Raw genomic sequence first — 57,671 nt, forward strand, 5'->3', positions numbered from 1 at the left:
GTTTTTCTTTTTGGGCTTTCTGCCGCTGGGGTGGTCCCTGGTTCTGAGGGGGGGGGCCCCCGGTGTTGCACGGGGGCCCCCCCCCTCCGTCGTACGCACGTCACGTGAGGAAGGTCAGGCCTTCACACGGACTTCCTTGCGGACCTTGAGCGCGGTGGCCGAGGCGTTGTCGAGCGAGAGCTTGCCCGCCATGGCGTTCGCGACCTCGACGGGGACCACGACGCCGAGGGTGCTGTGGTCGCTCCAGATGCAGACCGGCATGCGGATCTCCTTGGGCCCCGAGGACGAGCCGCTGCTCGCGTTGTCGTTCTCGATCACCGACTCCTGGCACTTGAGGGCCGCGGCGCCCGTGCTGAAGTCCTTGGGGCTGCCGACCAGTTCGCCGGTCTCCGAGTTCTTGCCCTGGGAGTCGTGCTTGAGCTTGGCGAACATGGCGTCGACGACCTTCTCGGGCTTGTCGATGTCGCCGTAGACGCCCATGAACTGGATCGCCTTCTGCGCCAGGGGGTTGCTGTCGTCCCCCGACTTGTAGGCGGCGTCCACGTCCTGGGGATCCTTCACGCCCGCCTTCTCCGCGGCCGTCAGGTCGCTGGAGTTGAAGCCGCCGCTGTCGCCCTCGTTCTTCTCGTACTCGCCGAGGAGCGTGCCGGGCGTGGTCAGCGTGTGCGGGCCGTCGTCCTTGATGCCGCCGTCCGCGACGGTCGAGGAGCCGCCCTTGTCGTCGTCCTTGCCCGCCAGGAGGAAGTAGCCGCCGACGGCGGCCGCGGCGACCACGGCGACGGTGGCGATGATGATGCCCGTCTTCTTCTTGCCGCTGCCCGGGGGCGGCGGAGGGACCTGCCCGTAGGGGGCCTGCTGGGGGAACTGCCCGTAGGGGCCGGGCTGCTGGGGCTGGCTGTAGCCGCCCTGCTGGGGCGCCTGCTGCGGGTAGCCGTAGCCGGGCTGGGGCTGCGCCGGGGGCGCCTGCTGGGGGTAGCCGTAGCCGGGCTGGGGCGCCTGCGGCGGCTGGCCGTAGGGGCCGGGCTGCTGCGGGGGCTGCCCGTAGGGCCCCGGCTGCTGGGGCTGCCCGCCGCCGTACGGGCCGGGCTGCTGGGGCTGCTGCCCGCCGTACGGACCCGGCTGGTGGTAGCTCATGGGGGTTCCCCTCCGAAATGCTTTATGTGTTTCCGACATCCTGACGCAACGGGGCCCGGTCGCATGACCGGGCCCCAGTACGTTCAGAATCACCCGGGCCCGCGCACACGGCCCGGCGGGCGTCAGCTCTTGACGCGGACTTCCCCGCGGAACCTGGCCGTGGTGGTCGAGGCCTCGTCGAGGTCGGCGGCGCTGCCGGACAGCGCGCTCGCGACGTCCGTGGTGACGACGTAGCCGATGGTGCTGTGGTCACCCCAGATGCAGGTCGCCGCGGACATCTCGCTCGGTCCCGAGGAGCCGGACGAGGAGCCGGCCGAGGAGCCGGACGTACCCGCCCCGCCGCCCATCGCGACCTTCATCTCCTGGCACTTGAGAACGGCGCCGTCGAGCTCGGCGGGCTTGTACTCCTTGGGCTCGCCGACCAGCGTGACCTTCTGGCCGGTGCCGCTGCCGGAGGTCTCGTTCTTCTTCTTGGCGTTGGTGAACATGTGGTCGACGACCCCTTCCGGGTCCTCGATGTCCCCGTAGACGCCGCCGAAGCTGAGGATCTTCTGCGCCATCGGGTTCTCCTTGGAGCCCGACTGGTACCCGGCGTGCACGTCCTTGGGGTTCTTCACCCCCGCGGCCTCGGCCTTGTCGAGGTCGATGCTGTTGAGGCCGCTGGACTGCTCCTCGTTCTTCTTGTAGTCGGTCAGGACGGTCATCGGCGTGGTCAGCTTGTGCGGCCCGTCGTCCTTGATGCCGCCGTCCTCGCCACCGCCCCCCGCGACGTTCGAGGATCCGCCGTTCTTGCCGCCCTTGTCGTCGTCGCCGCCCGCGAGGAGGACGTAACCGCCGACGGCGGCCGCGGCGACCACGGCCACGGTGGCGATGATGATGCCGGTCTTCTTCTTGCCACCGCCCGGGGGCGGCGGCGGAACCTGCCCGTACGGGGCCTGCGGAGGCATCTGGCCGTACGGGGCCTGGGGCTGCTGCCCGTAGGGGCCGGGCTGCTGGGGCTGGCTGTAGCCGCCCTGCTGGGGCGCCTGCTGCGGGGCCTGCTGGGGGTAGCCTTAGCCGGGCTGGGGCGCCTGCGGCGGCTGACCGTAGGGGCCAGGCTGCTGCGGCTGCTGGCCGTACGGCCCGGGCTGCTGGGGCTGCTGCCCGCCGTACGGGCCCGGCTGGTTGTAGCTCATTACTGGGGGTCCCTCCCGATGCTTATATGTTTCGAACATCCTCGCGGACGTGCGCTCGGGGTTGGGCTCCCGGGTCGGATCGATGCGGAGTTGTTGAAGGGCTGTTCCATAGGCCGGACGTACGAAGACCCGGGACGGCGCACCGCCCCGGGCCTTTCCTCCCCCTATGCTCCGCTACGCCTTGACGCGGGCGGCCTTGCGCAGGTCGGCGGCGAACTCGGCGACGTCGTCCGCGGCCATGCCGCCTCCCTTCCCCTTCGCCATCGCCGCCACGTCGACGCCGAACACGATGCCGTACGTACTGTGGTCGGCCCACATGCAGATCGGCAGCTTCGTCTCGCCGCCGTCGTCCTTGATGCTGGCGGTCTGGCACTTCATGACGGCGTTGTCGAGGCCGTCGGGCTCGACGGTCTCGGGGCTGCCGGTGAGTTCGACCTCGTCACCTTCGTCGGTGGACTTGCCCGACTCCTTCTCGGTGTTCTCGTCCGCCTTGGCGAAGCCGTCGTCGACGGCCTGCTCAGGGTCGTCGATGTCGCCGTACATCCCCTGGAAGCTCATCTGCTTCCCCTTGAGGGTCGCGCCGGTTTCGTACGTGGCCGACACGTTGTGCGGGTCCTTGATGCCGATCTCCTCGGCGTTCTTCTTGTCGCCGGAGCCGAGCGGGCCTCCGTCGGGGGCACCCGCTTCGTCGCTCTTCTTGTACTCGCCCACCGAGCCCGGCGGCACCAGCCTGTGCGCGCCGTCGTCCTCGACCGACGTCGAGTCGCTGCCGCCGAAGACGAAGTAGGCGCCGACACCGAGCGCCGCGACCACGGCGACCGCGCCGATGACGAGCCCGGTCTTCTTCTTGCCGCCGCTGCCGCCACCGGGCGGCGGGGGCGGGACCTGCCCGTACGGGGCCTGCGGCTGCTGCTGCCCGTAGGGGCCCTGCGGCGGCTGCCCGTAGGGGCCGGGCTGCTGGGGCTGGCCGTATCCGGGCTGCTGAGGCGGCTGCTGGGGGTAGCCGTAACCGGGCTGGGACGGCTGCTGCGGCTGTCCGTAACCCGGCTGTCCGTAACCCTGCTGGGGCTGCTGGCCGTAGGGCCCCGGCTGGAGTGGCTGCTGCCCGTACGGGCCCGGCTGGTTGTCGCTCATGACGTGGGTCCCCCCGTGGGAATTGATGTGTTCCGGCCATCCTGGACGAAGCCGTGACCCCGTGGGGGGCGTGGCGGCAACCGTTATCGAAGATTCCGGTTTCTGGACCGCTCGGTGACCCCTCTAAACTGACCGCGTGACCGAGAACGCTCAGCAGCAGCCCCCAGCGACCACTCCCGAACTGCCGACCCAGTACGCGCCGGCCGAGGTAGAGGGGCCGCTGTACGAGCGCTGGGTGGAACGGGGTTACTTCTCGGCCGACGAGAAGAGCGAGAAGCCCCCGTACACCGTCGTGATCCCGCCGCCGAACGTGACCGGCGCACTCCACCTCGGCCACGCCTTCGAGCACACGCTCATCGACGCCCTCACCCGCCGCAAGCGCATGCAGGGCCACGAGACGCTCTGGCAGCCCGGCATGGACCACGCGGGCATCGCCACGCAGAACGTGGTGGAGCGCGAGCTCGCCAAGGAGGGCAAGTCCCGCCACGACCTCGGGCGCGAGGAGTTCATCGAGCGCGTCTGGAAGTGGAAGGGGGAGTCCGGCGGTCAGATCTCCGGGCAGATGCGCCGTCTCGGTGACGGCGTCGACTGGGAGCGCGAGCGGTTCACGATGGATGAGGGCCTCTCGCAGGCCGTCCAGACCATCTTCAAGAAGCTCTACGACGACGAGCTGATCTACCGCGCCGAGCGCATCATCAACTGGTGCCCGCGCTGCCTGACGGCGATCTCGGACATCGAGGTCGAGTACCAGGACGACGACGGCGAGCTGGTGTCGATCAAGTACGGCGAGGGGGACGAGACGCTCGTCGTCGCCACCACTCGCGCCGAGACGATGCTCGGCGACACCGCCGTCGCGGTCCACCCCGAGGACGAGCGGTACAAGCACCTCGTCGGCAAGCAGATCAAGCTGCCGCTGACCAACCGCACGATCCCGGTCGTCGCCGACGAGCACGTCGACCCCGAGTTCGGCACCGGCGCCGTCAAGGTGACCCCGGCGCACGACCCGAACGACTTCGAGATCGGCCAGCGCCACTCGCTGCCGAACATCGCGGTCATGGACGAGCACGCCGTGATCACCGTCCCCGGCCCCTTCCAGGGCCTGGACCGCCTGGAGGCCCGCTCCGCCATCGTCGGCGCGCTGCGCGCCGAGGGCCGCATCGTCGCCGAGAAGCGCCCGTACACGCACTCGGTCGGCCACTGCTCGCGCTGCAAGACCACCATCGAGCCGCGCCTGTCGATGCAGTGGTGGGTCAAGGTCGGCCCGCTCGCGAAGGCCGCGGGCGACGCGGTCCGTGACGGCAAGGTCAAGATCCACCCGCAGGAGATGGAGAAGCGGTACTTCGACTGGGTCGACAACCTCCACGACTGGTGCATCTCGCGCCAGCTCTGGTGGGGCCACCGCATCCCGGTCTGGTACGGCCCGAACGGCGAGGTCGTCTGCGTCGGCCCCGACGACGAGGCCCCGACGGGCGAGGGCTGGACGCAGGACAACGACGTGCTCGACACGTGGTTCTCCTCGGGCCTGTGGCCGTTCTCCACCCTCGGCTGGCCCGAGCAGACGGAATCGCTCGCGAAGTTCTACCCGAACTCCGTCCTGGTCACCGGCTACGACATCCTCTTCTTCTGGGTCGCCCGGATGATGATGTTCGGCCTGTACGCGATGGACGGCACCCCGCCGTTCCACACGATCGTGCTGCACGGCATGGTCCGCGACCAGTTCGGCAAGAAGATGTCGAAGTCCTTCGGCAACGCGGTCAACCCGCTGGACTGGATGGACAAGTACGGCTCGGACGCCCTGCGCTTCACGCTCGCCCGCGGCGCCAACCCCGGCACGGACGTGCCGATCGGCGAGGACTGGGTCCAGGGCTCGCGCAACTTCGCCAACAAGATCTGGAACGCCACGCGCTTCGCGATGATGAACGGCGCCACGATCGAGGGCGAGCTGCCCCCGGCCGAGCAGCTGTCCGCCACCGACCGCTGGGTGCTCTCCCGCCTCAACGCGACGGTCGCCGAAGTCGACGCGCTCTACGACGACTTCCAGTTCGCCAAGCTCTCGGACGCCCTCTTCCACTTCGCGTGGGACGAGGTCTTCGACTGGTACGTCGAGCTCTCCAAGACGACCTTCATGGCGGGCGGCGAGGGCGCGAAGGTCTCGGCCCGCGTCCTCGGCGAGGTCCTCGACGTCACGCTGCGCCTGCTCCACCCGATCGTCCCGTTCGTGACGGAGACGCTCTGGACGGCGCTGACCGGCGGCGAGTCGCTCGTCATCGCCGACTGGCCCGCGGACAGTGGCTTCCGCGACGCCGCCGCCGAGCAGGAGATCGAGACGCTCCAGCAGGTCATCACCGAGGTCCGCCGCTTCCGCGCCGACCAGGGTCTGCAGCCGGGCCAGAAGGTCCCGGCCCGCCTGACCCTCGACGGCACGGCGCTCGCCCCGCACGAGGCGGCCATCCGCCAGCTCCTGCGCCTCCAGCCGGAGGGCGACGCCTTCACGGCGACGGCGACGCTGCCGGTCTCGGGCGCCACGGTCGCGCTCGACCTGTCGGGCACGATCGACGTGGCGGCCGAGCGCAAGCGCCTCGCCAAGGACCTCGCCGCCGCCGAGAAGGAGAAGGCGCAGGCCGAGGCGAAGCTGGGCAACGAGGCGTTCCTGGCGAAGGCGCCGGACAACGTGGTCGACAAGATCCGCGGCCGCCTCACCAAGGCGGAGGCCGACATCGCCCGCCTGCAGGCGCAGCTGGAGGCACTGCCGGCCGCGTAGCACCCACCGCACAGCCGAAGGCCCCGGAACCGTCAGAGCGGTTCCGGGGCCTTCGCACGTCCTGCTAGCGCCCCTGGCTAGGTGATGGACTCGGCGACGGGCCCGGTCGCCTGCCGTCCGATGGGGCCGAGCTCCTCCGGGATGCGCGGCAGCAGGTCGAGGCCGAGCCGTTCGAGCTCGGCCTCGGCCAGTGCGGCCAGGGTCTGGGGGTCACCGTTGCGCCAGCCCTCGGCGAGGCTGCCGGGGGTGGCGCCCGCGATGTTCGCAGCGGTCGCCGCCACCTCGTGGAGCGGTCTGAGCAGGGTGCGCAGGGCGAGGATCTCGCGGCCGTCGTCTGAGGCGGCGAGATCGCGGGCCGCGCCCGCCTGCCGGATCCAGCGCAGCCGGCGCGGCAGCCAGGCGGCCAGGACGAGGCCGACGGGCAGGACGAAGAGGGCGAGGGCGCCCACGGCCACGGCCGCCCGGACGGCCACCGGATCCATGGCGTCGACGACGTCCGCGACGCGCCGCAGCGCGGTGTCGACACGGCCGCCGACCAGTGGCAGCGGCGCGTCGTGTTGCTGCAGGGCGCGGGGGAGGGCGAGCAGGCAGGCCAGCCGGTACGTGAGGACGGCGGCGGTGGCCCACAGCGCGGTCCACAGGAGGATGCCGGCGTCACCGGCGAGCTGATGGGTCCGCCTGGCGGGGTTCTGGGCATACCACATGGTCCGATTTGACCCCCGCGGCTCCCCGGGGCCGGGCAGCCGCGCCGAAAGTACACCCGTTGTGTGCACACCCGATGGTTCGCCCGCAAAAGCCCAGGGTGCGGCAAATCACCAAATCAAGGACCTAAGTCCGGTGGTCCGGGCCGAAAGACCTTGGATGATGGAAGGCATGCGCAACCTGCCCGCCGCCCAGGCGATACGCCAGGCGGCGGCCACGGCCGGCCGCCTCTGCGGGCGCTGGTCCCGGGCGCCGCGGGCCCAGGACGCGCTCACGGCGGCCAGCGCCTTCGCGCTGATGAGCCTGGACGTGCCCGGCCTCGCCGAGGCGGACAACTCCCTCAACGGCCCGCTCGCCGTCCTGGCCCTCGCGGCCGGCGCGTCCACGCTGCTGCTGCGGCGCAGGCTGCCCTGGGTGACGTACGGGATCGCGCTGCTCTTCCTGGGCTGGCTGCACGAGCTGACGCTGGCCCAGTTCGTGCTCTACTCGCTGGGGCGCTACCGGGGCCGGCTGGCCGGGACGCTCGGCGTCATCGGATACGTCGCCTTCGCGTACGTGATGTTCAGCCTGCCGGGCTGGCCGGTGCACCGGGGGTCCACGCTCGGCTCGTTCCTGAGCCTGGTCGTCCCGATCGGGGTGCTCGCGGCGGGCGTCGGCGTCGCCGCGAACCGGCAGGACCTGGTCCGTGCGCTGGCGGCGCAGCGCGCGGAGACCGACACGCTGCACGCCGTCCAGCAGGAGCGGGTCCGCATCTCGCGGGACGTGCACGACTTCGTCGGCCGCGAGCTCACGCTGCTGAGCGTGCGCTCCCAGGTGCTTGCGCGCCGGGCCTCGGGCGGCCCCTTCGAGAACGACTTCGAGGAACTCTCGGAGACGGCGCGCAGCGCGCACCGGATGCTGAACGAGATCATCGTGCAACGCGGCACGGACGGCGCGCCGACCCCCGGCCTGGACGCGCTCCCCGAACTGGCGGAGCGCAGCGGCCGCGCGGGCAGCCCCGTCGACCTCCTGATCGCAGACGAGGCCCACCGCCTCTCCCCGCTCCGTCAGGCGGCGGTCCACCGGGTGGTCCAGGAGTGCCTGACGAACGCGGCGAAGCACGCGCCGGGCGAAAAGGTGACGGTCCGCGTGGCCCTGTGCGCCGACCGCCTGGACATCACGGTGACCAACCCGCTCCCCACCACGGCCCCGCCCGCCGCCCCGGTCTCGGCGGGCACGGGCACGACGGGCATGGCGGAACGGATCCGAGCGGTGGGCGGCACGTTCGCGGCGGGGCCGCGGGGGGACGCGTACGAGGTCCGGGCGACGCTGTCGGCGGGCGAACTGACGGGGGCCTGACGCGACGCCGCCTGCCGCGGGCCGGTGGGGGGTACTCGCGCAGTTCCCCGCGCCCCTGGGCGGTCCACCGCATCGCCCCGGGGGCAGCACCCTGAGGGTGAGGGGACGCCAGGGTTACCTAGGGGCGCGGGGAACTGCGCGACAAGCCCCCACGGCCCCGCAGACGAAGAACGCACCCCCGGCCGAAGGCCTACGCCGCAGACATCACCCGCTCAAGCCCGTCGAAGTCCTCGACACACTTCCCGCACCCCATCGCGACACTGTCCAGCGGATCATCGGCGACGAAGACGGGAATCCCCGTACCGGAGGCGATTCGCAGGTCGAGGCCGGGGAGCAGCGCGCCGCCGCCCGTCAGCACGATGCCGTGCTCCATGATGTCGCCGGACAGCTCCGGCGGGCACTCCTCCAGGGTCGCCTTGACCGCGGCGATGATGTGCTCGACCGGCTCGTCCAGAGCCGCCCGCACCTCGCGCGCCGTCAGGTCCACCGTCTTCGGCAGACCGCCCACCTTCTCCCGCCCCCGCACGGTGAACGTCCGCATCTCCAGCGCGTCCTCACCCGGCACGGGCCACGCGGAGCCGATGCCGACCTTGATGTCCTCGGCGGTGCGCTCGCCGATGAGCAGCGCGTGCTCCTTGCGTACGAAGTCGGTGATGGCCGCGTCGAGCCGGTCGCCGCCCACCCGCAGGGACTGGGCCGTGACGATGCCGCCCAGGGAGATCACCGCGACCTCGGTCGTGCCGCCGCCGATGTCGACGACCATCGACCCGCGGGGCTCGGCGACCGGCAGCCCCGCCCCGATGGCCGCGGCCATCGGCTCCTCCACGAGGTGCACGGCCCGCGCCCCGGCCCGCTGCGCGGCGTGCACGATGGCGCGCCGCTCGACGGGCGTGACCCCGCTCGGCACGCACACGACCATGCGCGTACGGGGGCGGCGCCCCGGCACGGCCTTGCGCACGAAGTGCCGGATCATCTCCTCGGCCGCTTCGTAGTCACTGATCACGCCGTCCCGCAGCGGACGGATGGCGGTGATGGACCCGGGCGTACGCCCGATCGTCTCCTTGGCCTCCGTCCCCACGGCGAGCACCCCGCTCTTGCCTCCCCTGCCCGACCGCACGGCGACCACCGACGGCTCGTTGAGCACGATCCCCTTGCCGCGCACGTAGAGGAGAGTGTTCGCAGTGCCGAGGTCGATACCTATGTCCATGATCGCCAAGTTTGCCCGGTGGCTCTCCCGAGCGGAGGGACCAAGGTCCCGAATCGGACGGGCCAAAGGTCCCGACAAAGGTCCCGGGGGACAACGTGGAGGTCCTGACGGCGAGTGTCGGCACCGCTCCGTAGACTGGCGTGCGTGAGTGACCTCTCCCCGCATGACGACGACCGACCCGCCGAGCCCGACGACGCCTTCGAGGAGATCGTCGGCGCCGAGACGGACCGTGACCCCGACCTCGCGGTGATCGAGGCCGGCAGCCGCACCCTGCGTGCCCAGGCGGGCCCGCCGCAGGGCGACATCCCCGCCCGTCCCACTGATCCGGAAGTGGACAGGGCGCTGCGCGAGGTGGAGACGGAGCTCGCCGGCCGCTGGGGCGAGACGAAGCTGGAGCCCTCCGTCAGCCGCATCGCCGCGCTGATGGACGTCCTGGGTGAGCCCCAGCGCGCGTACCCCTCGATCCACATCACGGGGACGAACGGCAAGACGTCCACGGCCCGCATGATCGAGGCGCTGTTCTCCGCCTTCGATCTGCGCACGGGGCGCTACACCTCGCCCCACGTCCAGTCGATCACCGAGCGGATCAGCCTGGACGGCAGCCCCGTCGAGGCGGAGCGCTTCGTCGAGACCTACAACGACATCAAGCCCTACGTCGACATGGTCGACGCCAGGCAGGAGTACCGCCTCTCCTTCTTCGAGGTGCTCACCGGCATGGCGTACGCGGCCTTCGCGGACGCCCCCGTGGACGTCGCCGTCGTCGAGGTCGGCATGGGCGGCAGCTGGGACGCGACGAACGTGATCGACGGCTCGGTGGCCGTCATCACCCCCATCGACCTGGACCACACGGACCGCCTCGGCTCCACGCCCGGCGAGATCGCCAAGGAGAAGGCCGGCATCATCAAGCCGGGCTCGACGGTGATCATGGCTCAGCAGCAGGTGGACGCCGCGCAGGTGCTCCTGAAGAAGGCCGTCGAGGCGGACGCGACGGTGGCCCGCGAGGGCCTGGAGTTCGGCGTCGTCGCCCGCCAGGTCGCGGTCGGCGGCCAGCTCATGACGCTCCGCGGGCTCGGCGGCGAGTACGAGGAGATCTTCCTGCCGCTGCACGGCGAACACCAGGCGCACAACGCCGCGGTGGCGCTCGCCGCGGTCGAGGCGTTCTTCGGCATCGGCTCGCAGCACGCGCGCCCGCTGGACATCGACACGATCCGCAAGGCGTTCGCGACGGTGGCCTCGCCCGGCCGCCTGGAGGTGGTGCGGCGCTCGCCCACCGTCGTCCTGGACGCCGCGCACAACCCGGCGGGGGCCCGCGCCGCGGCCGCCGCGGTCAGCGAGGCGTTCGACTTCAGCCGGCTGATCGGCGTGGTCGGCGCGAGCGACGACAAGGACATGAAGGGGGTGCTCGAAGCCTTCGAGCCGATCTTCGCCGAGGTTGTCGTCACGCAGAACTCCAGCCATCGTGCGATGGACGCGGACACGCTCGCGGGCCTGGCCGTCGAGGTCTTCGGCGACGAGCGCGTGCAGGTCGAGCCGCGTCTGGACGACGCCCTGGAGGCGGCGATCACCCTCGCCGAGGAAGAGGGGGAGTACGCGGGCGGCGGCGTGCTCATCACTGGTTCCGTCATCACGGTCGGCGAGGCCCGGCTGCTCCTGGGGAGAGGCTGATTCCTGTGCGTACGCTCTGCGCCTCGACGCTGATCGGCGAGTTCTTCGTCATCGGCTTCGCGGGTCTGGTCGCCATGAAGGACGAGGACCTGTCCATGGGCACGGTCTGGACGGTCTGCGGCATCGCGATGGCGGTGTCCGTGCTGCTCTGCGGAATGATCACCCGGCCCGGCGGGGTGCAGCTCGGCTGGGCGCTGCAGATCGCGCTGATCGCGAGCGGATTCGTGGTGCCGACGATGTTCTTCCTGGGCGCGGTGTTCGCCGCCCTGTGGTGGGCGTCGGTCCACTTCGGCCGCAAAATCGACGAGGCGAAGGCGCGTTTCGCGGCGCAATCGGCAGAACCGGCCTGACCCCGCGCACTCCGCGCCCCCACCCGGTTCCGGGGCCTCGGCACCCGGAACCGCCCCCACCCCCAGCCCTGCGGCACCCCCACCCCCACCGGCTCGGTATCGTGCCGGGCAACCCCCGTGATCGTAAAGATCGTAAGAACACCTCTTGGAGCCGCACATGAGCCAGCGCACCCTCGTCCTGCTGAAGCCCGACGCCGTCCGTCGTGGGCTGGTCGGAGAGATCATCGGGCGCATCGAGCGCAAGGCGGGCTGGACGATCTCCGCGCTGGAGCTGCGTTCGCTGGACCAGGAGACCCTGGAGCAGCACTACGGGGAGCACAAGGGCAAGCCCTTCTACGAGCCGTTGGTCGCCTTCATGTCGTCGGGGCCGGTCGTCGCGCTCGTCGTCGAGGGGGAGCGGGTCATCGAGGGCGTGCGCGCGCTCGCCGGGCCGACCGACCCGATCGCCGCGGCGCCGGGCTCGATCCGCGGCGACTTCGGCACGATCGTCCGGGAGAACCTGATTCACGCCTCGGACTCCGAGGAGTCCGCCGAGCGCGAGCTCAAGATCTTCTTCCCGGGCGCCGCCTGAACCGCAAAACCTTCGTCATGGTTTCTTGACGCGGCGTCAGGACGGAGCCGGACCAGTGCTGGGACGGCCGGAGAAATCCGGCCGTCCTTTGGCATATGCAACCCCAATTGGGGGAACCCGTGCCTCCGATGGCACGTCTGAAAAGGCGAGGCGACGCATCATCTGCTGACAATGGCGAAGACCCTAGCGCCGTGTTCGCGCAGCCGAGACTACGATGGAAGCCTCCACTGCCACACAGCACCCACCTCGCCTACCTAAAAAGCCATCAAACGCTCCAATAGGGAAGGCCAGACGCATCCTCATGGGGAACAACATGTCGTTCATCGGCCGTGACATGGCTGTCGACCTCGGGACCGCCAACACGCTGGTGTACGTCAGGGGTCGGGGGATCGTACTCAACGAGCCGTCCGTCGTCGCGATCAACACCAACACCGGTGGCATCCTCGCGGTCGGCGCCGAGGCGAAGAAGATGATCGGGCGCACGCCCGGCAACATCGTCGCGGTGCGTCCGCTGAAGGACGGCGTCATCGCCGACTTCGAGATCACGGAGCGGATGCTCCGCTACTTCATCCTGAAGATTCACAAGCGGCGCTACCTCGCCCGCCCGCGCGTCGTCGTCTGCGTGCCCTCGGGCATCACGGGCGTCGAGCGCCGCGCCGTCATCGAGGCCTCCTCGCAGGCCGGCGCCCGCCAGGTGCACATCATCGAGGAGCCCATGGCCGCGGCCATCGGCTCCGGCCTGCCGGTCCACGAGGCCACCGGCAACATGGTGGTCGACATCGGCGGCGGCACCACCGAGGTCGCCGTCATCTCGCTCGGCGGAATCGTCACGGCGCAGTCCATCCGTGTCGCCGGCGACGAGCTGGACAACGCGATCATCCAGCACATCAAGAAGGAGTACTCCCTCCTCCTCGGCGAGCGCACCGCCGAACAGATCAAGATCACCATCGGTTCGGCGTACGACATGGACGCCGACGAGCACACCGAGATCCGCGGCCGTGACCTGGTCTCCGGGCTGCCCAAGACCGTTGTCATCTCCGCCGCCGAGGTCCGCAAGGCCATCGAGGAGCCGGTCAACGCGATCGTCGACGCGGTGAAGACCACCCTCGACAAGTGCCCGCCGGAACTGTCGGGTGACGTGATGGACCGCGGCATCGTTCTCACCGGTGGCGGCGCCCTGCTGCGCGGCCTCGACGAGCGGCTGCGCCGGGAGACCGGCATGCCGATCCACATCGCCGAGGACCCGCTCGACAGCGTGGCGCTCGGCTCCGGAAAGTGCGTCGAGGAGTTCGAGGCGTTGCAGCAGGTGCTTGACGCCCAGCCGCGCAGATGATCTGACGCGCCGACATCCGCCGTACGAGTGCCTGCCATCTCGTGCGGCGGATCGTTGATATAGAGGCAAGGCAGAAGAATTCCCCAGAAACCCGTGGAACCCGCAGATTCCACGGAATCCGATTGAGGAAGGCACGCCGCCGCACGTGAGGGACACACGAGAGAGCCGGCTGCTCCTGGTGCTGCTGGTCGCCATCGCGTTCGCTTTGATCACGGTGGACATCCGCGGCGGCGAGGACTCACCGGTCGACGGTGCCCGCCGGGCCGCCGCGACGGTGTTCGGTCCGGTCGAGGAGGGGATGTCCTCCGCCGTCGACCCGATCGGCAACGCCATCGGCGCGGTACGCGACTCAGGAGAGCGCCACAACCGCATCGCCGAACTGGAACGCCAGAACGCCGCCCTGAAGGCGAAGCTCGGCAGCGACGACCGCAACCGCAGCCGGGTGCACCAGCTCGACAGCATGCTGAAGAAGGCGGGCGCGGGCCAGTACGGCATCAAGGGTGCCGAGGTCATCGGGATAGGAGCGGCCCAGGGCTTCTCCTGGACCGTCACCATCGACGCCGGTGCCCACGACGGAATCAAGCGCGACATGACCGTCCTGAACGGCGACGGACTGGTCGGCCGCGTCACCACGGTCGGCCCGAGCACCGCGACCGTCCTGCTCGCCAACGACCCCGACTTCACCGTCGGCACCCGCATGGAGAAGACCGACGAGCTCGGCTTCGCCACCGGCCAGGGCGACCGTCCGCTCTCCGTCCAGCTGCTCAACGGCAAGGCCAAGGTCAAGAAGGGCGACCGCCTGGTCACCTTCGGCTCGCGCAAGGACAAGCCGTTCGTGCCGGGCGTCCCGGTCGGCGAGGTCGTCCGCGTCGACCCCTCGGGCGGCGACCTCACCCGCAACATCTACGTGAAGCCGTACGCCGGGTTCACCAAGCTCGACATCGTCGGTGTCGTCGTCGAGGCACCCCGCGAGGACCCGCGCGACACGGTCCTGCCGAAGAAGCCCGAGAAGCCCAAGCCGACCCCGACGGTGACCGTCACGGCCACCCCGTCGGGCCGGCCGCCCGCCGAAGGCGCCGACACCGGCGACGACGAGCAGTAGGAGACCGGACCCATGCGCCTCAACCGAATCCTGCTCTCCACCGCCCTCGTCGTCGTCGCCCTCGTCATCCAGGTCAGCGTCCTGGCCCGGCTCCAACTCCCGGGCGCGGTGCCCGACCTGGTCCTGCTCACCGTCCTCGGCCTCGCCCTCGTCTACGGCCACGTCGGCGGCGCCCTCGTCGGCTTCTGCGCCGGGCTCCTCGCCGACCTGGCGCCGCCGGCCGACCACGCCGTCGGGCGGTACGCACTGGTGCTCTGCGTCGTCGGCTACCTCGCGGGCCTCGCCAAGCCCGACAACGGCCGGCTCCGCTCCGCCACCGGACCCCTCGTCGTGGTCGTCAGCGCCGCCATCGGATCGACGCTGCTCTACGCGGGCGTGGGCTCCCTCGTCGGGGACACCGCCGCCCGCCATGTGGGCCTGATCGGGCTCCTGTTCACCGCCGCGCTCTACGACCTGCTGCTCGCGCCCTTCACGGTGCCGCTGATCATCGCCCTCGCCCGGCGCGCCGAGAACGACCCGCTGGGGGAGAACTCGCCCGTGAACAAGGCGGCCGACGTCTCCTCCGGCTGGCTCTCCTCCGGCACCGGGCTGAGCATCGGCAACCAGCGCGGCGGCGGCCTGCGGGCGAAGGCGGCCAAGGCCAGAGTCGCCCGCGCGGGCCGCATCAAGGGGGTCAAGCGCCTGTGAACGCCACCCGGCCGGCCCCGCGAGCGCCCGCGGACACGCACAGGTCGAGCGTGTACACGTACTACCCGTACGCACACTGAGAGGGGGAGGCAGCAGCAGTGACCAACATCCCCGAGACCGGACGGACCCCACGCGTCCAGATCCGCCTCATCGTCATCCAGATCCTCGTCGTCTCCCTCCTGCTCACCCTCGGCGGCCGCCTCTGGTACCTCCAGGTCCGCAACGGCGACGAGTACGCCGAGGAGGCCTCGGGCAACCACGTCCAGCAGGTCGTCCAGCCCGCCGTGCGCGGCTCCATCCTGGACGCCCGCGGCGTGCCGATCGCCGACAACGAGACCCGCCTGGTCGTCTCCGCCTCCCGCACGGACCTGATGAAGATGAAGGACGACGGCAAGGCGGTCCTCGCCAAGCTCGCCGACGTCCTCGACATGAAGCCCGAGGACGTCGCGGGCAAGGTCCGCCTCTGCGACGCCAAGACGCCGCAGCCCTGCTGGAACGGCTCGCCGTACCAGCCCATCCCCATCACCGACGAGGCCACGCCCCGGCAGGCCCTGCAGATCCGCGAGCGCTCCGAGGACTTCCCCGGCATCACCGCCGAGCCCACCGCCGTGCGCCGCTACGCCGCGCCCGGCAAGTCCAACACCGCGCAGGTCCTCGGCTATCTCTCGCCCGTCACCGACGAAGAGATCAACAAGGCGGAGAACACCGACTCGCCGTTCCTCCGCTCGGACATGGTGGGCCGCTCCGGTCTGGAGCGCACGTACGACAAGCAGCTGCGCGGCAAGGCCGGCGTCACCCGCTACGAGGTCGACAACCTCGGCCGCGTCATCGGCAAGGCCAAGTCGGACGAGGCCAGGTCCGGCGCGAACGTCGTCACCAGCATCGACGCGCGCGTGCAGGCCGTCTCCGAGTACTGGCTGAACGACGCGATGAAGCAGGCCCGCAAGGAGTTCGACAAGAACACCGGGGAGAACTACAAGGCCGACGCGGGCGCCGTCGTCGTCATGGAGAACAAGACGGGCCGCGTCGTCTCCATGGCCTCCAACCCGACGTACGACCCGAACGCCTGGGTCGGCGGCATCTCCGGCAAGGACTACGCGCGCCTCACCGGCAAGACGTCCAACTACCCGCTGCTCAACCGCGCCATCCAGGGCCAGGCCGCCCCCGGCTCGATCTTCAAGGTCATCCCGACGACCGCGGCGGTCAACGCGGGCTACGACTTCAACGGCCGCTACCCCTGCCCCAGCTCGTACTCCATCGGCGGCCAGACCTTCAAGAACTACGAGTCCAAGGGCCACGGCTCCATCACCCTCGGCCAGGCCCTTGAAGTCTCCTGCGACACCGTCTTCTACAAGCTGTCGCACGACCAGTGGCGCAAGGACGGCGGCAACAAGCCGGCGAAGCACCCCAAGGACTGGTTCTACAAGACCGCCCACCAGTTCGGCCTCGGCAAGGAGACCGGCATCGACCTCCCCAACGAGGTCACGGGCCGCGTCCCCGACCGCCAGTGGAAGAAGGACTACTGGAAGGCCAACAAGGACGCCTGGTGCAAGCAGGGCAAGAAGAGCGGCGGCGACTACGCCGAGCGCATCGCCTACGAGAACTGCCTCGAAGGCATGAAGATGCGCGCCGGTGACTCCGTCAACTACTCCATCGGACAGGGCGACACCCTCGTCACGCCGATACAGATGGCCACGATCTACTCCGCCATCGCCAACGGAGGCACCCTCCACGACCCCACCGTCGGCAAGGCGATCATCAGCGCCGACGGCAAGCAGGTCGAGGAGATCGCGCCCAAGTCGCACGGCAGGCTGCCGTTCGACGCCAAGCTGCAGAAGGACATAGACGGTGCCCTCGCCGACGTCGCCACGCGCGGCACGGCGGCCTGGCGGTTCCAGGGATGGCCGCAGAAGAAGATCCCGATGCACGCCAAGACGGGTACCGCCGAGGTCTACGGCAAGCAGACCACCTCGTGGTTCGCGACGTACACCAAGGACTACACGATCGTCATGACGATCGCCCAGGGCGGTACGGGCTCGGGCGCCTCGGGGCCCGCAGTCCGCAAGATCTACAACGCGATCTACGGCCTCGACGACGACGGCAAGCAGGACCTGAAGAAGGCCCTCCTGCCCGAACCGCAGAAGAACCTGCCGAAGATCGAGACCGACGGCTCCATCGACTCCCCGAAGATCAAGCCGTACAAGCCCGAGGCGCCCAAGCCGCCGGCCGAGGAGCAGCAGCTGGCCGGGCCACCGGCGGCCGACTGGAGGCGTGACTGATGACCGGCAGTGGTTTCTCCGTCTCCGGGTACGGGCCCGAGCGGTCCGGCATGTCGCGGCTCCTGGCCCGCGACTCGATAGTGCGCCGGCTCGACTGGCCGATGCTGCTCGCGGCGATCGCGCTCTCCGGGATCGGCACCGCGCTCGTCTACTCCGCGACCCGCAACCGCACCGAGCTCGTCGGCGACGACCCGTGGTCCTTCGCGCTCAAGCACGTCCTGAACACCGGCATCGGCTTCGCCCTGATGATCGGCACCGTCTGGCTCGGCCACCGCACGCTGCGCACCGCCGTGCCGATCCTCTACGGCATCTCCGTCTTCCTGGTGCTGCTCGTCCTCACCCCGCTCGGCGCGACGATCAACGGCGCGCACGCGTGGATCGTGCTCGGCGGCGGCTTCTCGCTCCAGCCCTCCGAGTTCGTGAAGATCACGATCATCCTGGGCATGGCGATGCTGCTCGCGGCCCGCGTCGACGCGGGCGACCGGGAGCATCCGGACCACCGCACGGTCGTGCAGGCGCTCGGTCTCGCGGCCGTGCCCGTGGCGATCGTGATGCTCATGCCGGACCTCGGTTCGGTCATGGTCATGGCGATGATCGTGCTCGGCGTCCTGCTCGCCTCCGGCGCCTCCAACCGCTGGGTGTTCGGCCTGCTCGGCACCGGCGTCGCCGGTGGCGTCGCCATATGGCAGCTCGGCGTCCTCGACGACTACCAGATCGCCCGCTTCGCCGCCTTCGCCAACCCCGCGCTCGACCCGGCGGGCGTCGGCTACAACACCAACCAGGCGCGCATCGCCATCGGCTCCGGCGGCCTGACCGGCACCGGTCTGACCAAGGGCTCCCAGACCACCGGCCAGTTCGTCCCCGAACAGCAGACGGACTTCGTCTTCACGGTCGCGGGCGAGGAGCTCGGCTTCGTGGGCGCGGGAGCGATCCTGCTGCTGCTCGGCCTCGTCCTGTGGCGCGCCTGCCGCATCGCCCGCGAGACGACCGAGCTGTACGGCACGATCGTCGCCGCCGGGATCATCGCTTGGTTCGCCTTCCAGGCCTTCGAGAACATCGGCATGACACTCGGCATCATGCCGGTGGCCGGTCTCCCGCTGCCCTTCGTCTCGTACGGAGGTTCGTCGATGTTCGCGGTCTGGGTGGCCGTGGGGCTGCTCCAGTCGATCAAGGTGCAGCGCCCGATGTCGGCGTAGGCCGCGCCCAGGTCCTGTCGTAGGCATGTTTGCCTTCGTCTTTCGCGTCTAGATTCAATTCATGGCGGAGACGAAGCGCGAGATCGAGCGGAAGTACGACGTCGGGGCGGACGCGACGCTGCCCGACCTGTCCGGGGTCGCCGGGGTCGCGGACGTCGTCGACAGAGGCGTCGTCGAACTGGACGCCGTCTACTGGGACACCATCGACCAGCGCCTGGCCGCGGGATCGGTGACGCTGCGGCGCCGCACCGGCGGCGCCGACGAGGGCTGGCACCTGAAACTGCCGGTGTCGCTCGCCGACGGCGTGCGCGACGAGGTCCGGGCGCCGCTCTCCGACACGGTGCCGCGCGCGCTCGCCGGCCTCGTCCGCTCCCGGGTGCGCGGGGCCGAACTGGTCCCCGTCGTACGGCTGCTGACCGCACGGACCCGCTGCCACCTCCTCGACGCCTCCGGCGCCCTGCTCGCCGAGGTCAGCGTCGACCGCGTACTGGCCGAGCGGCTCGCGGGCGGCGCCGGCACCGTCGACTGGACCGAGGCCGAGGTGGAGCTGGCGGACGGCGGCGACCCCGCGCTCCTCGACAAGGTCGAGAAGAAGCTGAAGAAGGCGGGCGTGCGGCGCTCGGCGTCGACCTCGAAGCTGGCCAGGGCGCTGGACGGGACCGAACCGCGCGAGGACACCGGCCGCAGGGCCAGGACCGAGACGTCCGTGAACGGCGGCAAGAAGGCCGGGAAGAGCGAGGCGGTGGCCGCGGTGGTGCACGAGGCCGTCGGCGAGGGACCCGGCTGTGCCGGGGACCACGTCCTCGCCTACCTCCGCGCCCAGCGCGACGCGATCGTCTCGCTCGACCCTGCCGTCCGCCGCGAACTGCCCGACTCCGTGCACCAGATGAGGGTCGCGACGCGGCGGCTGCGCAGCGCCTTCAAGTCGTACCGGAAGATCCTCGACCGCACGGCCACCGACCCCGTGGGCGACGAGCTCAAGTGGCTCGCGGGCGAGCTGGGCGTCGCCCGCGACCAGGAAGTCCTCAACGAGCGGCTCGCCGCCCGCGTCGGCGCGCTGCCGCGGACCCTCGTGCTCGGCCCGGTGCGCGGCCGGCTGCGCGTCTGGGACGTCGCACGCCGCACCGGCGCGCTGCACAGGACGGTCGCCGTCCTGGAGAGCAGGCGCTACCTCGCGCTCCTGGACGCGATCGACGCCCTGCTCGCCGAACCCCCGCTGCGCCCCGCCGCCGTGACACCGCCGGAGAAGGCGCTGCCCAAGGCGGCGCTCAAGGACTACGCCCGCCTGGCCACCCGTATCGGACACGCCCTGGAACTGCCCCCGGGCCACGAGCGCGACCTCGCCCTGCACGCCGCCCGCAAGGCCGCCAAGCGTGCCAGGTACGCGGGCGAGTCGGCGGTCCCCGCGCTCGGCAAGCCCGCGAAACGGTTCGCCAAAAGGATGAAGGCCGTCCAGAGCGTCCTCGGCGACCACCAGGACAGCGTGGTCGCGCGCGAGGCGCTGCGGGCGCTGGCGATCCAGGCGCATCTGGCCGGGGAGTCCGCCTTCACCTGGGGGCTTCTGTACGGCCAGGAGGAGGCGGCGGGCGCGGACCGGCAGCGGGAACTGCCGGAGGCCTGGGCCGCGGCTGACCGCAGGAAAGTGCGGGCGGCGCTGGGTGGCTGAGCAGCGGGGTACGCTTGATGGTCACCCCTGCCAGCTCATGAAGGTCCGCGATGTCTGCCGAATCGGTCTTCCCACAGCTCGAAGCTCTGCTCCCGCATGTGCAGAAGCCCATCCAGTACGTCGGCGGTGAGCTGAACTCCACCGTCAAGCCGTGGGACAGCTGTGACGTCCGCTGGGCGCTCATGTACCCGGACGCGTACGAGGTCGGACTGCCCAACCAGGGCGTCCAGATCCTCTACGAGGTCCTGAACGAACGCACGGGCGTCCTCGCCGAGCGCACCTACAGCGTGTGGCCGGACCTGGAGGCCCTGATGCGCGAGCACCGGGTCCCGCAGTTCACCGTCGACTCGCACCGCCCGGTCGGCGCCTTCGACGTCTTCGGCCTCAGCTTCTCCACCGAGCTCGGGTACACCAACATGCTGGCCGCCCTGGATCTCGCGGGCATCCCCATGGAGGCCAAGGACCGCACCCTGGACGACCCGATCGTGCTCGCGGGCGGCCACGCGGCCTTCAACCCCGAGCCGATCGCCGAGTTCATCGACGCCGCGATCATCGGCGACGGCGAGCAGGCCGTGCTCGACATGACGGAGATCATCCGTGCCTGGAAGGCCGAGGGCCGCCCCGGCGGCCGCGAGGAGGTCCTCTTCCGGCTCGCCAGGACCGGTTCGGTCTACATCCCGGCGTTCTACGACGTCGAGTACCTCCCCGACGGCCGGATCGGCCGCGTGGTGCCCAACCGCAGCGGCGTGCCGTGGCGCGTGTCCAAGCACACCGTCATGGACCTCGACGAGTGGCCCTACCCCAAGCAGCCCCTCGTCCCGCTCGCCGAGACCGTCCACGAGCGCATGTCCGTGGAGATCTTCCGCGGCTGCACCCGCGGCTGCCGTTTCTGCCAAGCCGGCATGATCACGCGCCCCGTGCGGGAGCGAAGCATCACCGGCATCGGCGACATGGTCGACAAGGGTCTCAAGGCGACCGGCTTCGAAGAGGTGGGCCTGCTCTCCCTCTCCTCCGCCGACCACAGCGAGATCGCCGACGTCGCCAAGGGCCTTGCCGACCGGTACGAGGAGGACAAGATCGGCCTGTCCCTCCCCTCGACCCGCGTCGACGCCTTCAACGTGGACCTGGCCAACGAGCTGACCAGGAACGGCCGCAGGTCGGGCCTGACCTTCGCCCCCGAGGGCGGCTCCGAGCGCATGCGCAAGGTCATCAACAAGATGGTGTCCGAGGAAGACCTCATCCGCACCGTCGCGACCGCGTACGGCAACGGCTGGCGCCAGGTGAAGCTGTACTTCATGTGCGGCCTGCCCACCGAGACCGACGACGACGTCCTGCAGATCGCCGACATGGCGATGAACGTCATCCAGAAGGGCCGCGAGGTCTCCGGGTCGAACGACATCCGCTGCACGGTCTCGATCGGCGGCTTCGTGCCCAAGCCCCACACGCCCTTCCAGTGGGCCCCGCAGCTCTCCTCCGAGGAGACCGACGCCCGCCTGGAGAAGCTCCGCGACAAGATCCGCGGCGACAAGAAGTACGGCCGCTCGATCGGCTTCCGCTACCACGACGGCAAGCCCGGCATCGTCGAGGGCCTGCTCTCGCGCGGCGACCGCCGCATCGGCGCCGTCATCCGCGCGGTCTACGAAGAGGGCGGCCGCTTCGACGGCTGGCGCGAGCACTTCAGCTACGAGCGCTGGATGCGGTGCGCCGAGAAGACGCTGCCCGAGGTGGGCGTCGACGTCGACTGGTACACGACGCGTGAGCGCACGTACGAGGAGGTCCTGCCCTGGGACCACCTGGACTCCGGTCTCGACAAGGACTGGCTCTGGGAGGACTGGCAGGACTCCCTCGACGAGACCGAGGTCGAGGACTGCCGCTGGACGCCGTGCTTCGACTGCGGCGTGTGCCCGCAGATGGACACCCATATCCAGGTCGGCCCCACCGGCAAGAAGCTCCTGCCGCTGACGGTCGTGAAGTAGCGGGGACCGGTACCGAAGCCGTAGCTCCGAGCGGCCCGCAGATGCCCCGACTCGTCCTGCCCACCGCCCTGGTGCACCGCTCCTACATCGCCGCGATGGAGGAGCTCCGGGCCGAGGGGCAGGGCGGGCCCGGCGACGACACGACACTCGGCAGCACCCTGCGCCAGTACGGCACCCGCTGGCGCGACCCCGCGGTCTTCGAGTCGTACGTCGCCGAGGTCCGCGCCGCCGCCTACCCCGCCGAGCCGCTCGCCGTCCCCGTCACGACCCTCTGGTACGTCGAGGGCGCCCACTACCTCGGCCGCGTCACCGTCCGGCACAGCGTCGCCACACGGTTCCTGCGCGAGTACGGCGGCCACATCGGCTACGACGTCCGCCCCACCGCCCGCCGCCGCGGCCACGCCACCGACATGCTGCGCGCCTGCCTCCCGTACGCCGCCGAACTGGGCCTGGAATCCGTCCTGGTGACCTGCGACACCGACAACACCGGCTCGCGCAAGGTCATCGAGGCGGCGGGCGGCACGTTCGAGGACGAGCGGGGCGGGAAGCTCCGGTACTGGATCGGGACGGGACGGATCCGAACCGGCGCCTCAGGCGTCTAGGACAACATGGACCTGGAAAAGCGGCCCCAGCAGGATCACCGGCCGACCGAGCAGGTGGCCCCGCGGCCCCCGGCGCCCGCGCCACCGCGGGCGGAGGGCTGTCTCGCCGTCGCGATCCGCATTCCGGTGCGGATCGTGGTCCTTGTCCTCGTCGTGCCCGTGCGCCTGGTGTGGGACGCGCTCGCCGTCTGCGGCACGTTCGTGTACAGGAACGCGCTGCGCCCGCTCGGACGCGGCATCGCCGCCGTACTGACCTGGCTGTTCAAGGCGGTGTTCGTCTGGCCGTGGGTGGGCCTGTGGCGTTATGTGGTCGTGCCGGTGGGCACGGGTCTCGCCTGGCTGGGCCGCCTGCTGGTCGTGACGCCCCTGATGTGGCTGTACGCGCGCGTACTGACCCCCATCGGGCACGGCATCGCCTGGGTGCTGCGCGGCATCGGCGCCGGGATCAGCTGGCTCGGGCAGAGCGTCACCGCGATGGTGATCGGCATCGGCACGGGTCTCGCCTGGCTGGGCCGGATGCTGATCGTGATCCCGGCCATGTGGCTGTACGCGCGCGTGCTGACTCCCATCGGACACGGCATCGCCTGGCTGGCCCGGGCCCTCGGCACCGGCGCCGCCGCTGCCGGACGCGGCATCGCCGCCGTACTGACCTGGCTGTTCAAGGCGGTGTTCGTCTGGCCGTGGGTGGGGCTGTGGCGTTATGTGGTCGTGCCGGTGGGCACGGGTCTCGCCTGGCTGGGCCGCCTGCTGGTCGTGACGCCCCTGATGTGGCTCTACGCGCGCGTGCTGACCCCCATCGGACACGGCATCGCCTGGGTGCTGCGCGGCATCGGCGCCGCGATCGGGTGGCTCGCACAGGGCATCTGGACGGTCGGCGCGACGCTGCTGCGCTGGATCTTCGTCGTGCCCGCCGTCGCCGTGTGGCGGTGGGTGCTCGCCCCCGTTGGCCGGGCGATCGCCGTCGTGGCGCGGGAGATCGGCGACGCGCTCGGCCACGCCTGGCGCGTCGCCGGGCACATCTCCCTCGTGGTCGGCCGCTTCCTCGGCCGACTCCTTCGGTGGATCTTCGTCGAGCCGGTGCGGTGGGCCTACCGCTCGGTGCTCACGCCCGTCGGGCACGTGGTCCGCGAAGCGGTGTGGCGCCCCGCCGCCGAGGCCGCCAGGAGCGTCCGGCGCACGGCGCGGCAGGCGATCGCGTCGGCGCGGGAGAGCGTGCGCCAGGCCCGGGCCGACGTCCGGCGGATGCTGTTCGGGGCGCCGAAGGAGCCGGCGCCGGTACCGGTGGCCCGGCGGGAACCCGCAGCGCCCGAGGCACGTACTCTAGGTAGCAGTACGACCGCACTCACGAAGGACTGAGAGAACTGGGCAAGCGACAGCCCGTAGGCCCGCCGCCCGCACCCGCGGTGCAGCGCATCCGACTGCGTTACACCAAGCGCGGCCGCCTCCGGTTCACCAGCCACCGTGACTTCCAGCGCGCCTTCGAGCGTGCGCTGCGCCGCGCCGAGGTGCCCATGGCGTACTCGGCGGGGTTCACCCCGCACCCGAAGGTGTCGTACGCCAATGCCGCACCCACCGGCACGGGCAGTGAAGCCGAGTATCTGGAGATCGCGCTCACCGCGCAGCGCGACCCGGACAAGCTCCGTGAGCTCCTCGACGAGTCGATGCCCGCCGGGCTCGACATCGTCGACGCCGTCGAGTCCCGCACGTCCGGGCTCGCCGACCGGCTGACGGCGTCCGTCTGGGAACTGCGTCTGGACGGTGTGGAGCCCGCGGCGGCCGAGCGTGCCGCCGCGCTGTTCACGGCCGCCGAGCAGGTCGAGGTGCAGCGCCGTACGAAGAACGGCATGCGCACTTTCGACGCACGCGAGGCCGTCGTGAGCCTGGCGCCGGTCACCGACGGTGAAGCCATCGCCGCCGACGCTGATAGGCCGACCGACAAGCCCTGTGCGATACTGCGGCTGGTTGTTCGGCACGTGACACCTGCCGTACGACCTGACGACGTCCTGTCCGGTCTCCGAGCTGTGGCCGACCTGGCGCCGCCGGTCCCCGCAGCGGTGACCAGGCTGGCGCAGGGGCTTTTCGATGAAGAGACCGGCACGGTGACCGACCCGCTCGCGCCCGACCGCGAGGCAGTCACGGCCGCATCATCCACGGCCGCCGTAACTGCCGCCGCGAAGGCGCCGGCGACGGAAGGCCCCCGTTAAGGACGTACGTCACCGCGCAGCCCTCGTACTCGGGAGCCACCTGGGTCGGGCAGCGCACTGACCGAGACTTTCGCCAGGCCGTTCGCATTTGGGCGTACGGAACCGGCGAGACAAGACATAGAGCTCCCGTGCGGCGCCCACGCCCCGGATGGCGGCCCCGCGCATCTAGCGCGAGCCGCGGCCATCACCGGACCAGGCGCGGCGCCCGGGAGCGTGACGGGAGAACCGCCCGCATGCTTGAGCCGAACGAACCCACTGAGGGCTCGCAGAACGACACCCCCAGCGACACCCTGCCGCCGCGCCGCAGGCGCCGCGCGGCCTCGCGTCCCGCGGGCCCGCCGACGGGCGCCGCAGCCGCGGCTCCGGCCATACCGGCCACCCCCGCCGCCCAGGACATCGAAGACGCCGAAGAGACCGAAGAGGTGGCCGAGGCCGCCGAGGCTCCGGCGCAGCCCGAGCCCGAGGCCGCTCCGGCGCCGCGTGCGCGCCGTCGTGCGACCCGCCGGGCCTCCGCTCCGGCCGGTGCGCCGCAGGCCGCCGCCGACGTGCCGGAGCCCGCACAGGCCCAGGCCCCCGCGCCCGCCGAGGAAGAAGCCGAGCCCGAGGCCGAGGCCGCCCCGGCGCCGCGTGCGCGCCGTCGTGCGACCCGTCGCGCCTCCGCGCCCGCCGGTGAGCCGAAGGCCACGGCCAAGGAGCCGGCAGCCGTGGCGGAGGAGGCCCCCGCCGCGGCCGAGCCCGAGGCCGTGCCCGAGCCCGAGCCCGCAGCCGAGGAGGCCGCGCCGCGCCGTGCGCGCCGTCGCGCCACCCGTGGCGCCTCCGCGCCCGCCGGTGCGCCGAAGGCCGCCGCCGAGGACAAGCCCGCGGAGAAGGTGGCCGAGAAGGCGGCGGATAAGGCCCCGGAGCCGGTGGTCGCCGAGAAGCAGGCCCCCGCCGGGGAAGCCGCCGCCGAGACCGAGGCACCCGCCCCGCGTCGCCGCCGCGCCACCCGTAAGACCGCGGCCGCCGGATTCTCGGCCCCCGCGGGACACAAGGCCCGCAAGGCCCGCAACAACGACGACTCCGGCGAGGAGGGCGGCCGCAAGCCCGCCCGCCCGGCCGTCGCCGTCTTCCAGGCCCCGGTGTTCGCCGAGCCGATGTTCCAGACCCCGGAGCGCGCCGCCGCGGCGGCCGCCGCCGAGGCCGCGGAGCCGGAGCCCGCCGAGCCCGTGGCCCCCGCCGCCCCCGTGGCGCAGGAGGAGCCGGCCCCGCGCCGTCGCCGCCGCCGTCGGGCCGCCGACGAGCAGCCAGCGGCCGCCGAGGAGCGCGAGCCCGTCAAGGCCGCCGATGTGCAGCCGGACGACGCGCCCGACGCCGACGACGCCCCCGAGGACACCGACGCCGTCGAGCAGGCGGAGTCCGACGACGACACCGAGGACTCCGGCGAGCGCCAGGGCCGTCGCCGTCGTCGCGGTGGCCGTCGCCGCCGTCGCGGTGACTCCGCGGAGCAGGACGAGCAGAACGACACGTCGGGCGAGTCCGACGATGCCGCCGAGCAGGCGGAGCGCGCGGGCGACGAGGACGCGACGGACGCCGCCGAGCAGGACGACGAGGACACCGACGCCGACGACTCCTCGGAGTCCGGTGGTTCGGGCTCCAGCAGCAGCCGTCGTCGCCGCCGTCGCCGTCGTCGCGCCGGTGACTCCGCCGAGGGCGAGCCGGGCGACGGCGACCCGGAGCGTACGGTCGTCAAGGTCCGTGAGCCGCGCAAGAAGGAAGAGCGCGAGCCCGGCACCGGCGCCGACGAGGTCCAGTCCATCAAGGGCTCGACGCGTCTGGAGGCCAAGAAGCAGCGCCGCCGCGAGGGTCGCGAGCAGGGCCGCCGCCGCGTGCCGATCATCACCGAGGCCGAGTTCCTGGCGCGCCGCGAGGCCGTCGAGCGCGTGATGGTCGTCCGCCAGAACGGCGAGCGCACCCAGATCGGCGTCCTTGAGGACAACGTGCTCGTCGAGCACTACGTCAACAAGGAACAGGCCACCTCGTACGTCGGCAACGTCTACCTGGGCAAGGTCCAGAACGTGCTGCCGTCCATGGAGGCCGCCTTCATCGACATCGGCAAGGGCCGCAACGCGGTCCTGTACGCCGGTGAGGTCAACTTCGAGGCGCTCGGGATGGCCAACGGCCCCCGGCGCATCGAGTCCGCCCTGAAGTCCGGCCAGTCGGTCCTCGTGCAGGTCACGAAGGACCCGATCGGCCACAAGGGCGCCCGCCTGACCAGCCAGGTCTCCCTGCCGGGCCGCTACCTCGTGTACGTGCCCGAGGGCTCGATGACCGGCATCAGCCGCAAGCTCCCTGACACCGAGCGCGCGCGTCTGAAGACCATCCTCAAGAAGATCGTCCCCGAGGACGCCGGCGTCATCGTGCGCACCGCGGCCGAGGGCGCGAGCGAGGACGAGCTGCGCCGCGACGTCGAGCGTCTGCAGGGCCAGTGGGAGGACATCCAGAAGAAGGCGAAGGCGGCCTCCACGAGCGCGCCGGGCCTGCTGTACGGCGAGCCGGACATGACCGTCCGCGTCGTCCGCGACATCTTCAACGAGGACTTCTCCAAGGTCATCGTCAGCGGCGACGACGCATGGGAGACCATCCACGGCTACGTCTCGCACGTGGCGCCCGACCTGGCGGACCGCCTCTCCCGGTGGACGTCCGAGGTGGACGTCTTCGCGACGTACCGCATCGACGAGCAGCTCGCCAAGGCGCTCGACCGCAAGGTCTGGCTGCCGAGCGGTGGTTCGCTGGTGATCGACAAGACCGAGGCGATGATCGTCGTCGACGTCAACACCGGCAAGTTCACCGGCCAGGGCGGCAACCTCGAAGAGACCGTGACGAGGAACAACCTCGAAGCGGCCGAGGAGATCGTGCGCCAGCTGCGGCTGCGGGACCTCGGCGGCATCGTCGTCATCGACTTCATCGACATGGTCCTGGAGTCCAACAGGGACCTGGTCCTGCGGCGCCTGCTCGAATGCCTCGGGCGCGACCGTACGAAGCACCAGGTCGCCGAGGTCACCTCGCTCGGCCTGGTCCAGATGACCCGCAAGCGCGTCGGCCAGGGGCTCCTGGAGTCCTTCTCCGAGACCTGCGTGCACTGCAACGGCCGCGGCGTCATCGTGCACATGGAGCAGCCGACCTCCGCCGGTGGCGGCGGCAAGCGCAAGAAGCGCGGGCGCGGCTCGGACCAGCAGGACCACGGTCACGAGCACACGCACGAGCACGACACGCAGTACGCCGAGAGCAGCGAGAGCACCGAGACCGAGGCCGAGGTCGAGGTGGCGTCCCCGGTGGCGCTGCCCGAGCCCGAGTTCGTGGCGGACGAGGAGCTGTACAGCAGTGCGGCCGAGGCGGAGGCCGCCGCTTCCCGCGGTGGCCGCTCGCGGCGCCGGGCGACCCGGCGGGCATCGGCTCCGGCCGGCGCCCCCCGCACCGAGTCCGCTCCCGATGCCCCGCAGGCCGACGCCCCGCAGGCGGAGGCTCTGCAGGCGGATGCCCCGAAGTCGGCGTCGGCGAAGAAGTCGGCCAAGCGGGCCAAGGCCGCCGAGAAGGCGGAGCGGGCCGCGAAGGCGGAGGCCAAGGCCGCCGAGGTGCCGGTCGTCGAGTCCGAGGTCGCGCGCACCGAGGCCCCGGCCGTCGAGGACCCGATGGTGGGTTCCCCCGCGGCCGTCGAGGCGGCCCAGGAGGCGCACGCCGAGGTGGCCGAGGCTCCCGTGCAGGACGCCGCGCCGAAGGGACGTACGCGCCGTCGTGCGGTCCGCAAGGCGACGTCGCCCGCCGGTTCGCCGAAGGCCGCGCAGAGCGCCGAGCCCGAGGCCGCCGAGGTGGTCGTGGCCGAGGCGCCCAAGGCGGAGCCGGTCGCCGAGCCCGTGGCCGAGGCGCCCGTCGCCGACGCCGCGCCGCCGCGTCCGCGTCGCCGTGCGGTCCGCAAGGCCACCGCGCCGACCGCGTCCGCGGAGACGGCCGTGATGGTCGTCCCGTCGGCGGAGAAGCCCGCTGAGAAGTCCGCCGAGAAGGCCGCGGAGCCCGCCGAGAAGACCGGGTCGGAGTCCGAGGCGCCCGCCGAGGAAGCCGCTCCGGCCAAGAAGACGGCGCGCAAGACGGCGGCCAAGAAGGCGCCCGCGAAGAAGACGGCCGCCAAGAAGACCGCGGCCAAGAAGACGGCCGCCAAGAAGACGACGGCCAAGAAGGCGACGAAGTCGACGGCGAAGAAGGCCGCGGCGGCGGAGCAGACGCCGTCCGGTGTCTCGGCGAGCGCCGAGGCCGGCGAGAGCTGACCTCTTCGCGACCTGGTGCCCCCTGTTCCGCGTGCGCGCGGGGCAGGGGGCACCGGCGTGTCCGGCGAATCGGCTTCCACAGCCCGAAAGCGTGAAGTGGGGCCCCCTGCCTTGGAGCGCGGGCAGATACCTGTAAAACTCATGCGGTCTGATAAGTGAACAGGGACGTGAGCGCGTGGTTGGGGAGACTGCGCGCCCGTGTCAGGGGAGGGATGACAGATGGCGCAAGCGCGCCTGCGAGGTACGGGACGTCACCGTGCCGTGAAACCGGTCAAGGGCGGTCGTCAGGCGGTCGCGCTGGCCACGGTCCTCTCGGCGGCCGGAATCCAGGCCGTCGGCTCCGTGGGGACCGCCTCGGCGGACCAGGGGCCCACCTGGACGGAAGGGCCGATCTTCAACGATCCGAAGGGCACCGTCGACCAGCAGTACGCGGTGCGCACCCGGCTGGTCGAGCTGACGAACGCCGCGGTGCCGGGCTCGACGATCAAGGTCGCGGTCTACCACGTGTGGGAGGCCACGGTCGTCGACGCGCTCGTGGCCGCCAAGCGGCGCGGCGTGCACGTGCAGATGCTGCTCGACTCGACCAGCAAGACCGACTGGCCGACGAACACCTCGTACAACACGCTGAAGTCGGCGCTGGGCACGGACCGGACCAAGTCGTCGTTCGTCTCGCTCTGTCCGACCGAGAAGTCCTGCCTGGGCGACCCGGCGCACGGCAAGTCGATCATGCACAACAAGTTCTGGCTGTTCTCGGAGGTCGAGGGCGCCAGGGACGTGGTCGTGCAGACCACCTCGAACTCGACGCCGTCGGCGCACACGAAGTTCTACAACGACGCGCTGCTGCTGCCGAACAACCCCGCCATGTACGACGCGTACGCGGAGTACTTCACCGACATGCTCGGCAAGCGCTGGGCCGACTGGGACTACCGCACGGTCAGCAGCGGCCGCTACAAGGCGTACTTCTTCCCGCGCAACGGCACGGTCAACGAGACCGACACCATGTACTCGGTCCTGAACAACGTGAAGTGCACGTACAAGGACGCGGCGGGCACCACGCAGCACACGAAGGTCCGCGCCGCGATCTTCAAGATCACCCGGCAGCAGATCGCCGACAAGCTCGTCTCGCTGAAGAAGTCCGGCTGCTCGGTGAGCATCCTGTACGCGGAGACGGACAGCGCCAAGAGCCAGGGCGGCACCCCGGGCACCTGGGAGCAGCTGCACACGTCGGGCGGCCCTTCCGTGCGCTGCTTCAACGACGACAGGGACCCGCTGCACCCCGGCACGCCCCTCACGACGCCCTACATCATCCACTCGAAGTACCTGCTGGTCGACGGCGTGTACGACGGCAAGCGGAACAAGGTCTCCTTCACCGGCTCGCAGAACTACACGGCGCCCGCGCTGCGCGAGAACGACGAGGCGATCGTCAAGATCGACGACGACTCGGTGCACGACACCTACCGTTCGCACTTCGACCGGACGCGGGCCGTGGCCTGGCCGGGCAGCGCGGACAAGACGGACCTGTGCAAGGGCGTCAAGCCGCTGCCGCCGGACGGTGAGAATCCCGTCAGGTGAGTGGGGGGAGCGGGGCCGGTTTGACCCTTCAGGGCGGGCCCCGTAACCTTGACCGTCGGCGTGTTCCTATACACCGCCACCCCCTGTAAACCTTTTTCCTCTCGTGGTCCGGGCCCTGGCTCAGGCCCATGAGAGAGGCTGTTCCGCTTCTGCGGGCGGCTGGACTGCGGGGGCACCGTTCCGAGCGAGAGAGAGATCCGCGTGTACGCCATCGTGCGCAGCGGTGGTCGCCAGCACAAGGTTGCTGTCGACGACATCGTTGAGGTTGACAAGATTTCCACTGCCAAGGTTGGCGACACGGTCGAGCTCTCGACCCTGCTCGTTGTCGACGGCGAAGCCGTGACGAGCGACCCGTGGGTGCTGGCCGGCATCAAGGTCCAGGCCGAGGTCGTGGACCACCACAAGGGCGCGAAGATCGACATCCTTCGCTACAAGAACAAGACCGGCTACCGCCGTCGTCAGGGTCACCGTCAGCAGTACACGGCGATCAAGATCACCGGTATCCCCACGGCTGCGAAGTAAGGGACTGAGACAAGATGGCACACAAGAAGGGCGCATCGTCCACTCGGAACGGGCGCGATTCCAATGCTCAGCGGCTCGGCGTGAAGCGCTTCGGCGGTCAGACCGTCAACGCCGGTGAGATCCTGGTCCGCCAGCGCGGCACCCACTTCCACCCGGGCTCGGGCGTCGGCCGCGGCAAGGACGACACCCTGTTCGCGCTGGACGCCGGTGCGGTGGAGTTCGGTACCCACCGCGGCCGCAAGGTCGTGAACATCGTTCCGGTCGCCTGAGTCCGTCTTCACTGACTGACAAGGCGCTCGTCGAGCGAGTTCTGCGAGGGCGGACCTTCTTCCCGGTGATCGGGAAGCGGGTCCGCCTTTCGCGTGTTACAGCTAAGACATTTCCGTACGCCCCCTCTGCCCTGAAGGCGTGGGGGGACCCCCAGGAGGCACCAAACCATGACCACCTTCGTGGACCGCGTCGAGCTGCACGCCGCCGCGGGTAACGGGGGCCACGGCTGTGCCTCCGTCCACCGTGAGAAGTTCAAGCCGCTCGGCGGCCCGGACGGCGGCAACGGCGGCCGTGGCGGCGACGTGATCCTGGTCGTCGACCAGGACGTCACGACGCTCCTCGACTACCACCACAGCCCGCACCGCAAGGCCACCAACGGCCAGCCCGGTGCCGGCGACAACCGCTCGGGCAAGGACGGCCAGGACCTGGTCCTGCCCGTCCCCGACGGCACGGTCGTCCTCGACAAGGAGGGCAACGTCCTCGCCGACATGGTCGGCCAGGGCACCACCTTCGTCGCGGGCCAGGGCGGCCGCGGCGGCCTCGGCAACGCGGCGCTGGCCTCCGCCCGGCGCAAGGCCCCCGGCTTCGCGCTGCTCGGCGTGCCCGGCGAGGAGCGGGACGTCGTCCTGGAGCTGAAGACCGTCGCCGACGTGGCCCTGGTGGGCTACCCGAGCGCCGGCAAGTCCTCGCTGATCTCCGTGCTGAGCGCGGCGAAGCCGAAGATCGCGGACTACCCGTTCACGACGCTCGTCCCCAACCTCGGCGTGGTGACGGCGGGATCGACGGTCTACACCGTCGCGGACGTGCCCGGCCTCATCCCCGGCGCCAGTCAGGGCCGCGGCCTCGGCCTGGAGTTCCTGCGCCACGTCGAGCGGTGCAGCGTGCTCGTGCACGTCCTGGACACGGCGACCCTGGAGTCCGACCGCGACCCCGTCTCCGACCTCGACGTCATCGAGGCCGAGCTGCGGGAGTACGGCGCGGGCCTGGAGAAGCGCCCCCGCATCGTCGTGCTCAACAAGATCGACATCCCGGACGGGCAGGACCTCGCCGACCTGGTACGGCCCGACCTGGAAGAGCGCGGCTACCGCGTCTTCGAGGTCTCCGCCGTCGCGCACAAGGGCCTCAAGGAGCTCTCCTTCGGCCTCGCCGAGCTGGTCGCCGAGGCGCGTGCCGCGAAGCCGAAGGAGGAGGCGACCCGCATCGTCATCCGGCCCAAGGCCGTCGACGACAGCGGCTTCACGGTCACCCGCGAGGAGGTCGACGGCGAGCCGCTGTACCGCGTGCGCGGTGAGAAGCCGGAGCGCTGGATCCGCCAGACCGACTTCAACAACGACGAGGCCGTCGGCTACCTCGCGGACCGCCTCAACCGCCTCGGCGTCGAGGACGAGCTGATGAAGGCCGGTGCCCGCAACGGCGACGGCGTCGCCATCGGCCCCGAGGAGAACGCGGTCGTCTTCGACTGGGAGCCGACCATGATGGCGGGCGCGGAGATGCTGGGCCGTCGTGGCGAGGACCACCGTCTGGAAGCGCCGCGACCGGCCGCGCAGCGGCGCAAGGACCGCGAGGCGGAGCGGGACGACGCGCAGCGCGAGTACGACGACTTCGAGCCGTTCTAGGCCCAATGCCGTTGCGTTACGGGTTTGCGGGTTGGGGTCGTTGAATGGTGATTGCCCGGGTGCCGGTTCGGGTGGGTTGGGGCCAGGTGTGGTGCTCAGCCCGTTTGAGCCGGTAGTTGGACATCTTGCGTTTGACGACACGGGGCTGACTGCGCAGACGTCTGTCCGGTAGGAGTCGTTCCAGCAGGTCCTGCTGAAGCAGGACGAGGGTTCTGACCAGGAGCTCAGGGGGAAAAACTGCCCGGCGTGACGGTCACACTGCGTCGGGCGGAGCGCAGGGTTTCGGTGAAGGAGATCCGGTCGGGGTCCAGGCACCGGGCCGCGGCCGTTCTCACCATCAGCTCGCGCAGAGCGCGGTGGACCAGCAGGTGTGCCCAGATCTGCTGCAGGACGCCGTCGGGGGTCTTGCTGCTGAGGACGACGTGGGCTCCGCGTTGATGGGTCTTGATCTCCGCGAAGACGGTCTCTACTTCCCAGCGCTCCTGGTAGAGCGCGGCCAGCTGACGGGCGGGATGACGGCGGGCATCGAGCAGGCTGGTCACCAGCCGGTAGCCCTCGGCGGCATGACCGGTGCCGTCCAGCTGGTAGGCCATCACCCGCACGGTGACCGGGTTGGTATGGGCCGGATCGGTGTGGGCGTGGATGCGGGAGAGCCAGGATCCGTCCCGCAGCTGCCGGTCGACGGGCAGGATCCGGTTGGCGGGCACCCGCCCACAGCAGCTGGGCGCCGGTGGCGGTGAAGGACCGCCACAACGCAGCGCCGAGGAACTCGCGGTCGGCCAGGACCAGTTGGCCGGGGCCGCACGAACGGGGCAGACGACCCACCAAGGTCACTTCCCCGCTCCGGCAGCCGGCAAGTTCGGCGTCCAGTACGAGGTGCGTGCCGACCTCCACCAGGCAGACCATCCGCACCTGAGGAAACGAGCTCTTGTCGCTGCCGCGGCTGTTTCCGGGGCGTGCGAAGGCAGCCTCATTGGCCGCACTGTCGGCGACGTCCCAGCAGGTCCCGTCCACCGCCAGCAGCCGCAGTCCGCGCCAGAAGGAGCCCGGGGTGGCTTCGGTACCCATCGGTTTCGCGGTCGTGGTGAACAGCACCTGCAGCGGCTCCGGGCCCAGCCGCTGCCGGGCCCGGAACAGCGACGACTTCGCCGGGACATGCCAGGCGCCCAGCAGTCCCAGGCCTCGCAGCCCCTCGACCAGATGCCGCATCACGTCCAGATACGGAGCCGGCGAGAACAGGGCCAGCCCCAGCACGAAATACACCACCAGCCGGGCCGGGAGCAGGCGCTTGCGTTGCTCCGCACGACCGCACGCAGCCACCACCCGATCCACCAGACCTGGCGGATACACCCAGGTCAGCAGGCCTAAACCAGATAACTCAGAGACACTTGCAGCCACCCGAACCACCCCCGGGACACTGCACAGCAGCGTACGCCCGCAAGCTAACGCAACGGCATTGGTTCTAGGCCCTGTCGTCAAACTCCCGTCTGCCTCGCGACGCCTGGCACGCACGCTCGCCGCGTTGTCGGGCTCATCCCGGTACGCCCAGTACCGGGATGACCCTCCGCCTTGCGATCGCACGCACCAGACGCCGCGAGGCCGCCCTCCGGGCGAACGACGCGAGTTTGACGACAGGGCCTAGACGCGTTCTGGACGGGGACACCTTGGGCGCTTGGGCGGTGCCGTTGGGTGCCGCCCTTGTCAGGCACAGCCCAAGAGTCAAGGCACAGCCCAAGAGTCAGGGCACAGCCCAAGACGTATCGCCCCGGGCACGTCTTGCCCGCAGCGGGAGTCGCACGTGAGAAGGCCCCCGGAGCTCAGCTCCGGGGGCCTTCTCACGTCTGCGGGCGAGGTCACGCGGTGACCGAGTCCTCCGCGCCGTTCTGCTCGGACTGATCCGCCACGTCCTGGTCCATCTCCGCCGCCGCTTCCTCCGCGGCGCGCTGGCCGGGGATGTCCGCGTCGACGCGCTGCTCCATGCGGGCGCGGCGGGCGTCGGCCTGGGCGCACAGGGCGAGGGCCGCGGCGTTGAAGCGGGTCAGGGAAGGCGGGTCCGAGGGGCCGAGGAGGTGCTCCTTGAGCTCGGCGCGGGCCTCCGCGTGGGAGTCGAGCTCGGGGGCGCGTACGGCCTGCAGAAGGGCCGCCACGCCGCTCGCGTCGGGCGTGAGGATCGCCGCCGCGGACGCCGTCGGGAAGCTCGCGCGGAACTCCGCCTCGGTCATGCCTGCCGTGTTGGCGACGGCGTACGGCTTCTCGCTGCTCAGCCAGTCCGAGACGACCGAGGAGACGTCGCTGATCAGCAGGTCGGCCTGGTTGAAGCAGGTGAAGATCGCCGGGCGCGCGGCGGTGATGATCTGGTGCTCCCACTCGGGGTAGGACGCCCAGAACGCGGCCTCCCACGCGGCGGTCGCCGCGGCCACCGCGGCCTGCTGGTCGCCGTCCGGGGAGCCCTGGAGCATCATCCGCTCCTGTTCGTCCGCGCTCTTGCGGAAGGACCTGGCGGTCAGCCGGTCCAGCTCCACGGTGCGGCGGACCAGCTCGGCGGCGGCCTCGGGGCCGGGGCGCGCGCCGGAGCGCTTCGCGTTGGCGGCGAGGATCATCGCCTTGATGCGCTCGTTGGCGGCGCCCGCCTCGGGGTTCTGCGAGCCCGTCATCGGGTGCGGCTTGTAGAGGAGGCGCACGCCGGGGTCGGCGAGCAGCTCACGCACGATGTTCTCGCCGGCCAGGACCACCGAGGTGTTGCCGGGGTTGCCGTCCCAGCCCTCCCAGGTGGGGGCGTACAGGACGGTCGTGAACGCCCCGGTGGGCGCGCCGGAGTACGGGCGGATCGGCGACAGCTGCGGGCGGCCGACCTCGACCACGTCCTTGTCCTCGACGCCGATGTCCGCGAGCTGGTAGCGGTCGCGGGCCGCGGGGCCCGCCACCCACACCTCGTCGTACGCCTTCGCGTAGGGGTTGCAGGAGGAGAGCTTGTCGCTCTCGCCGTGGTTGATGAAGGCGTGCTTGATCGAGGGGATGCGCAGGACCTGCGAGGTCTTCGCGGCGTTCGCCGGGTGCAGCATCATCTTCAGCGTCGACGTCTCCAGGGAGAACATCGTGGCGACCTTCGGGAAGCAGATGATCGGCACGTCGGTCGCGTCGATCTTCTGCACCATGAACCGCTCGCGCAGCACGATCAGCGGCTTGCCGTCGAGCGCGGAGAGGGTGGAGAGCCACATGTTCGCCTGGTACGCGGACGTGGAGCCGCCGGAGAAGTACATGGCGACGGTCGGCTTGTACTCCGCCAGCCAGGCGTCGAGCCACTCCATGACCTTCTGGTCGTTCTTCGCCCGCTTCTTCGGGAACAGCCAGGTGGCGAGGTAGACCGCGCCGGAGCCGATCAGGACGAGGGAGATGCCGAGCCCGATACCGCCCCAGTACGCGTCGGCGGTCGCCGCGGTGATCATGAGGCCGACCGTGCCGGGCACCGAGAACGTCAGCAGACGGTGGGCCTGGCGGCGGGAGAGGATGCGCGGCGGCGCGGCCGTCAGGTGCAGCTCAGAGGTGTCGATGTTGCGCGTGACGATCGGCAGCGAGCGGGCGCGGCGCACGAGCACGGCGACGGCCTGGCAGCCGAAGTGCAGGGCGTAGAAGGCAAGCAGCGCGATGGTCAGCGGAGACTGCTCGGCCAGCGGCTCGATGCCGTCGATGCGCAGCAGACCCACCAGGATCAGCATGTCGCGCAGCAGCTGGCGGACCGTGACGTCGAAGCGGATCTTCCCCAGGAGGGAGAGGAGGCCCGGCTGCTTGTACTGCAGATAGATGTCGAGCGCGAGGTTCGCGGCGGCCGCGGCGATGAACACCGGGACGTAGGGGATCAGCGCGGTCGCGAGCTGCGTCGCGAAGAGCGCGAACATCGCGAACAGCGCTGACAGCTGCACGATGCGACGAGGGGCGAGTCCGGCAGAGGGCACGAGCTTGGGCTCCTGGCGGGGATGAAGGGGGAATGGGGGGAAGTCGACCACTGACCGTATGACGTGCGGTGGTCCCGTAGCAATCTTCCGTGACGTCAATCACCGGATAAAGGGGCAAACGGACTGAACCTTGAGGCCGCTTTCTGCCTCTGACCGGAATACGCCCTCCGCGCCCCGCCGCCCGCACGGCCCGGTCCGTCCCTCGGAACGGGCAGGCGCGGGGCCCCCGCGCTCACGTAGATTGCAGGTCCGGAAGAGGGCAGGTCCGGGGCATCGGGATCATTTGGGGAAGAGCGTGGCAGCGGCAAGGCAGTCAGTGGCAGATGCGCGGCGGGTCGTGGTCAAGGTCGGGTCGTCGTCCCTGACCACCGCATCGGGGGGCCTGGACGCGGACCGTGTCGACGCCCTCGTCGATGCCCTCGCCAAGAGCCGCAGCGGCGGCGAGCGCGAGATCGTGCTCGTGTCGTCCGGCGCCATCGCGGCGGGCCTGGCCCCGCTGGGCCTGGTGCGGCGCCCCAAGGACCTCGCCCGGCAGCAGGCGGCCGCAAGCGTGGGGCAGGGGCTGCTCGTGGCCCGCTACACCGCCTCCTTCGCGCGGTACGGCGTACGCGTGGGACAGGTGCTCCTCACCTCCGACGACATGGCCCGCAGGGCCCACCACCGCAACGCCTCGCGCACCCTCGACCAGCTGCTCGCCATGGGCGCGCTGCCGGTCGTGAACGAGAACGACACCGTGGCGACCGACGAGATCCGCTTCGGCGACAACGACCGGCTCGCCGCCCTCGTCGCCCACCTCGTCCACGCCGACCTCCTCGTCCTCCTCTCCGACGTCGACGGGCTCTACGACGGCGACCCCGCGAAGCCCGGCACCTCCCGGCTCGACGAGGTCACGGGCCCCGCCGACATGGCGCACGTCGAGATCGGCAGCGCGGGCAAGGCGGGCGTCGGCACCGGCGGGATGGTCACGAAGGTCGAGGCGGCCCGGATCGCCGCGGCCGCCGGCATCCCGGTCGTCCTGACCTCCGCGAGCCAGGCCGGCGACGCCCTCGCGGGCCGCGCCACGGGCACGTACTTCCACCGGACGGGCCGCCGCTCCGCCGACCGGCTGCTCTGGCTGCAGCACGCCTCCGAGCCGCGGGGCGCGCTCGTCCTCGACGCGGGCGCGGTGCACGCGGTCGTCGAGGGGCGCAAGTCGCTGCTGCCCGCCGGCATCGCCGGGGTCGAGGGCGACTTCACCGCGGGCGACCCGGTCGAGCTGCGGGACGCCGAGGGGCGGGCGGTGGCGCGCGGTCTGGTGAACTTCGACGCGAAGGAGGTCCCGATGCTCATCGGCCGCTCCACGCGCGATCTGGCACGGGAGCTCGGATCCGCGTACGAGCGGGAGGTCGTGCACCGCGACGACCTCGTCCTGCTGCACGGTTAGCCCCGGAGAAGTCCCGGGCCGCATCGGACCATCCGCCCCACACGCCCCACGCGCCCCGGCCGAAAACCGTCGCGAACGGCACGGGGCGACCGGCCCGTGCGAGGTGAAACTCCCCAAAACCGCCCCGCGAGACCGCTTGGCCTGCTCAACTTTGTTGAAGACAGTTCCGCACGACCATTGCGTATCTGCATCACCATTGCGTAAAGGAGGCCGTCGTGAGACGAGTGCGCTCGGGGGCGGCGTCCCGCGGCCCGGCTGAGCGGGCGCTGACGAGCGTCGCCGCGGGGGCGGTGTACGAGAGCGACCCGCACAGGGCGCGAGAGGGAGACCAGGGCGAGGGCCAGGAGAGCGAGACGGCGGACGTGCCGCGGCTGTGGCACGTCACGCTGAGCGTCTCCGGCGCCGAGGCCCCGCTGGACGAGGTCAGGCGCGGTCTCGAACAGCTCGCCCACGACCACCCCTTTCTGCTCACCAGCAGATATGCGCCGGACCACGCCGAGATCCGCTACTGGGAAGAGGCCCGGGACCTGCACGACGCGGCCGCGGTCGCGCTGCGGCTGTGGGGCGAGCACCGGCAGAGCGCGCAGCTGCCGCCCTGGGAGATCGTGGGGCTCGAAGTGATCGACCGCGACACCTATCACCAGCGGATAGCGGAAGGTTACGGACCGTTACCGGCCACGCCCGTGGGCGTGCACCCGTTTTGAGCCGTCGTCCCGCACCGGCGCCGAACCGCCGCTCCAGGGGCGGGTCCGGCCGCGGGCGCACGCCCCGGAGCGCGGCAGGGCCCGCCCCGGACAGCCGGTCTCGGGGACTGGAATAGCGGGTGGACGCCGCACCCGCGGGGATTACCCTGCGGGCATGACGTCGCTCTCTCCCGTCTCGCCCTACGACAACCTCTCGCCGGTCGCCCAGGCCGCCTACCGCGCCCGCGGCGCCGCCGCCACGCTCGCGCCACTGCCGCGCGCCGCCAAGGACGACGCGCTGCTCGCGATCGCCGACGCGCTCGAGGTGCGGACCGCCGAGATCGTCGAGGCCAACGGCAAGGACATCGCGCGGGCCCGCGAGGCCGGCACCGACGAGGGCATCGTGGACCGGCTCACCCTCACCCCCGAGCGGGTCCGCGCCATCGCCGCCGACGTGCGCGACGTGGCCGCCCTGCCCGACCCGGTCGGCGAGATCGTCCGCGGCTCGACCCTCCCCAACGGCATCGACCTGCGCCAGGTCCGCGTCCCGCTCGGCGTCGTCGGCATCATCTACGAGGCCCGCCCGAACGTCACCGTGGACGCCGCCGCCCTCTGCCTGAAGTCCGGCAACGCCGTCCTGCTGCGCGGCTCGTCGTCCGCGTATGCCTCGAACACCGCCCTGGTGCGGGTCCTGCGCGACGCGGTGCACGGCGCGGGACTGCCCGCGGACGCCGTCCAGCTCGTCCCGGGCGAGAACCGTGACTCCGTGCGGGAGCTGATGCGGGCCCGCGGCCTGGTCGACGTCCTCATTCCGCGCGGCGGCGCCTCGCTGATCAGGACCGTCGTCGAGGAGTCCACCGTCCCGGTCATCGAGACGGGCACCGGCAACTGCCACGTGTACGTCGACGCCGAGGCCGACATCGACATGGCCGTCGACATCCTGATCAACTCCAAGGCGCAGCGCCCCAGCGTCTGCAACGCCGCCGAGACGCTGCTCGTGCACCGGGACATCGCCGACGCGTTCCTGCCGCGCGCCCTGGACGCCCTCGCCGATGCCGGGGTGACCGTCCACGCCGACGAGCGCGTCCTCACGTACGCGGACGCCACCAAGGCCACCGTCGTGCCCGCGACCACCGAGGACTGGGAGACCGAGTACCTCTCGTACGACATCGCGGCCGCCGTGGTCGACACCCTGGAGCAGGCCGTCGAGCACATCCGGCTGTGGACCTCCGGGCACACGGAGGCCATCGTCACCACCTCGCAGCGGGCCGCCCGCCGCTTCACCCAGCTCGTCGACTCCACCACGGTCGCCGTGAACGCCTCGACGCGCTTCACCGACGGCGGCCAGTTCGGCTTCGGCGCCGAGATCGGCATCTCCACGCAGAAGCTGCACGCGCGCGGCCCCATGGGGCTGCCCGAGCTGACCTCGACCAAGTACATCGTGACGGGTGACGGCCACGTGCGCTGAGCGCCCGGTGAGTTGAACGTCGTCCCGGCTGAATTCCCTTGGCGTCTGCCCAAATTGCCCCGCCCAGGTCTACTCTGGAGGGGTGCCGGAGGACGTGGGGGGCACGCCGTCGTTCCCTGACGGCTGGGAGCCCGACGACGACCGCGACCACGGGGGTGCGGACGATGAGTTCGCCTCCGTGGTCTTCGACGAGGACTTCGTGCGAGCCGCGGAGGTCCATGAACTGTCCGCGGTGGAGCGGCTGTTGGCCGCCGCGCAGGCGCGCGCCGACGCCTCGGAGGCCGAGGCCCGCCGGGCGCGCACCCGGGGCCCGGCCGCCGACGCGACGGACGACGAGCTCTACGAGGACGGCTTCGGGCCCGACGGCGGCAGTGGCTTCGGGCGCGACGACGACTTCGACGACGCCTGCGAACACGACCCCCTCGTCGAGAGGTACGGCCGCCCGGGCCGCCACCCCGGCCGGCTCCGCTGGCACCGCCCCATAGCGTGGCTGCTCGCCCTCCTGATGGGCATCGGCATGGTCGCCCTCGCCTTCACGGCCGTCTACCGCGGCGCCTCGTCCGGCCGTCAGGAGCAGGTGCCGACGCCCGCCTCGACCGAGGTCGGACAGAGCGCCGGCAAAGAGGCGCCGCTCAGCCCCTCCGTCTCGGCCGAGTTCAGCCAGTCGGGGGCGCCCGCGGTGCCCCGCACGCCGTGAGCGCGACCCCGTCCGGCCTGGCACATCGCCGCCGCGGGCGGCCGCACCCGGCCGTGAAGAGTTGTCGGAACTTGTCGTGTACCAGGGCGTTTACCTGGCGGCCCGGAGACCTACCCTGAAGGTATGGGCGGGCCAGGGGAACCACCGACGGGGATGCCCGAGGGCGCTCCTGGGGGCGGCGAGGACGAGTACCGATCCGTCGTCTTCGACGAGTCGTTCGTCCGTGCTGCCCGGCTCCAGGAGTTCTCCGCGCAGGAGCGCCTCGACGATCACACGCGCGCCGTGCGCCGCCGCCCCGGCCTCCACAAGGCCCTGTCGCGGCAGCTCGTCATCCTCGTCGTGCTGATCGCGGTGGCCTTCGGCACGGCGATCTACATGGGCGTACGGCACCCGTATCAGTCCCCGGTGAACAAGCCCCCCGAGCCCCTGCGCATGACGGTGATACCGCTCGCCCCCGCGGGCCGGGTGCCCGGTTCCGGGAGCGTCGACGACCTCTACGCGCACAGCCCGGCCGCGCAGTTCCGGGTGGGCGCCGCAGGCATCAACCTCCCTGCCGTCCGCCGCACTTCACACTTCTCGGACGGCCAGGCGATGGCCGCGCTGATCATCGCCAAGGACTATCTGGTCGAGTCCTCGCTCGACCCGGACGCGCTCACCGGCGGCTCCCCGCGCTCCGTGCGGCTCCTGGTCGACCCGCAGCAATTCAGCCAGTTCGACCGGAGCTTCGCCCGCCCGGCGGCCGACGGGCGGCACGCGGCCACCGGCTGGCTGGTGCGGTTCGACCCGGCGAAGACCGCGCTCGCCGACAAGCGGGTCAGGGCCGAGGGCACGCTGCGGGTCGTCGAGACCGACAGGAACACGCTGGAGGTGACCTCGGAGCACACGTTCGTATACGCGCTGCGGCCTGCCGCCCGGCAGGCGGGGGAGAAGCGGGCCGCGGCCTCCCTGTTCACCGTCCGCCGTGAGCTGCACTTCCGCTTCGACCGTGACGACCTGCGGATGCACCGGGCCGAGGTGCTCACCTCCGCCACTCAGGCGGGCCCCCTCGCCTGCGCGGCCGGCACGGCGGAGCACCTGCTGCCGCTGCTCGCCGGGCAGAAGGCGGAGGCGGGCGGTCCGGCCGGCACCGATCCGTACGGGACGGGGAACGCGACGGCGCTGTGCGGGTCGCTCGCGACGACCGCACAGCCTTCGCTCTCGGCCTCTTGAGGGCTGCTTGTCGGTCGTGAGGGCTACTTGTCGTACGGGGTGCTGTCGTCGTCGTCCGGGCCGTTCTGGCCGCTCGGACCCTGGCCGCTCTGACCCTGACCACTCTGACCCTGACCGCTCCGGCCCTGGCCGCCGCCCTGGCCCGTGAACTTCCCGCGCAGCTTGCCGCCCAGGTCGCCCGCGCCGCCCGCGATGTCGTTGACCAGCTTCATCAGCGGGTCCTTGCTGCTCCGCACATCGTCGGCGTACGACGACGCGGACTGCCGGAAGGAGTCGGAGACCGAGGTGTCCTTGTCCTCGTCGCGGCGCGGGTAGTGGCCGTCCATGATCCGCTGGTAGTCGCGAGCCGCCGGGGAATCGGCCCACTTCTTCAGCTCGGCGGCGCGGACCGTGGCGAAGGGGTGCGTGCGCGGCAGGACGTTCAGGATCTTCAGCACGGAGTCGCGCAGATCGCCCCCGGCCTCGTACTCCTCGGCCTGCTCCAGGAACGCGTCCACGTTCATCTCGTGCAGGTGGTTGCCGCCCGCGAGCTTCATCAGGCCGCGCATCGACGCCTGCAGGTCCTGGCCGACGAGCAGCCCCGCCCGGTCCGCCGACAGCTCGGACTTGCGGAACCACTCGCGCAGGGCCGTGACGATCGCCATGATCGCGACATTGCCGAGCGGGATCCACGCGACCTTCAGCGCGAGGTTGGTGAGGAACAGCAGGATCGTGCGGTAGACGGAGTGGCCGGAGAGGGCGTGGCCCACCTCGTGGCCCACGACCGCCCGCATCTCCTCCTCGTCGAGCAGCTCGACGAGCCCCGTCGTCACGACGATGATCGGCTCGTCGAGGCCGATGCACATCGCGTTCGGGTTCGGGTCCTGGTTGACGTACATCGGCGGGACCTTCTCCAGGTCCAGGATGTAGCAGGCGTCCCGCAGCATGGTGTTGAGGTGCGCGAACTGGGCGTCGGACACCCGCACCGAGTCCGACAGGAACAGGAGCCTGAGGCTCCGCTCGGGCAGCAGGCCGCTGAGCGCCTTGAAGACCGTGTCGAAGCCGGTGAGCCTGCGCAGGGCCACCAGGGCCGAGCGGTCCGCCGGGTGCTCGTACGCCCGTGACGAGATGCCGGGGAAGCGCCTGCGCTGCCTGCTCGGCACGCGCTCGTGGCCCTCGCCGCCCCCGCGGTGGTTGTCGTCGGTCATGCCGTGTCCCCCATGTCTCGTCCTCCTGTGCCCCCGAGGTGGGGCCCAGCCTAGGCGGAGATACCGTGACAGGGCAGCACACAGAAGGAGTCTTCCGTCATGGAGTACAACCCCGGAGCCGACTGGCTCACCGAGGCGGCCAAGGCCGCGGAGCGGCAGGGTCCGGGCAATCTGCTGCGGATCGTGCTGATCGTCATGGTCGTCGGCTGCGTCCTGGTCGGCTGGTTCCTGTTGCGCGGGTACCGGCAGAGCAGCGACAGCGGTTCGGTACGAGGCGTGGACCGGATGCCCGAGCGCCCGGCCGGGAAGGACGCGGAGCGCACGCCCGGCAAGGGTACGGAGCGCACGCCCGACAAGAGCACGGGAATCGCGCCCGACAAGAGCACGGGTAGCGCGCCCGGCAAGGGCACGGGAAGCGCGCCCGGCAAGGGCACGGGAAGCGCGCCCGGCGAGAGCCCTGGCGAGAGCGCCGAAAGTGCGCCGGACAAGGGTGCCGACAGCCGCAACGGCTGAGTCGGCGTAACCCGGAGCGGACCCCCCGCTTACGATGGCCCGGAAGTCTTTATGTCCATCCCACCTCCGGATAGGTCCTGCCTGAGATGAGCCTCCACAGCAACGCCGCCCAGCTGGTCACTCTCGCCTCCGAGGGCGGCGAGCACGGCGGCAACCACGAAAGCCTCAGCCCCATCCTCACCGGCGGGGGCGCGTTCGTCGTCCTCCTGCTGCTCCTGTGGATCACCACCCGCTTCAACCGGGACCGCTGAGCGGGGCCGTCCCGAACGGGACCGCTGAAACAGAGCCCGTCCGCCGGGCCGGTAGGGTCTGCACGCATGGGAGAGCAGGACATGCCTACCGGTCCGGAGACCGGTCCGGTGAGCAACGGCAAGCGCCGCCTGGGCGTCATGGGCGGAACGTTCGACCCGATCCACCACGGACACCTCGTGGCGGCCAGTGAGGTCGCCGCGCAGTTCCACCTCGACGAGGTGGTGTTCGTGCCGACCGGCCAGCCGTGGCAGAAGAGCGACAAGCAGGTCTCGCCCGCCGAGGACCGTTATCTGATGACGGTCATCGCGACCGCCGAGAACCCGCAGTTCTCGGTGAGCCGCATCGACCTCGACCGCGGCGGAGCCACCTACACGACGGACACGCTGCGCGATCTGCGTGCCCTCAACCCCGACACGGATCTCTTCTTCATCACGGGCGCCGACGCCCTCGGCCAGATCCTCACCTGGCGGGACACGGAAGAGCTGTTCTCCCTCGCGCACTTCATCGGGGTCACCCGGCCCGGCCACACGCTGGCCGACCCCGGGCTGCCCAAGGGCGGCGTCTCCCTGGTGGAGGTGCCGGCCCTGGCCATCTCGTCCACGGACTGCCGCGCGCGGGTCGCCAAGGGGGATCCGGTCTGGTACCTGGTGCCCGACGGTGTGGTGCGTTATATCGACAAGCGCGAGCTGTACCGCGGCGAATGAGCCGAGAGGGGCACCGGTGAACGACCGACAGTACGACCCGTATGCGGGCAGCGACCCGTGTGCGGGCGAGTACGCGGGCGAATACGCGGCTGATCAGTACCAGGTCGTCGGGTACGACGAGTACGGGCGACCGGTGTATCAGCAGGTGCAGCCTCAAGTGCCCCAGCAGCAGCAACACCAGCAGCAACACCAGCCGTACGAGCAGCAGGCGCAGCAGGCGCAGCAGCATCAGGGGTACGGGTACGACCCCTATGCGAGCGGCCGGCAGCAGGGCTATGAAACCGGGGCCTATGGAGCGGGCGGGTCCGGGGCGTACGACGCATACGGCAACGCCGGGACCTCGTACGACACCGGCTGGATCCCGCAGCAGCAGCAACCCCAGCAGCATCAGCAACAACAGCAGCACCAGCAGACTCAGCAACAACAGCAGGCTCAGGTGCCACCCCAGCACGCCCCGGAACCCGAGCCCGTCCCGGAACCCGAGCCCGTCCCGGAACCCGAGCCCACGCCGGAGCGCGAACCCGAGGGCGGGTACAAGACCGAGCAGTTCTCGTTCATCGAGGAGCCGGACGAGGACTCCGAAGACGTCATCGACTGGCTGAAGTTCACCGAGAGCCGCACCGAGCGGCGCGAGGAGGCCAAGCGGCGCGGGCGCTCGCGGGTCGTCGCGCTGGTCGTCGTCCTCGCCCTCGTCGTCGCGGGCGGCGTCGGCTACCTCTGGTACGCGGGCGAGCTGCCTGGCCTGTCGGACGACAAGGACGCCGCGGCCGCCGCGTCCGGACCGCAGAAGCGCGACGTGGTCGTCGTCCACCTGCACAACACCAAGGGCGGCGGCACCTCCACCGCGCTCCTGGTCAACAACGCCACCACCGAGCAGGGCGCCACCGTCCTGCTGCCCAACTCCCTCGCCGTCCCGGACGACGACGGCACGTCGACGACGCTCGGCAAGTCCGTCGACGACGACGGCTCGACCGGCACCCGCGAGTCCATCGACACGGTGCTCGGCACCGAGGTCGAGGGCACCTGGCGCCTCGACACCCCGTACCTGAACAACCTCGTCGAGCTCGTCGGGAACATCGACATCGACACGGACACCGACGTGCCCGACCCCAAGGCGAAGAACGGGCAGGCGCCCCTCGTGAAGAAGGGTGAGCGGCAGACCCTGAGCGGGCCGATGGCGGTCGCCTACGCCACCTACCGGGCGTCCGGCGAGGCCGAGTCCGCGCAGCTCGACCGCTTCGGCCAGGTCATGCGGGGCGTGCTGCGCAAGCTCTCGTCGGACCCGCAGGCGGCCACGACCACCGTCCAGTCGCTCGCGCAGATCCTTGACCCCTCGCTGGAGGAGAAGGATCTCGGTGCCTTCCTCGCCAAGCTCGCCGACCGGGCGAAGGGCGGCGACTACAAGACCACGCTGCTGCCGGTGCGGCCGGACGGCACGCTCACCGAGCAGGCCGGCGACACCGTGGTCAAGGACGTCCTCGGCGGAGCCGTGAAGAGCCCGGAGAAGGGCGCGGCCGTGCGGGTCGGCGTCAAGAACGCCTCGGGCAAGAAGGCCGCGGCCCAGGACGCCCGGATCTCCCTGGTCAACGGCGGCTACACCTTCATCGACAGCGGCGCGGGCTCCACGGCCCAGGCCGCCTCGCAGGTCACCTACGCGGACGCGGCGAAGAAGACGCAGGCCAGTGAGGTCGCGAAGACCCTCGGGCTGCCGGCGAGCGCGGTCCGCAAGGGCAGGACACCGCCGAACGCCGACGTGTCCGTGGTCCTCGGCCAGGACTACCGGACCGGCTGAGGCGACCGGCGCGGACGGCCTCGCGCCGCCCGTGTCGGGGGCGGCCCCGGGGCGGTGACGTAATCGTCTGGGGTGCTGTCGGCGGTCCGTGAGACCCTGGGGGTGTATCCACCACCCGAAGGAAAGCTCACAAGTGACCGCCACGGACCGCTCCACCGAGCTCATCACTGTCGCCGCCCAGGCGGCTGCCGACAAGCTCGCGCACGACATCATCGCGTACGACGTCAGCGACGTGCTGTCGATCACGGACGCCTTCCTGCTCGCCTCCGCGCCGAACGACCGCCAGGTCAAGTCGATCGTCGACGAGATCGAGGAGAAGCTGAACAAGCAGCTCGGCGCCAAGCCGGTCCGCCGCGAGGGGGACCGCGACGCCCGCTGGATCCTCCTCGACTACGTGGACATCGTGGTGCACGTCCAGCACAGCGAGGAGCGTGTCTTCTACGCCCTTGAGCGCCTGTGGAAGGACTGCCCCGAGATCGACCTGCCCGCGGATGCCAAGGCGACCCGCGGCAAGGCTGCCGAGCACGCCGAGCAGCGGGCCGCGGAGGAGGCCGACCTGGACGGTGAGCTGCGGTGACCGACCGCGGCTGCCGGATCATCCTGTGGCGGCACGGCCAGACCGCGTGGAACCTGGAGCGCCGCTTCCAGGGCTCCACGGACATCGAGCTGACCGAGACGGGCGTCGCCCAGGCCAAGCGCGCCGCCCGGCTGCTCGCCTCCCTGAAGCCCGACGCCATCGTGGCCTCGGACCTCAAGCGCGCGGCGGCCACCGCCGGTGAGCTCGCCGCCATCACCGGCCTCCCCGTCGCGTACGAGGAAGGCCTCCAGGAGACGTACGCGGGCGAGTGGCAGGGCCTGACGCACGACGAGATCATCGCCCGCTTCGGCGAGCAGTACGCCGCGTGGAAGCGCGGCGAACCGGTGCGCCGCGGCGGCGGCGAGCTGGAGACCGAGGTCGCCGACCGCGCCGCGCCCGTCGTCCTGCGCCATGCCGAGAAGCTGCCCGAGAACGGCACGCTGGTGGTGGTCAGCCACGGCGGCACCATCCGCACCACGATCGGTCGCCTCCTCGGTCTTGAGCCCCACCACTGGGAGGGCCTCGGCGGCCTCACCAACTGCTGCTGGTCGGTCCTCGGCCGGGGCGCGCGGGGCTGGCGTCTGTTCGAGCACAACGCCGGCACGCTGCCGGAACCGGTGCTCGGCGACGACGACTGAGCACCCCGGAGCCGCTCCCGCGGGCGGCCGGACCCGGATTTCACATTCCGGCTGGTCGCAGGCTAAAGTTCTTCTTGTTCGCCCGCCGAGCGGGAAGAACACAAGGGGCTATAGCTCAGTTGGTAGAGCGCCTGCATGGCATGCAGGAGGTCAGGAGTTCAATTCTCCTTAGCTCCACAGTCCCGGAAATCCCGTCCCCATCAGGGGGCGGGATTTTCTCGTGCCGCCGCTGCCTCCGTCCTGAGCCGGTGCAGCTCTGCCGTGTGCCGCCCGCTCTCCTCGTCGTCCGGGGTGTACACGACGATCCGGCACTCCGGCATGCCGTCGATGCTCAGGGAGACCGACGTCATGCGCAGCTCGCCGATCGCGCGGTGCCGGAACGTCTTCACGCGCCGCCCGGGCGGTATCACGTCGCCGCTGTTCCAGAGCTCGGTGAAGTGCGGGCTCGCGGCGGAGAGCCTGCGCAGGAAGCCCTCCCAGGCCGGCTCGCCCACGTGCCTGCCGTACGCGCTGCGCAGGGTGGCCACCATCACCGGCAGCTCCGCGTCGCGGAACACCAGTGGGCACTGTGCCGCGGGCACGGTGAACAGCGACCACAGCACGTTCGGGACGCCGGTGTCGGGGGTCTGGGGGAGGAGGAACAGGTCGCGGTAGGCGGGGTTGGTGGCGAGGATGTCGTACCGGGTGTTGTAGACCACTGCGGGGCGCGGGTCCATGGCATCGATGATGCCCTGCACGTCCGCGCCCACCACGTGCTCCGCGGCCGCGCGGTCCGGGGCATACGGCACCTCGGCCAGGTGGTACAGGTGCTCGCGCTCCGGCCGGTCGAGGCGCAGGGTGCGGGCCACGGCATCGAGGACCTGGGGCGAGGCGTTGATCGGACGGCCCTGTTCGAGCCAGGTGTACCAGGTCACGCCGACTCCGGAGAGCTGGGCGACCTCCTCGCGGCGCAGGCCCGGTGTGCGGCGGCGCAGGCCGGGGGCCATGCCCACGTCGGCCGGTGTCACCCGGGCCCTGCGGCCGCGCAGGAAGGCGGCGAGCTCGGGGCGGCGGCGCTGGGCCGTCCCCGGGCGGCCCCGATCGTGGATTCCCGGCTCTCCGTGTGCGGTCGTCATCGTCGTCACGTCCCCCATCGTCCGCGTCCGCCGAGGCCGCTGACAGGTGCTGTCAGTACCAGCATCGGCGGGCTCTCGTCACCCGTACCGAATCGCCCGCACGCTCATGCCATGACAACGACCACCCCGTCCGCCCCCGCGAGTCCAACTCCCGTGTCCAGTAAAGCGCCCGGCACTGACAAGCGGCCCGGGCGGCTGCTCGCCGTCGTGCTGGCCGCCCAGTTCATGGCCCTGCTCGACGTCTTCATCGTCAATGTCGCGGCGCCCACCATCCGCGCCGAACTGCACGCGTCCGGCGCCGGATTGCAGCTGGTGATCGCCGGATACACCATCACGTACGCGGTGCTCCTGATCACCGGCGCGCGCCTCGGCGACCGCGTGGGGCACCGCCGGGTCTACCTCGCGGGGCTCACGGTCTTCACCGCGGCCTCGCTCGCCTGTGGACTCGCCCGGGGGACCGGCGAGTTGATCGGCTTCCGGCTGCTGCAGGGGGCGGGCTCCGCGGTCCTCATCCCGCAGGTGCTGAGCCTGATCCAGCGCAACTTCGCGGGGGAGGCGCGGACCAAGGCGCTCGGCGCGTACGCGGCGGTCCTCGCGACCGGCGCCGCGGCCGGGCAGGTGCTCGGCGGGGTCCTCGTCAGCGCCGACCTGTTCGGCGCCGGGTGGCGCCCGGTGTTCCTGGTCAACGTGCCGGTCGGGGTGGTGCTCCTGGCCATGGCGGTGCGCGTGCTGCCGCGCGACGACGACAGGGAGCGGGCGGCCGGGCGGGCCCGCGGGCTCGACCTGCCCGGCCTGGTGCTGCTCGGCGCCGCCGTCTCGCTCTGCACCGTGCCGCTGGTGCTCGGGCAGCAGGAGGGCTGGCCGCTGTGGTCCTGGCTCTCGCTGGCGGCGGCCGCGGTCTGCTTCGCGCTCTTCTGCGCGTACGAGTCCCGCCTTGCCCGGCGGGGCGGGGCGCCGCTGATCGCGCCCCGGGTCCTGCGGACGCCGGGCATGGGCCTCGCGGTCTTCCGGATCGCCGCCGGGATGGCCGTGAACGCGGGCTTCCTGTTCGCGCTCACCCTGCACGTCCAGGGCGGTCTCGGCTACAGCCCGCTGCGGGCCGGTCTCACCTTCGCGCCGACCGCCGTGGTCTTCGGCGCGGTGGGTCTGACCTGGCGACGCTGGCCGCAGGTGGCCCAACGGGCGCTGATCCCGGGCGGCTTCGTGCTGACCGCGGTGTCGACGATCGCCGCGGGGCTGCTGCTGCGGGACGGCGGCGACGGCGGTCCCTGGCTCTACGCGGCCTTCTCCGGCGTGGGCGCGGGGCTCTCCCTGGGCTTCAGCCCGACTCTCACGCGCACGCTCGCCACGGTGCGCGCCGAGGACGCGGCCGACGCCAGCGGGCTGCTCGCGACGGTGACGCAGCTCGGTCAGTTGACGGGTGTCGCCTGCTTCGGCGCCCTTTTCCTGAACCGGATCGAGTCGCAGCAGGCTCCCGGGGCGTATACATCCGCGGGTGCGCTCTTGGTGTGCACCTGTGCGCTGGCCGCGGTGGCCACACTCGGCGCCGTGTCCGGACTGGTACGAATGCGTCGCTGACCGGGTCGCTCAGAGCGTGGCAGAATCGGACGGCCGGAAGGAGACGCAGCCCGACGGGAGGGAGAGCGCGATGCCTGCGAGCATCCTCGGAGAGGCCGACCGCCTCTCCGAAGCGGCGGCCGTACGGGAACGGGCCGCTCTCCGCACGCTCCTCAACTGCCCTTCCTGCGGCTCGGTCCACGTCGCCCAAGTACTCGGTGACAATGGCGGAGTCTCGTACGTGTGTACCGCCTGCGGCCACAGCTGGAGCTGATCGATGGGTGCACACAGGCGAAAATGCGACTGGTGCGGCAGTGGCACGCCGATCGTCCGCGACATGGAACCGGTCAACCCGGACTACCAGTACTGGTGCGAGGAATGCGCACGGGCGCTGATCATAAAGGGTGACCCCATCGAGACGTACCGTGAGCTCGAAGGGGAGCCGATCTATGGCCGGCTGCTCGACGAGCACTGCACGCTCAAACGGTTCTACTCGTTCGCGACCGCGTGACCGCGACCAGAAGGAACACGAAAGCGGTCACTACGTAGAGGGCGGACAGCGTCATCTGGCCATAATTCTGGACGAGTTCCGGCCGTCCCTGCCCGTGCGGCACCCACCACAGGGCGTACGAGCAGAAGACCAGGGACGCCGCCCCGGCGACCGCCCACCGCGCCCGCCCGCCCCCGCGTGCCGCCTCCACCCCCAGGAGCAGCGCCATCGGCACGCACCACACCCAGTGGTGCGACCACGACACCGGGCTCACCAGGAGCGCCGTCGCCGCACAGGAGAGAGCGGCCCAGGCCCGTTGCCCGCGCAGTGCGGCGGCCACCGCGGCCCCGAGGCCGAGCGCCCCGGCCACGGCGGCGGCCAGGGCCCAGCAGGCCCCGGGCTCCCCGGTGTGCAGGCACCGGGCGAGGACGCCGCGCAGCGACTGGTTCGCGGTGTTCTCGGCGAACCCGACCCGGTCCGCCTCGAAGACCATCCTGGTCCAGAAGCGCCACGAGTCGTACGGCAGGACGGCGGCCGCGAGGAGCGTCGCGCCGGCGAACGAGACGGCCGCCCCGCACGCGTGCCGCACCGTCGGCCGCCACGGCCCGTGCCGCACCGCCTCGGCGGCCCCGGTCAGCAGCAGGAAGGCCGCGAAGAGCGCGGGCGTGAGCTTGATCGCCGCCGCGACGCCGATGCCCACGCCCGCCCAGCGGTGGCCTGGGCGCCGGGACAGGTCCCACAGGACGAGGACGCCGAGCAGCAGGTTGATCTGTCCGTAGCGCAGCGTCGTCCACACCGGTTCGCACCAGACGGCGAGGGAGGCCACCCACAGGGCGCCCGCCACGCGCGTGTGCCGCTCGCCGTGGACCAGCCGCAGGGAGAGGTGCGCGAAACCGACCAGGAGCAGCAGGTTCCCCAGCGTCGCGAGGGTGCGCATGTCCGCCGTGTCCAGGAGCGTCAGCGGCGTGAAAAGCAGCGCGGCGAACGGCGGGTAGGTGGTGGGCAGATGGGCCTCAGTGGTGCGCAGCGCGTAGAGGTCACCGCCCGCGCGCACGGTCGCGCCCTCGGCCCGGTAGACCATCAGGTCGATCATCGAGACGTCGGCGGCGCGCTGCGCGAGCCAGAAGGCCGTGAAGGAGAACAGGCAGACCCCGGCGGCCAGCGGTACGCGGCGGCGGGCGGCGGCGGACGCGATCACGGTCACGGGGGCTGACAGTACCGGCCGTATCGGGCTGTACCGGTGCAGACCGGAATCGATTTGGTGGAGCACGGGGATGACCGTGTAATGTTGGCGGAGCCGCCGGGGAAACCGGGCGGACAGGCAAGGGGCTATAGCTCAGTTGGTAGAGCGCCTGCATGGCATGCAGGAGGTCAGGAGTTCAATTCTCCTTAGCTCCACAGGATATGAGCGGGCCACCCGGATCGGGTGGCCCGCTCTTTCTTTGTCACGCTTTTTTCCTTTTCACGCGGTCGTCCCGTGTGCTTCACGCAGTCGTCCCGTGTGCCGGGCCCTCCGTCACTGCCTTCCGCTGCCGAGCGCCCTGCGCCGCCGTCCAGGCGGAAGCGCCGCCGGCAGTCCGGGGACGCCCTGCGGCTCCGCCCGCGACGGCCCCTCGATGCGCAGTGCGAGCGCGGGGCAGCGGCGCACCGCACGTGCGGCACGCGCTTCGGAGTAGCGCGGTACGGAGGCTTCCGCGACGGACGGGAAGCCGTCCGGGCCCAGCTGGATCAGTTCCGGGACGATGTCCGCGCACAGCCCGTGGCCCTGGCAGAGCGTCCAGTCGACGGCCAGCTTGCGGCCGCTGGGCGCCTCGGCCGCGGGCGCGTCCTCCTGGAGGGGCAGGACGCCCTCGACGGGGCGGCCGCAGCCACCGCCCAGAACGTGTGCCGCGAGGTCGTCCGTGAACGTCGAGATCGTCGACTCCAGGAAGGCCGCCGAGCCGTCCGGGTGCTTGCACGCCCCACGCCGCTGCACGGCCCGGGTCACCTCGCGCAGCGCTTCGAGAGCGGTCGGGCCGCCGCCCTGCAGCACGTCGCCAAGGCCACGGGCCGCCGCGGGGAGGCCGAGGTAGCAGGGGCCGCACTGCCCCGAGCTCTCGGCGGCCAGCCAGTTCGCGACGCGCAGCGATTCGCCGAGCGGACACGTGCCCTCGCCGATCGGCAGGACGGCGCCCGCGCCGAGCGCGCCCCCGCAGGCGTCCAGGGAGGCGCGGGAGACGACCGCGTCGTGTGCCGTGACGGTGTCGAGCCACTTGCCGTGATAGCCGCCCGTGAGCACGCCCTGGGGGAGCGCCGGTGCGCCGGCGAGCTGGAGGACGTACCGCAGCGGCACCCCGGTGGGCACCTCGACGACCATCGGTCGGGCGACCGCTCCGGAGAGGGTCAGCAGGACCGTGCCCGGCTCCTCGCGCAGGCCGGTGCGGCAGTAGCGGTCGGCACCGGTCCGGGCGGCGACGGCGAGCTGGGCGAAGGTCTCCGCGTTGGACAGCAGGGTGGGGGCGCCGCCCACTCCGGAGTCGGACGTGCGCGCCTTCCGCCCCGGTGGCAGCGGCGGGCCGCCGTCCGCCGAGCGGACGAGGGCGGAGGACTCCCCGGTGACCATGCGCACCGGATTGCGCTGCACGCGCGCGCGAAGGGCCGGTCCGCGCCGGTCGCCGAGGCCCCGCTCGGCCAGCGCGGTGCGCATCGAGGCCTCGGTGGAATCGCGCGTCACACCGATGACGAGGGTGCGCGCCCCGAGGGCCTCGGCGGCGAGCAGGGCGCCGTCCAGGATGAGGTGCGGGGCGCGGTTGATCAGGACGGTGTCCTTGCGGCAGGCGGGCTCGTCCTCGCTGCCGTTGACCACGACCACGGGGCGTACGCCGCGACGTATCGCCGCGTCGGCGACGGCCCGCAGCTTCTGCGCGAAGGGGAAGCCCGCGCCGCCCCGGCCGCGCAGCACGATGTGCTCGGCGAGGCGGGCGAGCGGTTCGCCCGCCATGGGTTCCAGGGGGCCGTGCACCTTCAGGTGCATGGCGAGATCGAGGCGTTCGACGAGGTCGAAGCCCGAGGTGAGCAGAGGCAGCCCGACGACGCGGACTTCGGGGACGTCGGGCAGCGGCGCGTTCACGGGTGGCCTCCAGTGGCGGCGTTCCAGGGCTCGCCCGAGCTGGGGGCCCGAAAGGGCCGGGGCAGCGGCTCGGTGGCGGGGCCACTGTCGTACGCGGGGTCGTGGACGGGGTCGTACGCCGGGTCGAGGGCGACGTCGTACGACGGGTCGTGGACGGGCTGGGGGGCCGTGTCGTACGTGGGCGGGGGCGCGACGTACGGGGCCTCGGCGGGCGGTGGTGGGCAGGGCGCGGGCCAGCGGACGTCGGGTCCGGCGCGGGGCGCAGGGACGGTGGGGGTCGTCGCGCGGTAGGCCGCCGAGATGCCGGCGACCGAGCCGGGGGCAGGGGCGCTCGCGCCGGGCAGCGGTGCGCAGGCGGTGTCCCGCGCGGGAGGGTGTTTTTGGGGCGGGGCGTCGGGTGCCGGTTCGAGCAGGGCCAGGATCCGTGCGGCGGCCCTCCGCTTCACGGGGAGCGGCGCCGCGCGCAGCGTGACGGCTCCGGCGACGGCGACCAGGCACAGGCAGTACAGCGCGACCACCCACGGCTTCGGCTCGCGGCCCGCGTACAGGCCGTGGATCAGCGCCGAGCACCAGGCCGGGTAGGCCAGCATGTGCAGCGCCCGCCAGCGTGACGCGATCCGCGCGGGAGAGGCGAAGGCACTGCGCAGAGCACCGGTGACGCCGGTGACGATCATGAGGAGGCCCGCGAGGGAGCCCAGGCCGATGAGCCCGGCGCTGCCGGTGACGCCGAGTCCGAACGGCATCAGGGCGCCGAACAGGGACACATGGTCCAGGGCGACCTTTACGGTGCCGTGCAGCAGCAGGAAGCCGATGGCGGAGACCGCGGTGGCCCGGTGCACTGCCTGGGCGAGCAGGCGCTGGCGGGAGTGCAGGAAGAGCCGGTCGGTGGCGACCAGACCCCAGACGACGGCGGCGGTGAGCGAGACCAGGGACAGGACGCCTGCGGTGAAGTCCAGCGCGGCCCGCAGCCCGTCGCTGCCCGCGAAGACGAGCAGGGGTATCAGGAGCACGGCTCCGGCGCTCAGGGCACGCGACAGCGGGACGGGAGGCCGGGAGGACGGACGCGGAGAGGGACGGGCCGACGAACGTGGAGACGATCGGGGAAGGGAACGGCTCTTGCGGTGCGGGTGCAGAGGGTTCATGGGGGCGACTCCGAAATGGTTCGGTCCCGCCGCATGCTAAGTCGCTCCATACCGGTGGGTACGCGGTTTGAGTTATTGCGTTGTTATCAAAGCGCGATGCGATCTTGGTGTTGCCCCGATAGTGGGCGGTACGCGGAGTAACCCTTGGCCAAAGGGTGGGGGCGGTGCGCCCCGGCCGGCGCCTGGGAAAGCTCGTCGCGGGCCGCACGGGCGCTGCGGTACCCTGACGCCATGCGTGCCGTACGCCTTCTGCTTAGCGGGCCGCGCTGATCAGTCCCGACCGCCGCTGAATCGCGGTCGGAATCGGCGCGGCGTCCCCTCCTGTGCGAGGGGCATTTTTGTTTGGCCAGCACGGTCAATTCCGCAGGCAGAGACGATCGATGGAGCTTTGAGGATCATGAGCGAGACGAATTCTGCTGCCGCCTCCGAGGTGGCCGCGCCGCACCGCTATACGGCCGCTCTGGCCGCTGAGATCGAGGCACGCTGGCAGGACTTCTGGGACGCCGATGGCACCTACGAGGCGCCGAACCCGAGCGGCGACATGGCCGCGCGGACCGAGGCGGAGGCCGCGCTGGTGGCCAGGCCCAAGAAGTTCATCATGGACATGTTCCCGTACCCCTCCGGAGCGGGCCTGCACGTCGGCCACCCCCTGGGGTACATCGCCACGGACGTCTTCGCGCGCTTCCAGCGCATGACGGGCCACAACGTCCTGCACACCCTGGGCTTCGATGCCTTCGGCCTGCCCGCCGAGCAGTACGCCGTGCAGACGGGCACCCACCCGCGGGTCTCCACCGAGGCCAACATCGAGAACATGAAGTCCCAGCTGCGCGCGCTGGGCCTGGGCCACGACAAGCGGCGCTCGTTCGCGACGATCGACCCCGAGTACCACAAGTGGACCCAGTGGATCTTCATCCAGATCTTCAACTCCTGGTACGACGCCGACGCGGCGCAGGCCCGTCCGATCGCCGACCTGGTCGCGCAGTTCGAGAGCGGTGACCGCGCCGTACCGGACTCCACGCGCGCGTGGAGCGAGCTGGACGCCGCGGAGCGCGCGGACGTGCTGAGCCGGTACCGCCTGGCCTACGCCTCCGACGCCCCCGTCAACTGGTGCCCCGGCCTCGGCACCGTCCTGGCCAACGAGGAAGTCACCGCCGACGGCCGCTCCGAGCGCGGCAACTTCCCCGTCTTCAAGGCCAAGCTGCGCCAGTGGAACATGCGCATCACCGCGTACGCCGACCGGCTGCTCGACGACCTGGACGCGCTGGACTGGCCCGAGGCCATCAAGCTGCAGCAGCGCAACTGGATCGGCCGCTCCGAAGGCGCCCGCGTGAAGTTCCCCGTGGGCATCGAGGGTGACGCGATCACCGTCTTCACCACTCGCCAGGACACCCTGTTCGGCGCGACCTACATGGTCCTGGCCCCCGAGCACGACCTGGTCGACAAGGTCGTACCGGAGGCCTGGCCCGAGGGCACCCACGAGACGTGGACCGGCGGCCACGCCACCCCGGCCGAGGCCATCGCCAAGTACCGCGCCTTCGCCGCCTCCAAGTCCGACGTGGAGCGCCAGGCGGACGCCAAGGAGAAGACCGGCGTCTTCACCGGCGTCTACGCCACCAACCCGGTCAGCGGCGAGCAGGTCCCCGTCTTCATCGCCGACTACGTACTGATGGGCTACGGCACCGGCGCGATCATGGCCGTCCCCGCGCACGACAGCCGCGACTTCGCCTTCGCGCGCGCCTTCAACCTGCCGATGCACTGCGTGGTCGAGCCCTCCGACGACCGCGGCACCGACACCAGGACGT

Annotated in this window: 48 protein-coding genes, 2 tRNA genes and 1 pseudogene (1 of these 51 cut by a window edge); 37 read left to right on the top strand and 14 right to left on the bottom strand. The window is 71.3% G+C overall.

Annotated elements, in window-relative coordinates; genetic code table 11:
• Positions 1-114 precede the first annotated feature (114 nt).
• The 4 genes from ACFVYL_RS10415 to ACFVYL_RS10430 form a co-directional block, all read right to left on the bottom strand.
• Entirely contained in the window at positions 115-1,134 is a 1,020-nt protein-coding gene (locus ACFVYL_RS10415; RefSeq protein WP_389714385.1) for a hypothetical protein, read from the bottom strand.
• A gap of 122 nt (positions 1,135-1,256) precedes the next feature.
• Positions 1,257-2,081 (bottom strand): hypothetical protein, encoded by an 825-nt coding sequence (locus ACFVYL_RS10420; protein ID WP_389714386.1) that lies wholly within the window; start codon positions 2,079-2,081, stop codon positions 1,257-1,259.
• Positions 2,082-2,186: 105 nt separating this feature from the next.
• Positions 2,187-2,309 (bottom strand): hypothetical protein, encoded by a 123-nt coding sequence (locus ACFVYL_RS10425; RefSeq protein WP_389714388.1) that lies wholly within the window; start codon positions 2,307-2,309, stop codon positions 2,187-2,189.
• 174 nt (positions 2,310-2,483) lie between these two features.
• Positions 2,484-3,443 carry a hypothetical protein gene (locus ACFVYL_RS10430; protein ID WP_389714390.1) on the bottom strand — a complete coding sequence of 320 codons (960 nt, stop codon included), beginning with the start codon at positions 3,441-3,443 and terminating at the stop codon, positions 2,484-2,486.
• Positions 3,444-3,579: 136 nt separating this feature from the next.
• On the opposite strand from ACFVYL_RS10430, the gene ACFVYL_RS10435 reads away from it, so the two are divergent.
• Entirely contained in the window at positions 3,580-6,204 is a 2,625-nt protein-coding gene (locus tag ACFVYL_RS10435; protein WP_389714391.1) for a valine--tRNA ligase, read from the top strand.
• A 77-nt stretch (positions 6,205-6,281) separates the two neighbouring features.
• On the opposite strand, the gene ACFVYL_RS10440 is transcribed toward ACFVYL_RS10435, so the two are convergent.
• Positions 6,282-6,908: a hypothetical protein gene (locus ACFVYL_RS10440; RefSeq protein WP_389714393.1), complete on the bottom strand. Its 627-nt coding sequence runs from the start codon at positions 6,906-6,908 to the stop codon at positions 6,282-6,284.
• A 169-nt stretch (positions 6,909-7,077) separates the two neighbouring features.
• Here ACFVYL_RS10440 and ACFVYL_RS10445 point away from each other — a divergent pair, with 169 nt between their 5' ends.
• Entirely contained in the window at positions 7,078-8,244 is a 1,167-nt protein-coding gene (locus tag ACFVYL_RS10445) for a sensor histidine kinase (RefSeq protein ID WP_389714395.1), read from the top strand.
• A 190-nt stretch (positions 8,245-8,434) separates the two neighbouring features.
• Here the strand turns inward: ACFVYL_RS10445 and ACFVYL_RS10450 are convergent, their stop codons facing one another.
• Positions 8,435-9,451 (bottom strand): rod shape-determining protein, encoded by a 1,017-nt coding sequence (locus tag ACFVYL_RS10450; RefSeq protein WP_389714397.1) that lies wholly within the window; start codon positions 9,449-9,451, stop codon positions 8,435-8,437.
• Positions 9,452-9,595: 144 nt separating this feature from the next.
• Between ACFVYL_RS10450 and ACFVYL_RS10455 the strand changes: the two genes are divergently transcribed.
• The 18 genes from ACFVYL_RS10455 to obgE all read left to right on the top strand — a co-directional run bounded on the left by ACFVYL_RS10455 (position 9,596) and on the right by obgE (position 33,360).
• Positions 9,596-11,116, top strand: coding sequence for a bifunctional folylpolyglutamate synthase/dihydrofolate synthase (locus tag ACFVYL_RS10455; RefSeq protein WP_389714399.1), 1,521 nt, complete (start codon positions 9,596-9,598; stop codon positions 11,114-11,116).
• 5 nt (positions 11,117-11,121) lie between these two features.
• Positions 11,122-11,466 (top strand): DUF4233 domain-containing protein, encoded by a 345-nt coding sequence (locus ACFVYL_RS10460; RefSeq protein ID WP_389714400.1) that lies wholly within the window; start codon positions 11,122-11,124, stop codon positions 11,464-11,466.
• A gap of 157 nt (positions 11,467-11,623) precedes the next feature.
• Positions 11,624-12,037 carry a nucleoside-diphosphate kinase gene (ndk, locus tag ACFVYL_RS10465; protein WP_389714402.1) on the top strand — a complete coding sequence of 138 codons (414 nt, stop codon included), beginning with the start codon at positions 11,624-11,626 and terminating at the stop codon, positions 12,035-12,037.
• A gap of 313 nt (positions 12,038-12,350) precedes the next feature.
• Positions 12,351-13,370 carry a rod shape-determining protein gene (locus ACFVYL_RS10470; RefSeq protein WP_030362602.1) on the top strand — a complete coding sequence of 340 codons (1,020 nt, stop codon included), beginning with the start codon at positions 12,351-12,353 and terminating at the stop codon, positions 13,368-13,370.
• A gap of 145 nt (positions 13,371-13,515) precedes the next feature.
• Complete coding sequence (gene mreC / locus ACFVYL_RS10475; RefSeq protein ID WP_389714403.1) at positions 13,516-14,472, top strand: rod shape-determining protein MreC; 957 nt, start codon at positions 13,516-13,518, stop codon at positions 14,470-14,472.
• A 12-nt stretch (positions 14,473-14,484) separates the two neighbouring features.
• Positions 14,485-15,159, top strand: a complete 675-nt coding sequence (gene mreD, locus ACFVYL_RS10480; RefSeq protein ID WP_389714404.1) for a rod shape-determining protein MreD — start codon at positions 14,485-14,487, stop codon at positions 15,157-15,159.
• Positions 15,160-15,257: 98 nt separating this feature from the next.
• Positions 15,258-17,438 (top strand): penicillin-binding protein 2, encoded by a 2,181-nt coding sequence (gene mrdA / locus ACFVYL_RS10485; RefSeq protein WP_389714406.1) that lies wholly within the window; start codon positions 15,258-15,260, stop codon positions 17,436-17,438.
• A complete protein-coding gene (gene rodA, locus ACFVYL_RS10490) occupies positions 17,438-18,634 on the top strand; it encodes a rod shape-determining protein RodA (RefSeq protein WP_389714408.1) in 1,197 nt (398 codons plus the stop codon). Before mrdA ends, rodA begins: the two co-directional genes overlap by 1 nt.
• 61 nt (positions 18,635-18,695) lie before the next feature.
• Positions 18,696-20,300 (top strand): CHAD domain-containing protein, encoded by a 1,605-nt coding sequence (locus tag ACFVYL_RS10495; RefSeq protein WP_389714409.1) that lies wholly within the window; start codon positions 18,696-18,698, stop codon positions 20,298-20,300.
• A gap of 50 nt (positions 20,301-20,350) precedes the next feature.
• Entirely contained in the window at positions 20,351-22,276 is a 1,926-nt protein-coding gene (locus tag ACFVYL_RS10500) for a TIGR03960 family B12-binding radical SAM protein (protein ID WP_389714411.1), read from the top strand.
• Between the two features lie 41 nt (positions 22,277-22,317).
• Positions 22,318-22,878, top strand: coding sequence for a GNAT family N-acetyltransferase (locus ACFVYL_RS10505; RefSeq protein WP_389714412.1), 561 nt, complete (start codon positions 22,318-22,320; stop codon positions 22,876-22,878).
• A gap of 6 nt (positions 22,879-22,884) precedes the next feature.
• Complete coding sequence (locus ACFVYL_RS10510) at positions 22,885-24,234, top strand: hypothetical protein (RefSeq protein ID WP_389714413.1); 1,350 nt, start codon at positions 22,885-22,887, stop codon at positions 24,232-24,234.
• Between the two features lie 47 nt (positions 24,235-24,281).
• Positions 24,282-25,082, top strand: a complete 801-nt coding sequence (locus ACFVYL_RS10515; protein ID WP_389714415.1) for a TIGR03936 family radical SAM-associated protein — start codon at positions 24,282-24,284, stop codon at positions 25,080-25,082.
• Positions 25,083-25,315: 233 nt separating this feature from the next.
• Complete coding sequence (locus ACFVYL_RS10520) at positions 25,316-29,380, top strand: Rne/Rng family ribonuclease (RefSeq protein ID WP_389714416.1); 4,065 nt, start codon at positions 25,316-25,318, stop codon at positions 29,378-29,380.
• 261 nt (positions 29,381-29,641) lie between these two features.
• Entirely contained in the window at positions 29,642-30,952 is a 1,311-nt protein-coding gene (locus tag ACFVYL_RS10525) for a phospholipase D-like domain-containing protein (protein ID WP_389714417.1), read from the top strand.
• 201 nt (positions 30,953-31,153) lie between these two features.
• A complete protein-coding gene (rplU, locus tag ACFVYL_RS10530; RefSeq protein ID WP_365355698.1) occupies positions 31,154-31,474 on the top strand; it encodes a 50S ribosomal protein L21 in 321 nt (106 codons plus the stop codon).
• A 14-nt stretch (positions 31,475-31,488) separates the two neighbouring features.
• The gene (gene rpmA / locus ACFVYL_RS10535; RefSeq protein ID WP_030564037.1) at positions 31,489-31,743 is read left to right on the top strand and encodes a 50S ribosomal protein L27; all 255 of its coding nucleotides are present in this window, start codon (positions 31,489-31,491) and stop codon (positions 31,741-31,743) included.
• A gap of 168 nt (positions 31,744-31,911) precedes the next feature.
• Positions 31,912-33,360 (top strand): GTPase ObgE, encoded by a 1,449-nt coding sequence (gene obgE, locus ACFVYL_RS10540; protein WP_389714419.1) that lies wholly within the window; start codon positions 31,912-31,914, stop codon positions 33,358-33,360.
• Between the two features lie 224 nt (positions 33,361-33,584).
• Here obgE and ACFVYL_RS10545 read toward each other — a convergent pair whose 3' ends face one another.
• From ACFVYL_RS10545 to ACFVYL_RS10555, 3 genes and pseudogenes are all read right to left on the bottom strand, one after another.
• Entirely contained in the window at positions 33,585-34,067 is a 483-nt protein-coding gene (locus ACFVYL_RS10545) for a transposase (protein ID WP_389714420.1), read from the bottom strand.
• A 64-nt stretch (positions 34,068-34,131) separates the two neighbouring features.
• Positions 34,132-34,941: pseudogene (locus ACFVYL_RS10550) on the bottom strand (IS4 family transposase); the annotation flags it as partial.
• 272 nt (positions 34,942-35,213) lie between these two features.
• On the bottom strand, positions 35,214-37,313 hold the full coding sequence (locus ACFVYL_RS10555) for a hypothetical protein (RefSeq protein WP_389714422.1): 2,100 nt from the start codon (positions 37,311-37,313) through the stop codon (positions 35,214-35,216).
• A 316-nt stretch (positions 37,314-37,629) separates the two neighbouring features.
• On the opposite strand from ACFVYL_RS10555, the gene proB reads away from it, so the two are divergent.
• The 5 genes from proB (at position 37,630) to ACFVYL_RS10580 (ending at position 42,793) form a co-directional block, all read left to right on the top strand.
• The gene (gene proB / locus ACFVYL_RS10560) at positions 37,630-38,736 is read left to right on the top strand and encodes a glutamate 5-kinase (protein ID WP_389714424.1); all 1,107 of its coding nucleotides are present in this window, start codon (positions 37,630-37,632) and stop codon (positions 38,734-38,736) included.
• Between the two features lie 215 nt (positions 38,737-38,951).
• Positions 38,952-39,440, top strand: coding sequence for a hypothetical protein (locus ACFVYL_RS10565; RefSeq protein ID WP_389714426.1), 489 nt, complete (start codon positions 38,952-38,954; stop codon positions 39,438-39,440).
• A gap of 154 nt (positions 39,441-39,594) precedes the next feature.
• Positions 39,595-40,887, top strand: a complete 1,293-nt coding sequence (locus ACFVYL_RS10570) for a glutamate-5-semialdehyde dehydrogenase (protein ID WP_389714428.1) — start codon at positions 39,595-39,597, stop codon at positions 40,885-40,887.
• Between the two features lie 82 nt (positions 40,888-40,969).
• Complete coding sequence (locus ACFVYL_RS10575; protein ID WP_389714430.1) at positions 40,970-41,584, top strand: hypothetical protein; 615 nt, start codon at positions 40,970-40,972, stop codon at positions 41,582-41,584.
• A gap of 123 nt (positions 41,585-41,707) precedes the next feature.
• A complete protein-coding gene (locus tag ACFVYL_RS10580) occupies positions 41,708-42,793 on the top strand; it encodes a hypothetical protein (protein ID WP_389714431.1) in 1,086 nt (361 codons plus the stop codon).
• Positions 42,794-42,816: 23 nt separating this feature from the next.
• Here ACFVYL_RS10580 and ACFVYL_RS10585 read toward each other — a convergent pair whose 3' ends face one another.
• Positions 42,817-43,980, bottom strand: a complete 1,164-nt coding sequence (locus ACFVYL_RS10585) for a M48 family metallopeptidase (RefSeq protein WP_389714432.1) — start codon at positions 43,978-43,980, stop codon at positions 42,817-42,819.
• Positions 43,981-44,079: 99 nt separating this feature from the next.
• On the opposite strand from ACFVYL_RS10585, the gene ACFVYL_RS10590 reads away from it, so the two are divergent.
• From ACFVYL_RS10590 to ACFVYL_RS10620, 7 genes are all read left to right on the top strand, one after another.
• Positions 44,080-44,493 (top strand): hypothetical protein, encoded by a 414-nt coding sequence (locus ACFVYL_RS10590; RefSeq protein WP_389714433.1) that lies wholly within the window; start codon positions 44,080-44,082, stop codon positions 44,491-44,493.
• Between the two features lie 86 nt (positions 44,494-44,579).
• Positions 44,580-44,744 carry a hypothetical protein gene (locus ACFVYL_RS10595; protein ID WP_361715348.1) on the top strand — a complete coding sequence of 55 codons (165 nt, stop codon included), beginning with the start codon at positions 44,580-44,582 and terminating at the stop codon, positions 44,742-44,744.
• A gap of 66 nt (positions 44,745-44,810) precedes the next feature.
• Entirely contained in the window at positions 44,811-45,449 is a 639-nt protein-coding gene (nadD, locus tag ACFVYL_RS10600; protein WP_268771192.1) for a nicotinate-nucleotide adenylyltransferase, read from the top strand.
• 16 nt (positions 45,450-45,465) lie between these two features.
• Positions 45,466-47,241 carry an LCP family protein gene (locus tag ACFVYL_RS10605; RefSeq protein WP_389714435.1) on the top strand — a complete coding sequence of 592 codons (1,776 nt, stop codon included), beginning with the start codon at positions 45,466-45,468 and terminating at the stop codon, positions 47,239-47,241.
• A 133-nt stretch (positions 47,242-47,374) separates the two neighbouring features.
• Positions 47,375-47,818: a ribosome silencing factor gene (rsfS, locus tag ACFVYL_RS10610; RefSeq protein WP_389714436.1), complete on the top strand. Its 444-nt coding sequence runs from the start codon at positions 47,375-47,377 to the stop codon at positions 47,816-47,818.
• Entirely contained in the window at positions 47,815-48,456 is a 642-nt protein-coding gene (locus ACFVYL_RS10615; RefSeq protein ID WP_389714438.1) for a histidine phosphatase family protein, read from the top strand. The genes rsfS and ACFVYL_RS10615 overlap by 4 nt, the downstream gene beginning before the upstream one ends.
• Before the next feature lie 104 nt (positions 48,457-48,560).
• A tRNA-Ala gene (locus tag ACFVYL_RS10620) sits at positions 48,561-48,633 on the top strand.
• A 23-nt stretch (positions 48,634-48,656) separates the two neighbouring features.
• Here the strand turns inward: ACFVYL_RS10620 and ACFVYL_RS10625 are convergent.
• Positions 48,657-49,571, bottom strand: a complete 915-nt coding sequence (locus ACFVYL_RS10625; RefSeq protein WP_389714694.1) for a helix-turn-helix transcriptional regulator — start codon at positions 49,569-49,571, stop codon at positions 48,657-48,659.
• 111 nt (positions 49,572-49,682) lie between these two features.
• Here ACFVYL_RS10625 and ACFVYL_RS10630 point away from each other — a divergent pair, with 111 nt between their 5' ends.
• The 3 genes from ACFVYL_RS10630 to ACFVYL_RS10640 all read left to right on the top strand — a co-directional run bounded on the left by ACFVYL_RS10630 (position 49,683) and on the right by ACFVYL_RS10640 (position 51,639).
• Positions 49,683-51,149 (top strand): MFS transporter, encoded by a 1,467-nt coding sequence (locus tag ACFVYL_RS10630; RefSeq protein WP_389714439.1) that lies wholly within the window; start codon positions 49,683-49,685, stop codon positions 51,147-51,149.
• Positions 51,150-51,219: 70 nt separating this feature from the next.
• Complete coding sequence (locus tag ACFVYL_RS10635; RefSeq protein WP_389714440.1) at positions 51,220-51,402, top strand: hypothetical protein; 183 nt, start codon at positions 51,220-51,222, stop codon at positions 51,400-51,402.
• 3 nt (positions 51,403-51,405) lie between these two features.
• Positions 51,406-51,639 (top strand): hypothetical protein, encoded by a 234-nt coding sequence (locus ACFVYL_RS10640; RefSeq protein WP_016643127.1) that lies wholly within the window; start codon positions 51,406-51,408, stop codon positions 51,637-51,639.
• Here ACFVYL_RS10640 and ACFVYL_RS10645 read toward each other — a convergent pair.
• Complete coding sequence (locus ACFVYL_RS10645; RefSeq protein ID WP_389714441.1) at positions 51,608-52,822, bottom strand: glycosyltransferase 87 family protein; 1,215 nt, start codon at positions 52,820-52,822, stop codon at positions 51,608-51,610. The genes ACFVYL_RS10640 and ACFVYL_RS10645 overlap by 32 nt on opposite strands.
• A 121-nt stretch (positions 52,823-52,943) precedes the next feature.
• Between ACFVYL_RS10645 and ACFVYL_RS10650 the strand changes: the two genes are divergently transcribed.
• A tRNA-Ala gene (locus ACFVYL_RS10650) sits at positions 52,944-53,016 on the top strand.
• 118 nt (positions 53,017-53,134) lie between these two features.
• Here ACFVYL_RS10650 and ACFVYL_RS10655 read toward each other — a convergent pair.
• Complete coding sequence (locus ACFVYL_RS10655; RefSeq protein ID WP_389714442.1) at positions 53,135-54,727, bottom strand: ferredoxin; 1,593 nt, start codon at positions 54,725-54,727, stop codon at positions 53,135-53,137.
• Entirely contained in the window at positions 54,724-55,737 is a 1,014-nt protein-coding gene (locus tag ACFVYL_RS10660; RefSeq protein ID WP_389714444.1) for a hypothetical protein, read from the bottom strand. The genes ACFVYL_RS10655 and ACFVYL_RS10660 overlap by 4 nt, the downstream gene beginning before the upstream one ends.
• Positions 55,738-56,266: 529 nt before the next feature.
• Between ACFVYL_RS10660 and leuS the strand changes: the two genes are divergently transcribed.
• Positions 56,267-57,671, top strand: partial view of a leucine--tRNA ligase gene (gene leuS / locus ACFVYL_RS10665; protein ID WP_389714445.1) — the 5' portion only. Its footprint extends 1,496 nt past the window's final position; only the first 1,405 of its 2,901 coding nucleotides appear in the window; it begins with the start codon at positions 56,267-56,269; its stop codon lies beyond the right edge, outside the window.

This window comes from Streptomyces sp. NPDC058308 (assembly GCF_042880275.1).
In the GTDB taxonomy this organism is placed as follows: Bacteria; Actinomycetota; Actinomycetes; order Streptomycetales; family Streptomycetaceae; genus Streptomyces.

What these genes read in the sequence shown, in the direction of transcription:
- ACFVYL_RS10415 (WP_389714385.1), bottom strand. Translation starts at nt 1,134, where the DNA reads ATGAGCTACCACCAGCCGGGTCCGTACGGCGGGCAGCAGCCCCAGCAG.
- ACFVYL_RS10420 (WP_389714386.1), bottom strand. Translation starts at nt 2,081, where the DNA reads ATGCCTCCGCAGGCCCCGTACGGGCAGGTTCCGCCGCCGCCCCCGGGC.
- ACFVYL_RS10425 (WP_389714388.1), bottom strand. Translation starts at nt 2,309, where the DNA reads ATGAGCTACAACCAGCCGGGCCCGTACGGCGGGCAGCAGCCCCAGCAG.
- ACFVYL_RS10430 (WP_389714390.1), bottom strand. Translation starts at nt 3,443, where the DNA reads ATGAGCGACAACCAGCCGGGCCCGTACGGGCAGCAGCCACTCCAGCCG.
- ACFVYL_RS10440 (WP_389714393.1), bottom strand. Translation starts at nt 6,908, where the DNA reads ATGTGGTATGCCCAGAACCCCGCCAGGCGGACCCATCAGCTCGCCGGT.
- ACFVYL_RS10445 (WP_389714395.1), top strand. Translation starts at nt 7,078, where the DNA reads ATGCGCAACCTGCCCGCCGCCCAGGCGATACGCCAGGCGGCGGCCACG.
- ACFVYL_RS10450 (WP_389714397.1), bottom strand. Translation starts at nt 9,451, where the DNA reads ATGGACATAGGTATCGACCTCGGCACTGCGAACACTCTCCTCTACGTG.
- ndk (WP_389714402.1), top strand. Translation starts at nt 11,624, where the DNA reads ATGAGCCAGCGCACCCTCGTCCTGCTGAAGCCCGACGCCGTCCGTCGT.
- ACFVYL_RS10470 (WP_030362602.1), top strand. Translation starts at nt 12,351, where the DNA reads ATGTCGTTCATCGGCCGTGACATGGCTGTCGACCTCGGGACCGCCAAC.
- mreD (WP_389714404.1), top strand. Translation starts at nt 14,485, where the DNA reads ATGCGCCTCAACCGAATCCTGCTCTCCACCGCCCTCGTCGTCGTCGCC.
- rodA (WP_389714408.1), top strand. Translation starts at nt 17,438, where the DNA reads ATGACCGGCAGTGGTTTCTCCGTCTCCGGGTACGGGCCCGAGCGGTCC.
- ACFVYL_RS10495 (WP_389714409.1), top strand. Translation starts at nt 18,696, where the DNA reads ATGGCGGAGACGAAGCGCGAGATCGAGCGGAAGTACGACGTCGGGGCG.
- ACFVYL_RS10500 (WP_389714411.1), top strand. Translation starts at nt 20,351, where the DNA reads ATGTCTGCCGAATCGGTCTTCCCACAGCTCGAAGCTCTGCTCCCGCAT.
- ACFVYL_RS10505 (WP_389714412.1), top strand. Translation starts at nt 22,318, where the DNA reads ATGCCCCGACTCGTCCTGCCCACCGCCCTGGTGCACCGCTCCTACATC.
- ACFVYL_RS10510 (WP_389714413.1), top strand. Translation starts at nt 22,885, where the DNA reads ATGGACCTGGAAAAGCGGCCCCAGCAGGATCACCGGCCGACCGAGCAG.
- ACFVYL_RS10520 (WP_389714416.1), top strand. Translation starts at nt 25,316, where the DNA reads ATGCTTGAGCCGAACGAACCCACTGAGGGCTCGCAGAACGACACCCCC.
- rpmA (WP_030564037.1), top strand. Translation starts at nt 31,489, where the DNA reads ATGGCACACAAGAAGGGCGCATCGTCCACTCGGAACGGGCGCGATTCC.
- obgE (WP_389714419.1), top strand. Translation starts at nt 31,912, where the DNA reads ATGACCACCTTCGTGGACCGCGTCGAGCTGCACGCCGCCGCGGGTAAC.
- ACFVYL_RS10570 (WP_389714428.1), top strand. Translation starts at nt 39,595, where the DNA reads ATGACGTCGCTCTCTCCCGTCTCGCCCTACGACAACCTCTCGCCGGTC.
- ACFVYL_RS10580 (WP_389714431.1), top strand. Translation starts at nt 41,708, where the DNA reads ATGGGCGGGCCAGGGGAACCACCGACGGGGATGCCCGAGGGCGCTCCT.
- ACFVYL_RS10585 (WP_389714432.1), bottom strand. Translation starts at nt 43,980, where the DNA reads ATGACCGACGACAACCACCGCGGGGGCGGCGAGGGCCACGAGCGCGTG.
- ACFVYL_RS10590 (WP_389714433.1), top strand. Translation starts at nt 44,080, where the DNA reads ATGGAGTACAACCCCGGAGCCGACTGGCTCACCGAGGCGGCCAAGGCC.
- ACFVYL_RS10595 (WP_361715348.1), top strand. Translation starts at nt 44,580, where the DNA reads ATGAGCCTCCACAGCAACGCCGCCCAGCTGGTCACTCTCGCCTCCGAG.
- nadD (WP_268771192.1), top strand. Translation starts at nt 44,811, where the DNA reads ATGGGAGAGCAGGACATGCCTACCGGTCCGGAGACCGGTCCGGTGAGC.
- ACFVYL_RS10625 (WP_389714694.1), bottom strand. Translation starts at nt 49,571, where the DNA reads ATGACGACCGCACACGGAGAGCCGGGAATCCACGATCGGGGCCGCCCG.
- ACFVYL_RS10630 (WP_389714439.1), top strand. Translation starts at nt 49,683, where the DNA reads ATGACAACGACCACCCCGTCCGCCCCCGCGAGTCCAACTCCCGTGTCC.
- ACFVYL_RS10635 (WP_389714440.1), top strand. Translation starts at nt 51,220, where the DNA reads ATGCCTGCGAGCATCCTCGGAGAGGCCGACCGCCTCTCCGAAGCGGCG.
- ACFVYL_RS10640 (WP_016643127.1), top strand. Translation starts at nt 51,406, where the DNA reads ATGGGTGCACACAGGCGAAAATGCGACTGGTGCGGCAGTGGCACGCCG.